The 57193-nt window shown below is 64.0% G+C and carries 53 protein-coding genes (1 of these 53 cut by a window edge); 17 read left to right on the top strand and 36 right to left on the bottom strand.

Features of this window, described 5'->3' with window-relative positions; all coding sequences use genetic code 11:
• Positions 1-254: 254 nt before the first annotated feature.
• The gene (locus tag AWB80_RS33380) at positions 255-629 is read right to left on the bottom strand and encodes a DUF4148 domain-containing protein (RefSeq protein ID WP_061179010.1); all 375 of its coding nucleotides are present in this window, start codon (positions 627-629) and stop codon (positions 255-257) included.
• A 370-nt stretch (positions 630-999) separates the two neighbouring features.
• Positions 1000-3423 (bottom strand): penicillin acylase family protein, encoded by a 2424-nt coding sequence (locus AWB80_RS33385; protein ID WP_061178946.1) that lies wholly within the window; start codon positions 3421-3423, stop codon positions 1000-1002.
• A gap of 206 nt (positions 3424-3629) precedes the next feature.
• Between AWB80_RS33385 and AWB80_RS33390 the strand changes: the two genes are divergently transcribed.
• Positions 3630-4010 carry a nuclear transport factor 2 family protein gene (locus AWB80_RS33390; protein WP_061178947.1) on the top strand — a complete coding sequence of 127 codons (381 nt, stop codon included), beginning with the start codon at positions 3630-3632 and terminating at the stop codon, positions 4008-4010.
• Here AWB80_RS33390 and AWB80_RS43590 read toward each other — a convergent pair.
• On the bottom strand, positions 3980-4204 hold the full coding sequence (locus AWB80_RS43590; RefSeq protein WP_143328188.1) for a hypothetical protein: 225 nt from the start codon (positions 4202-4204) through the stop codon (positions 3980-3982). The genes AWB80_RS33390 and AWB80_RS43590 overlap by 31 nt on opposite strands.
• On the opposite strand from AWB80_RS43590, the gene AWB80_RS33395 reads away from it, so the two are divergent.
• From AWB80_RS33395 to AWB80_RS33420, 6 genes are all read left to right on the top strand, one after another.
• Positions 4203-4460 carry a hypothetical protein gene (locus AWB80_RS33395; protein WP_061178948.1) on the top strand — a complete coding sequence of 86 codons (258 nt, stop codon included), beginning with the start codon at positions 4203-4205 and terminating at the stop codon, positions 4458-4460. The two genes, AWB80_RS43590 and AWB80_RS33395, sit on opposite strands and share 2 nt — an antisense overlap.
• Before the next feature lie 36 nt (positions 4461-4496).
• Complete coding sequence (locus AWB80_RS33400) at positions 4497-6626, top strand: phosphocholine-specific phospholipase C (RefSeq protein WP_061178949.1); 2130 nt, start codon at positions 4497-4499, stop codon at positions 6624-6626.
• Between the two features lie 280 nt (positions 6627-6906).
• Positions 6907-7863: an HlyD family secretion protein gene (locus AWB80_RS33405; RefSeq protein ID WP_061178950.1), complete on the top strand. Its 957-nt coding sequence runs from the start codon at positions 6907-6909 to the stop codon at positions 7861-7863.
• Entirely contained in the window at positions 7860-8804 is a 945-nt protein-coding gene (locus AWB80_RS33410; RefSeq protein ID WP_061178951.1) for an ABC transporter ATP-binding protein, read from the top strand. The genes AWB80_RS33405 and AWB80_RS33410 overlap by 4 nt, the downstream gene beginning before the upstream one ends.
• Positions 8801-9961: an ABC transporter permease gene (locus tag AWB80_RS33415; RefSeq protein WP_061178952.1), complete on the top strand. Its 1161-nt coding sequence runs from the start codon at positions 8801-8803 to the stop codon at positions 9959-9961. The genes AWB80_RS33410 and AWB80_RS33415 overlap by 4 nt, the downstream gene beginning before the upstream one ends.
• Positions 9962-9971: 10 nt before the next feature.
• Positions 9972-11390, top strand: coding sequence for an efflux transporter outer membrane subunit (locus tag AWB80_RS33420; RefSeq protein WP_061179011.1), 1419 nt, complete (start codon positions 9972-9974; stop codon positions 11388-11390).
• Here AWB80_RS33420 and AWB80_RS33425 read toward each other — a convergent pair.
• The 18 genes from AWB80_RS33425 to AWB80_RS33510 all read right to left on the bottom strand — a co-directional run bounded on the left by AWB80_RS33425 (position 11383) and on the right by AWB80_RS33510 (position 31347).
• On the bottom strand, positions 11383-12900 hold the full coding sequence (locus tag AWB80_RS33425) for a class I adenylate-forming enzyme family protein (RefSeq protein WP_087131794.1): 1518 nt from the start codon (positions 12898-12900) through the stop codon (positions 11383-11385). The genes AWB80_RS33420 and AWB80_RS33425 overlap by 8 nt on opposite strands.
• Positions 12901-12951: 51 nt before the next feature.
• Positions 12952-13854 (bottom strand): SMP-30/gluconolactonase/LRE family protein, encoded by a 903-nt coding sequence (locus AWB80_RS33430; RefSeq protein WP_061178954.1) that lies wholly within the window; start codon positions 13852-13854, stop codon positions 12952-12954.
• A 15-nt stretch (positions 13855-13869) separates the two neighbouring features.
• On the bottom strand, positions 13870-14814 hold the full coding sequence (locus AWB80_RS33435) for a 3-hydroxyacyl-CoA dehydrogenase (protein ID WP_061178955.1): 945 nt from the start codon (positions 14812-14814) through the stop codon (positions 13870-13872).
• 26 nt (positions 14815-14840) lie between these two features.
• Entirely contained in the window at positions 14841-16940 is a 2100-nt protein-coding gene (locus AWB80_RS33440) for an ABC transporter permease subunit (protein WP_061178956.1), read from the bottom strand.
• A 10-nt stretch (positions 16941-16950) separates the two neighbouring features.
• Positions 16951-18462 carry a sugar ABC transporter ATP-binding protein gene (locus AWB80_RS33445; RefSeq protein WP_061179012.1) on the bottom strand — a complete coding sequence of 504 codons (1512 nt, stop codon included), beginning with the start codon at positions 18460-18462 and terminating at the stop codon, positions 16951-16953.
• 15 nt (positions 18463-18477) lie between these two features.
• Positions 18478-19605: a sugar ABC transporter substrate-binding protein gene (locus AWB80_RS33450; protein WP_061178957.1), complete on the bottom strand. Its 1128-nt coding sequence runs from the start codon at positions 19603-19605 to the stop codon at positions 18478-18480.
• A gap of 40 nt (positions 19606-19645) precedes the next feature.
• Positions 19646-20419, bottom strand: coding sequence for an N-acyl homoserine lactonase family protein (locus AWB80_RS33455; RefSeq protein WP_061178958.1), 774 nt, complete (start codon positions 20417-20419; stop codon positions 19646-19648).
• Between the two features lie 14 nt (positions 20420-20433).
• Positions 20434-21366, bottom strand: a complete 933-nt coding sequence (kce, locus tag AWB80_RS33460; RefSeq protein WP_061178959.1) for a 3,5-dioxohexanoate:acetyl-CoA acetone transferase — start codon at positions 21364-21366, stop codon at positions 20434-20436.
• A gap of 15 nt (positions 21367-21381) precedes the next feature.
• On the bottom strand, positions 21382-22188 hold the full coding sequence (locus tag AWB80_RS33465; RefSeq protein WP_061178960.1) for an SDR family oxidoreductase: 807 nt from the start codon (positions 22186-22188) through the stop codon (positions 21382-21384).
• A gap of 47 nt (positions 22189-22235) precedes the next feature.
• Positions 22236-22889, bottom strand: a complete 654-nt coding sequence (locus tag AWB80_RS33470) for a GntR family transcriptional regulator (protein ID WP_061178961.1) — start codon at positions 22887-22889, stop codon at positions 22236-22238.
• Between the two features lie 187 nt (positions 22890-23076).
• Complete coding sequence (locus tag AWB80_RS33475) at positions 23077-24081, bottom strand: glycosyltransferase family 2 protein (protein WP_061178962.1); 1005 nt, start codon at positions 24079-24081, stop codon at positions 23077-23079.
• Positions 24082-24273: 192 nt separating this feature from the next.
• On the bottom strand, positions 24274-26193 hold the full coding sequence (locus tag AWB80_RS33480; protein WP_061178963.1) for a hybrid sensor histidine kinase/response regulator: 1920 nt from the start codon (positions 26191-26193) through the stop codon (positions 24274-24276).
• Entirely contained in the window at positions 26190-27914 is a 1725-nt protein-coding gene (locus AWB80_RS33485) for an ATP-binding response regulator (protein ID WP_061178964.1), read from the bottom strand. Before AWB80_RS33485 ends, AWB80_RS33480 begins: the two co-directional genes overlap by 4 nt.
• Positions 27911-28975, bottom strand: a complete 1065-nt coding sequence (locus AWB80_RS33490) for an anti-sigma regulatory factor (protein WP_061178965.1) — start codon at positions 28973-28975, stop codon at positions 27911-27913. The genes AWB80_RS33485 and AWB80_RS33490 overlap by 4 nt, the downstream gene beginning before the upstream one ends.
• On the bottom strand, positions 28960-29400 hold the full coding sequence (locus tag AWB80_RS33495) for an anti-sigma regulatory factor (RefSeq protein ID WP_061178966.1): 441 nt from the start codon (positions 29398-29400) through the stop codon (positions 28960-28962). The genes AWB80_RS33490 and AWB80_RS33495 overlap by 16 nt, the downstream gene beginning before the upstream one ends.
• Before the next feature lie 20 nt (positions 29401-29420).
• Positions 29421-29780: an STAS domain-containing protein gene (locus AWB80_RS33500; RefSeq protein ID WP_061178967.1), complete on the bottom strand. Its 360-nt coding sequence runs from the start codon at positions 29778-29780 to the stop codon at positions 29421-29423.
• Between the two features lie 43 nt (positions 29781-29823).
• The gene (locus tag AWB80_RS33505; RefSeq protein WP_061179013.1) at positions 29824-30741 is read right to left on the bottom strand and encodes an STAS domain-containing protein; all 918 of its coding nucleotides are present in this window, start codon (positions 30739-30741) and stop codon (positions 29824-29826) included.
• Between the two features lie 258 nt (positions 30742-30999).
• Entirely contained in the window at positions 31000-31347 is a 348-nt protein-coding gene (locus AWB80_RS33510; protein ID WP_061178968.1) for a response regulator, read from the bottom strand.
• Positions 31348-31548: 201 nt separating this feature from the next.
• On the opposite strand from AWB80_RS33510, the gene AWB80_RS33515 reads away from it, so the two are divergent.
• Both AWB80_RS33515 and AWB80_RS33520 read left to right on the top strand, forming a co-directional pair.
• Positions 31549-32919, top strand: a complete 1371-nt coding sequence (locus tag AWB80_RS33515) for a nucleobase:cation symporter-2 family protein (RefSeq protein WP_061178969.1) — start codon at positions 31549-31551, stop codon at positions 32917-32919.
• Between the two features lie 73 nt (positions 32920-32992).
• The gene (locus AWB80_RS33520) at positions 32993-33817 is read left to right on the top strand and encodes an alpha/beta hydrolase (protein WP_061178970.1); all 825 of its coding nucleotides are present in this window, start codon (positions 32993-32995) and stop codon (positions 33815-33817) included.
• Positions 33818-33820: 3 nt separating this feature from the next.
• On the opposite strand, the gene AWB80_RS33525 is transcribed toward AWB80_RS33520, so the two are convergent.
• Positions 33821-34633 (bottom strand): exodeoxyribonuclease III, encoded by an 813-nt coding sequence (locus AWB80_RS33525; protein ID WP_061179014.1) that lies wholly within the window; start codon positions 34631-34633, stop codon positions 33821-33823.
• Positions 34634-34749: 116 nt separating this feature from the next.
• On the opposite strand from AWB80_RS33525, the gene AWB80_RS33530 reads away from it, so the two are divergent.
• Entirely contained in the window at positions 34750-35943 is a 1194-nt protein-coding gene (locus tag AWB80_RS33530; RefSeq protein WP_061178971.1) for an MFS transporter, read from the top strand.
• A gap of 4 nt (positions 35944-35947) precedes the next feature.
• Here the strand turns inward: AWB80_RS33530 and AWB80_RS33535 are convergent, their stop codons facing one another.
• Positions 35948-36952: an aldo/keto reductase gene (locus AWB80_RS33535; protein WP_061178972.1), complete on the bottom strand. Its 1005-nt coding sequence runs from the start codon at positions 36950-36952 to the stop codon at positions 35948-35950.
• 107 nt (positions 36953-37059) lie between these two features.
• Here AWB80_RS33535 and AWB80_RS33540 point away from each other — a divergent pair, with 107 nt between their 5' ends.
• Complete coding sequence (locus AWB80_RS33540) at positions 37060-37953, top strand: LysR family transcriptional regulator (RefSeq protein WP_061178973.1); 894 nt, start codon at positions 37060-37062, stop codon at positions 37951-37953.
• A gap of 7 nt (positions 37954-37960) precedes the next feature.
• Here AWB80_RS33540 and AWB80_RS33545 read toward each other — a convergent pair whose 3' ends face one another.
• The 6 genes from AWB80_RS33545 to AWB80_RS33570 form a co-directional block, all read right to left on the bottom strand.
• On the bottom strand, positions 37961-38839 hold the full coding sequence (locus AWB80_RS33545; protein WP_061178974.1) for an ABC transporter permease: 879 nt from the start codon (positions 38837-38839) through the stop codon (positions 37961-37963).
• On the bottom strand, positions 38836-39657 hold the full coding sequence (locus AWB80_RS33550) for an ABC transporter ATP-binding protein (RefSeq protein WP_061178975.1): 822 nt from the start codon (positions 39655-39657) through the stop codon (positions 38836-38838). Before AWB80_RS33550 ends, AWB80_RS33545 begins: the two co-directional genes overlap by 4 nt.
• 106 nt (positions 39658-39763) lie before the next feature.
• The gene (locus AWB80_RS33555; protein ID WP_061178976.1) at positions 39764-40786 is read right to left on the bottom strand and encodes an ABC transporter substrate-binding protein; all 1023 of its coding nucleotides are present in this window, start codon (positions 40784-40786) and stop codon (positions 39764-39766) included.
• A 33-nt stretch (positions 40787-40819) separates the two neighbouring features.
• Positions 40820-41731, bottom strand: a complete 912-nt coding sequence (locus tag AWB80_RS33560; RefSeq protein WP_087131800.1) for a TauD/TfdA dioxygenase family protein — start codon at positions 41729-41731, stop codon at positions 40820-40822.
• A 164-nt stretch (positions 41732-41895) separates the two neighbouring features.
• Positions 41896-43071: a DNA polymerase IV gene (dinB, locus tag AWB80_RS33565; protein WP_425266908.1), complete on the bottom strand. Its 1176-nt coding sequence runs from the start codon at positions 43069-43071 to the stop codon at positions 41896-41898.
• A gap of 81 nt (positions 43072-43152) precedes the next feature.
• A complete protein-coding gene (locus AWB80_RS33570) occupies positions 43153-43518 on the bottom strand; it encodes a hypothetical protein (RefSeq protein ID WP_061178978.1) in 366 nt (121 codons plus the stop codon).
• Positions 43519-43759: 241 nt separating this feature from the next.
• Here AWB80_RS33570 and AWB80_RS33575 point away from each other — a divergent pair, with 241 nt between their 5' ends.
• A complete protein-coding gene (locus tag AWB80_RS33575; protein WP_061178979.1) occupies positions 43760-43945 on the top strand; it encodes a DUF3563 family protein in 186 nt (61 codons plus the stop codon).
• A gap of 12 nt (positions 43946-43957) precedes the next feature.
• Here the strand turns inward: AWB80_RS33575 and AWB80_RS33580 are convergent, their stop codons facing one another.
• On the bottom strand, positions 43958-44641 hold the full coding sequence (locus tag AWB80_RS33580; RefSeq protein WP_061179016.1) for a response regulator transcription factor: 684 nt from the start codon (positions 44639-44641) through the stop codon (positions 43958-43960).
• Positions 44642-44796: 155 nt separating this feature from the next.
• Positions 44797-46146, bottom strand: a complete 1350-nt coding sequence (locus AWB80_RS33585) for a sensor histidine kinase (RefSeq protein ID WP_061178980.1) — start codon at positions 46144-46146, stop codon at positions 44797-44799.
• Positions 46147-46597: 451 nt separating this feature from the next.
• On the opposite strand from AWB80_RS33585, the gene AWB80_RS33590 reads away from it, so the two are divergent.
• Positions 46598-48130 (top strand): MDR family MFS transporter, encoded by a 1533-nt coding sequence (locus AWB80_RS33590; protein ID WP_061179017.1) that lies wholly within the window; start codon positions 46598-46600, stop codon positions 48128-48130.
• A 13-nt stretch (positions 48131-48143) separates the two neighbouring features.
• Positions 48144-48899 carry an AAA family ATPase gene (locus tag AWB80_RS33595; protein ID WP_061178981.1) on the top strand — a complete coding sequence of 252 codons (756 nt, stop codon included), beginning with the start codon at positions 48144-48146 and terminating at the stop codon, positions 48897-48899.
• Positions 48900-48947: 48 nt separating this feature from the next.
• Here AWB80_RS33595 and AWB80_RS33600 read toward each other — a convergent pair whose 3' ends face one another.
• Positions 48948-49175 (bottom strand): hypothetical protein, encoded by a 228-nt coding sequence (locus AWB80_RS33600; protein WP_061178982.1) that lies wholly within the window; start codon positions 49173-49175, stop codon positions 48948-48950.
• Between the two features lie 368 nt (positions 49176-49543).
• Between AWB80_RS33600 and AWB80_RS33605 the strand changes: the two genes are divergently transcribed.
• Entirely contained in the window at positions 49544-51427 is a 1884-nt protein-coding gene (locus tag AWB80_RS33605) for a PAS domain-containing hybrid sensor histidine kinase/response regulator (protein ID WP_087131795.1), read from the top strand.
• A 22-nt stretch (positions 51428-51449) separates the two neighbouring features.
• Here the strand turns inward: AWB80_RS33605 and AWB80_RS33610 are convergent, their stop codons facing one another.
• Both AWB80_RS33610 and AWB80_RS33615 read right to left on the bottom strand, forming a co-directional pair.
• The gene (locus AWB80_RS33610) at positions 51450-52580 is read right to left on the bottom strand and encodes an FUSC family protein (protein ID WP_061178984.1); all 1131 of its coding nucleotides are present in this window, start codon (positions 52578-52580) and stop codon (positions 51450-51452) included.
• A 36-nt stretch (positions 52581-52616) separates the two neighbouring features.
• Entirely contained in the window at positions 52617-53537 is a 921-nt protein-coding gene (locus tag AWB80_RS33615; RefSeq protein WP_061178985.1) for a LysR family transcriptional regulator, read from the bottom strand.
• A gap of 115 nt (positions 53538-53652) precedes the next feature.
• On the opposite strand from AWB80_RS33615, the gene AWB80_RS33620 reads away from it, so the two are divergent.
• The gene (locus tag AWB80_RS33620; protein ID WP_061178986.1) at positions 53653-54087 is read left to right on the top strand and encodes a VOC family protein; all 435 of its coding nucleotides are present in this window, start codon (positions 53653-53655) and stop codon (positions 54085-54087) included.
• Between the two features lie 101 nt (positions 54088-54188).
• Positions 54189-55754: a serine hydrolase gene (locus tag AWB80_RS33625; RefSeq protein WP_061178987.1), complete on the top strand. Its 1566-nt coding sequence runs from the start codon at positions 54189-54191 to the stop codon at positions 55752-55754.
• A gap of 13 nt (positions 55755-55767) precedes the next feature.
• Here AWB80_RS33625 and AWB80_RS33630 read toward each other — a convergent pair whose 3' ends face one another.
• Both AWB80_RS33630 and AWB80_RS33635 read right to left on the bottom strand, forming a co-directional pair.
• Positions 55768-56052 (bottom strand): hypothetical protein, encoded by a 285-nt coding sequence (locus AWB80_RS33630; protein ID WP_061178988.1) that lies wholly within the window; start codon positions 56050-56052, stop codon positions 55768-55770.
• 174 nt (positions 56053-56226) lie between these two features.
• Positions 56227-57193, bottom strand: the 3' portion of a protein-coding gene (locus AWB80_RS33635; RefSeq protein ID WP_061178989.1) for a methyl-accepting chemotaxis protein. The gene runs 572 nt beyond the window's last position; 967 of the gene's 1539 nt are visible here — the last part of the coding sequence; its start codon lies off the right edge, out of view; its stop codon occupies positions 56227-56229.

The following is a 57193-nucleotide window of genomic DNA, read 5'->3' on the forward strand; positions in this document are numbered from 1 at the left end:
CCCGAAAGACTGAAACCGCACTCGCTATCAAGCGCCCACACTTATCGGCTGTTAGTTTTTAAAGAGCACATCGCAAGAATCACATCAACTTCCGTCTTGCGTCGCTGCATCAGCAGCAGAGAAACGAGATTATGACGGGCCGATGACGTCATCGCAAGCCCTCTGCGCAAAATATTTTTCGAAACTCGCATAAGACCTGCGAACGCGAGAAGCCTTGACCAATCTCCTCGCGTCGGATAAAAGCCGGCGACAAGTCAGCTTCCGAAAAACGGCTTGCAGAATCCCGCCGGGCCGACGCAATCCGAATCCGACATCGAACCATGCTTCATCGACATGGGTGCATGCATCGGGCCGGAACCCGATGCCGCGCCGCCCGCGTGCGTGCCGCCGTAAGCTTCGTTCGCTTCATTTGCGTTCTGTTGCGCGGCGACCTTTGCTTCCGCCGCCTGAATATCCGCGGGATAGTTGGCTTGCTCGCCCATGGCGGGCGAATAGCCGGCTTGCTCCAACTGCACGAGCTCGGCTTTCACTTGAGCACGAGTCAGCGGACCGTTCTGATCTTGTGCGAAAACAAACGTGGGAGCCGCGACCACGGCGAGGGATACGACGATTTTGGCAATGGCGTTCATGATGTTCACACTCCGACAGATATAGGTTGACCGGATCGCACGCGATCCACGAACCTCATCGAACGCACAGGGCCCTTGCGCGGCTTCGACTCACTCGACCTAGGTTTCAAGCGTAGAGGCTTCGATTGGTTAACCCAGGCATGGGCCAATCTATTCCCACGGCACAGCACGAAGACTGCCGAAAGAACATCAGGAGGGGAGAAAGAAGAGAAAAGCGCGGAGGACGCACCGGATGAGGAGTCCGGCAAGGCGCCAGCCAGCGCCCGTCCACCGCGCTTCGATTGTGACGCAAGGCGGCGCGAAGATCATCGCCGCTTGCGTTGAAGATACCTTGTCGATCTCGCAACAATGTCGGCTGCGAACCGCACGTTCAATGTGTGTCCGGCACGAGATGCACGCGCTTTTCGGTCGCCGCCTCGACGGCCGGGCGCGAATAGAGCAGCGGGAAGTACTGCCCATCGAGCCACATCTGCGCAAGATCGCGATAGTGCGGGCTATCCGGGTCGCCGGACTCGCCGGGCAGATTCACCGCGCGCGAGTCATCCCAGTTGCCGACATCCACGACCACGCGAAACGACGGCCCATTGGTCTCGCGGAAATCGCTCGCACGGTACGTCGACTGATTCGGCGTATAGGCGCTGCCTCCCTTTCCAGTCGGCCCGACATTGAGTTTCGCGCGCATGTCCGCATCGACGACATCCGCGAGCGGATGCGCGTTCAGGTTCGTCTGCAACTTGCCCCATTGCCACTGGCTTGCGTCCGCGCCCTGCAGACGCCGCATCTCTTCATAGGCATCGTGCAGGCTCGAAAGCAGTACGGCATCGCGTCTGGCTTGTGCGTCATTATCGAAACGCGTCTCCGGATGTTCCAGCGTATCGAGCATCACGGCCGTGTCGGGCGCGCCGAACGACGACGCCGCGTTCTTCGGCAGCACCGCATCCTTGAACGCACGGCCGAGATGCCGCGAGAGCCACACTTCTTCGAGCGCCGCTTGCGGCGAATCCGCGCCCATCTGTGCGTCCCATCCCTTCAGCATCGCGAGTGCGGCGCGCGTGTCTTCGTCATCGCTCGAAAGCGGCGCGAGCAACGCAACGAGCCTGCGCGCGGGAATCGACACGATATCGTTTTGCAACCGCTCCGAATCTTCGATCGACACTTTAGGAAGCGACTTCAATACTTCGTCGATACGCTGATGGCGCGAACCGTTGGTCCATTCGAAACCGAGCTTGCGTTCCGCGTACGGATAGCCCGCCGGCAGATTCATTTCATTCGACGTGGTGAAGTAACCCTGCGCCGGGTTATAGACCGAAGGCATCGCATCGCGCGGCCAGAAGCCCGCCCATTCATAGCGGCCATCGCCAGGCACGGGCATGAGGCCATCCCAGTTCGGGCGAATCGGTGCGAGTCCGCTCGGCACCCAGCCGATATTGCCTTGCGTGTCCGCATACACCTGATTGACGGTCGGCGCGCCCCAGGTCGCGAGCGAGGCTTTGAATTGCGCGTAGTTCTTCGCGCGCATGTAGCGCATCGAATCGAAGTATGGCGACATGCCGGGCGACAGCCACGCCGTTCGCACCGCGAATGCGCGATGCCTGCTCTCTTCCGTGTAGATCACCGGACCATGACGCGTGAAAAGCAGATCGGCGGTGACAGGCGATCCATTGCGCACGGCGATCTGCTCGCGCACGACATGCATCGGCTCCCACTTGCCTTTATAGCGATACTCTCGCGGATTCGCCGGATTCAACTCATATACGTAAAGATCTTCCTGATCGATGTTGAAGATCGTGAGGCCATACGCGATCGAACCGTTGTGCCCGATCGAAATGCCCGGCGCGGACGGCTCACCCGCGCCGATGATATTCAGCGTCGGCGTGCTGATCTGCTGGATGTAGCGCAAGCTCGGCGCCGCATACGCACGATGCGGATCGTTCGCCATGATCGCGCGCCCCGTCGTCGACTTCGATGGCGCGATCACCCAATTGTTACTGCCTTCGGTGACTTCCTCGGGATTATCTGCGGCGGCGATCATCGTCGTGGAAGCATCGGCGCTTTTCATCGACTCTTTCGTCACGCGCACGCCTTGCGTCGCGAGCGTGAAGACCTTGAGGACGTCGTCCGGAAGACAGGGATCGAGGCCAGCGGGCATCTGCGCTTTCCACTGCGGCTGCAGGCCGAAACGCACCGAATCGGCATCGAGCGAACTCTTGCACGCCACGCGCGCCCGCGCCACTTCGCTCGTCAGATTTCTCGTGAGACCGTGGCTGCGAATGCGCACGATGTCATCCGCATTCCACTTCGCCGGCCAATAGCCGATCTTGCGGAATTCATAGGGCATGCGGTCCGGATGCGCGGCAAGCCAGCCGATATACGCATTCACGCCTGCAGCAAAACGCGTGGCCGCGGGCTTCGCATCGGGACCGTAGCGTTGCCATTCGGTCGTCATGTCGCCGCGATAGAGAAAGAGCCGCGTCGCCTTGTCCTGTTCGACGTATGCAGACCCGAACACTTCCGAGAGTTCACCGAGTCCGCGCCTGCGCCAGAGATCGATCTGGAACAGACGATCACGCGCCGCATTGAAGCCCTGCACGAAGAAGGCATCGCTGTCGGTCGCCGCGAAGATGTGCGGCACGCCCCATCGATCGATCAGAATATCCGATGGCTGTGAAAGCCCCGTCACGGCGATCGTTTCGACGACCGGTGCTTCCGCACGCACGACTGGCGCTGCAAGCGTTCCGATTATCGACGTGCCGAACATGAGCGCGAGCAAGCGTTGCCTCTTCGTTACCTTCATCAGAGCGTCTCCTTTTTTATCGATGTGAATTCGAGTCACGCGGATAGCAATGTAATTCGAATGCAAAGCGCGCGCAAAGGCCAATCGCGCTTTCGGGTTACATCTGGATACATTGAATGGCTTTTTTCGCGTCGATCCTGCGCGTGCTCGCTCGTCGAAACCACAGAAGCATACGAAGCGCACACCCACAGCAAAGGAGATACCCGATGACCGAGTCCAATCAGAACGTTGATCCGATCGAGGTCGCGAAGCGCGTCTACGAGGCCTATGTCGCGAAGGACCGCGACGCGATCGAAGCCCTCATCGCTGACGACTTTCACTTCACGAGCCCGCGCGACAACCGTCTCGATCGCGCGACCTACTTCTCTCGCTGCTGGCCGAATGCGCACGTGACGGACGACTTCAGGTTCGTTCCTCTGCTGCGCGATGGAGAACATGTGTTCGTGACTTACGATTTGCGCATGAAGGATGGCAGTGCATTCCGCAACAGCGAGATTCTCACCGTTCGGAACGGCAGGCTCACCGAAGCGCAAGTCTTCTTTGGATGGATGCTTCCTCACGAAGCGCCCGAAGGAGGTTCGCTTTGATTTACTTCGCTATCCAAATCATTACGATCAGACGACATTCTTTCATTTACACAACGAATCATCGTCCATAGAAGCGGAAAGAAAGCTTCTATTACCCGCATCTCACGCAAACGTTTCACAAAACTTTCGCGCAGCATCAGCACACTGACGTCCGCATTCTTCATCGCATGCGTACGCCAGAGGAACTCGCTCATGCTGTGCCGTCCTTTCCTGATCTTCGCGTTGTTGCTATCGCTCTCTGCTTGCGGTCCTGACGACAACGCAACGCCCCTCCCATCGTCGAATGCGAATGCCGCGTCCGACAGCGCCGCCACGGACGCGGCAGCGGCATTGCCCGTATTCGCCAGCGACCCGGTTGCAAGCGCACAAGCGAGCCTGGATGCGGACAGCCGTCAGGTGCCGCCGGTCCTGAGCTACGCGCCGGACTCCGATGACACCGCGCATCACTGACTTCCGTCTTTCCCCCAAGCAGAAGGAAAATAACCGATGACATCGAATAGCCGTCGCCGTTTCCTGCAAACCGTCGCCCACTCGGCGGGCGCCGCCGCGGCGCTCACCGCCTTTCCCGATTCGATCCGTCGCGCACTGGCCGTTCCGGCCGCGTCGCGCACCGGAAGCATTCAGGATGTCGAACATATCGTCGTATTCATGCAGGAAAACCGCTCCTTCGATCACTACTTCGGCCACTTGCGCGGCGTGCGCGGCTATAACGATCGCTTTCCGATTCCGCTTCCGAACGGCAAGCCCGCATGGTTCCAGCCGTCGAAAGCCGACCCGACGAAGCCCGTTTTGCCGTTTCATCTCGATACGTCGACGACGAGCGCGCAATGCGTCGGCGATCTGGACCACTCCTGGTACAAGACCCACGCCGCAATCGATGCAGGCCGTTACGATCAGTGGTGCGCGAACAAGACCGACATGACGATGGGCTACCATCTGCGCAGCGACATTCCGTTCCACTACGCGCTCGCCGACGCATTCACGGTCTGCGACGCTTACTTCTGCTCGCTGCCAGGACCGACACACCCGAACCGCGCGTATCTCATGACGGGCATGGTCGACCCGACGGGCACGAAGGGTGGCCCGCTTCTCGACAACAACGATTTCGTGGATGGCGACGGGCCGCCGAACTATCAATTGCTGTCGTGGACCACGTATCCGGAACGGCTGCAGGAAGCCGGCATTTCGTGGCAGATCTATCAACAAGGGCTGACAGGCGACGATCCGCTCAACGGCAACTACGGCACCAATATCCTGCAGAACTTCACGAACTTCATCAATGCGAAACCCGGCACGCCGCTTTACGAGCGCGCGCAGACCGTGCGCACGATCGACGATCTGAAGGCCGACGTACTCGCGAACCGGCTACCGCAAGTGTCGTGGCTGTGCCCGCCAGCCGCGTTCTCCGAGCATCCGAAATACACGCCTGCCTATGGCGCCGAATACACGTCGCAGGTACTCGACGCATTGACTTCGAATCCCGAGGTGTGGAGCAAGACCGTGCTCTTCATCATGTACGACGAGAACGACGGATTCTTCGATCATGTCGTGCCGCCGCAACCGCCGACCTCGCGCGCGCAAGGCCAGTCGACCGTCTCGACCGACGGCGAAATACACAACATCGTGAATCCGGCGCGCGGCGGCAGCTACACCGTCGACAATCTGCCGTACGGTCTCGGGCCGCGCGTGCCGATGACGATCGTATCGCCGTGGACGAAAGGCGGCTTCGTGTGCTCGCAGGTCTTCGACCACACGTCCGTGATCCGCTTCATCGAAGCACGCTTCAACGTGATGGAACCGAATATCACGCCGTGGCGTCGTTCGGTGTGCGGCGACCTCACCGCAGCATTCGATTTCCGCACCACCGATTCGCGCATGCCGACGCTGCCGGACACGAGCAATTACCGCACGATCGCGGACAACCAATGCTCGACGCAACCGCCGCCCACCGTCCCCACGACACCCGCGCCGATCGACGCCCAGGAATCCGGGCCCCGCTTCGCCCGCGCATTGCCTTACGAGTTGCACGTCAACGGCCACGCGAAGGACAAGCAGAATCAGTTTGTCATCGACTTCGCGAACACCGGCCGTCAGGGCGCGCACTTTTACGTGTATTCGGGCAATCGCACCGATGGTCCGTGGCGCTATACCGTCGAAGCCGGAAAGTCCGTGCGCGAAGCGTTCGACCTCGTCAACACCAACGGCGTCTATGCCTTCACGGTGTATGGACCGAATGGTTTCGTTCGCAACTATTCCGGCAACGTCACGCGCGCGACGGACAAACACGCCGAGCGCAACGCGCAAGCGGAAGTCAAGGCGCATTACGACATCGCGAACGGCAACCTCGTGCTTCGCTTCGTCAACGACGGCAATGCGCATGCAAAGCTATCCGTGGTCGATAACGCATACGGCGCGCACGCGCGTCAGGTGAACGTGCCGCCGGGCGCGATGCTCGAGGAAACGTGGAATCTCGCGGCCAGCCATCACTGGTATGACGTGACGGTAATCGATCGCGACGACGCGAGTTTCTCGCGCCGCATCGCGGGTCACATTGAAACCGGGCGGCCGAGCATTACCGATCCGGCCGCCGTCGCACCGGTTACATCGGCAAGCTGAGCCATCCTTTCCGCCGCCCCGACGCAAACCGGGGCGGTGCGAGCTAGCTCGATCACACGCAATTCTTACCTCTTCCGCAGTCCGAGCGGCGCTTTTTACCTCGCTCGATTCCTCTGACTTTTCCGCCCTACACGGCGCATGCCCGCCGTCCTCTCCTATTCTTCTTTGACGAGCCACCGTGTGCGACAAACGCGCGCTCCGCTTGACATCGGCGTTCCTATTCACGTATTGTTTGGTACACCAACCAAGAAACGAAAGACGCTTATTTTCGGAGCACGTCATGAGCCGCGTCACCGGCATAACTTTCTGCATGCTATTTGCCGCGAGTCTCGCGGCGTGCTCGCACCAGGATCGCGATAACTACCAAGGTTATGTCGAGGGCGAGTTCGTCTATCTGGGTTCTTCGCAATCGGGCAAGCTCACGGCCTTGTCCGTCGCGCGCGGGCAAACGGTGAAAGCGGGCGCGGGCACCTTCGCGCTCGAATCCGTCGATGAAACCGCCGCGCTCGATCAGGCCCAGCGCCAGCTAACAGCCGCCCAGTCGCAACTCGAAGACATCCTCACGGGAAAGCGCGCTCCGGAGGTCGCTTCGGTGCGCGCACAACTCGCGCAGGCGCGCGCGAACGCGCGCAAGGCCGCGTTGCAACTGAGCCGCGACGAAGCGCAGTTCAGCGCGGGCGGCATCGCCAGAGGGCAACTCGACGACTCCCGCGCAAACGCCGATGCCGCCGCCGCGCAAGTGCGCGATCTCGCCGAGCAGGTCGATATCGCACGCTTGCCGGGCCGGCCGCAACAGATCGCCGCGCAGCGCGCGCAAGTGGCCGCCGCGCAGGCGTTCGTCGCGCAGGCGCAATGGAAAGTCGATCAGAAGCGCGTGGCCGCGCCCGCGGACGGACTCGTGTACGACACGCTCTATCGCGTCGGAGAATGGGTTCAGGCAGGCAATCCGGTCGTGCAGATGCTGCCGCCGCAGAACGTGAAGGTTCGCTTCTTCGTGCCTGAGAACGTGGTCGGCAGCCTCGCGACGGGCCGCGCGGTATCGATTCGTTGCGACGGCTGCGCGGAAGACGTACCCGCGAAAATCACCTACGTGTCCAATCAGGCGGAATACACACCACCGGTCATCTATAGCAACGAAAGCCGCTCGAAGCTCGTGTTCATGGTCGAGGCCCATCCTCAGGTGAGTGACGCGGCGAAGCTTCATCCCGGCCAACCCGTCGCGGTGAGGTTGCAATGAGCGCACAGGAAACGCCCTACGTCATCGACGTTCACAATCTCAACAAGCATTTCGGCGACAAGCACGTCGTCAACGATGTGTCCTTGCAGGTCGCGCGTGGCGAGATCTTCGGCTTTCTCGGCCCGAACGGCAGCGGCAAGACAACCTCCATCCGTCTGATGTGCGGACTGCTCACGCCGGATTCGGGCAGCGGCACCTGCCTCGGTTATGACATCGTGCGCGAGAGCGAAGAGATCAAGCGCAACGTCGGCTATATGACGCAACGCTTCTCGTACTGGGAAGATCTGACGATCCGCGAGAACCTCGACTTCGTCGCGCGCATCTATCAGATGGCGAATCGCCGCGAGGCCGTGGATGGCGCGCTCGAAGCGCTCGGTCTGCAAAGCCGCGCGAATCAACTGACAGGCTCGCTTTCGGGCGGATGGAAGCAACGCCTCGCTCTCGCCGCCTGCATGCTGCACGAACCGAAACTGCTGTTGCTCGACGAACCCACCGCTGGCGTCGATCCCACCGCGCGCCGCGACTTCTGGGAAGAGCTGCATCGTCTCGCCGCGAAAGGCATCTCCGTGCTCGTCAGCACACACTATATGGATGAAGCCGAGCGCTGTCACAAGCTCGCGTATATCGCCTACGGCAAGCTGCTCGCAAAAGGCACCGCGAGCGAAGTGATCGCATCGCAGAATCTCTCCACGTGGACGATTCAAGGCGAGCATCTGAGCGCGCTGTCGGAGCGCTTGCGCAAGACGCCGGGCGTCGATCAGACGGTCGTGTTCGGCTCGGCCCTGCACGTGAGCGGCAGCGATCACGCCGCGCTCGAACAGGCCGTGCGCGACGCGACCAGAGATGGCTCAACGCGCGCCGAACGCATCGACACCGGCCTCGAAGATGTCTTCATCTATCTGATGAGCCGCGCCACCGATAACTTCAAGGTGACATCATGAGCGCGCGCGGCTTTCTGGCGGTCTTCACGCGCTTTTCCGTCACGCGCTGGTGGAGCATCGTCACCAAGGAGTTTCTGCAACTGCGGCGCGATCGCATCACGTTCGGCATGATAGTCGGCTTGCCGATCGTGCAGCTCGCGCTGTTCGGCTATGCGATCAACACCGACCCGAAGCATCTGCCGACGGCTGTCATCGTCGGCGATCAGAGTCCGTTCTCGCGCAGCTTCATCGCGGCGATGACGCACTCCGAGTACTTCGACATCGTCGAAACGCTGCCCGACGATGCAGCGGGTCGTCGCGCGCTCGCGCAGGGCCGCGTGCTCTTCGTGCTCGACATTCCCGCCGATTTCTCGCGCAAGCTGTTGCGCGGCGAGCGGCCTGCGCTGCTCGTCGAAGCGGACGCCACCGATCCGAACGCGGTCAGCAAGGCGAGCAATTCATTGACCGGACTCGTGCAGTCGGTCGCCAGCAAGGACATGACGGGTCCGCTCGCGCATTTGAACGCGACGCCCGCCCCTTTCGACGTGCAGGTCCATAACCTCTACAACCCCGAGGGCATCACGCAATACAACGTCGTGCCCGGCCTGATGGGCGTGATCCTCACGATGACGCTCGTCATGATGACCGGCCTCGCCATGACGCGCGAACGCGAACGCGGCACGATGGAGAATCTGCTCGCCACGCCCGTACGTCCGGTCGAAGTGATGACGGGCAAGATCGTGCCTTACGTCTTCATCGGTCTCATTCAGGCGACGATCATTCTCGTGGCCACGCGCTTCGTGTTTCATGTGCCGTTCGTCGGCAATCCGCTCGCGATCTATCTCGCCGCCCTGCTGTTCATCGCTGCGAATCTGACGGTGGGCATCACGCTGTCGTCGCTCGCGCAGAACCAGCTTCAGGCCATGCAGCTCACCATGTTCTATTTTTTGCCGAACATCCTTCTGTCGGGCTTCATGTTTCCGTTTGCGGGCATGCCCGGCTGGGCGCAGTTCATCGGCAATCTGCTGCCGCTCACTTACTTCAATCGCCTGATTCGCGGCATTCTGCTCAAGGGTAACGGCTGGGCGGACCTGTGGCCGTCGGTCTGGCCGATGGCGCTTTTCACGGTCATCGTAATGTGCATTGCATTGCGCTTCTACCGGCGCACGCTCGACTAGGAAGATGTCGATGAAACCGATCCTTTCCCTTTGCGCGATCGTCCTGTGCGGTTGCACCGTGGGTCCCGACTTTCACGCGCCCGAGCCGCCCGATACGCAGACCTACGTCAAATCGTCCGCGGCATCGCCAGCCTTTCCATCGGCCGAGCACGCGCTACCGCGCTGGTGGACGCAGTTCGGCTCCGACGCGCTGAACCGTCTCGTCGATCGCGCGCTGAACGACAGTCCCACGCTCGAACAAGCGCGCGCGAAACTCGTGCAGGCGCGCGAAGACTATCGGGCGCAAGCGGGCGCGACCTGGTTTCCCGCCGTCGACGCCTCGCTCTCCGGCACGCGTCAGAAGGTCGATCCCGCCGCGTTCGGCGTGCCCATTCCGAGCCCTGGACCGTTCACGCTCTTCGATGCATCGGTCAGCGTGTCGTACACGCTCGATATCTTCGGCGGCGAGCGGCGCGCGCTCGAAGCATTGCGCGCGCAAGTGGATTACCAGTCGTTCGAACTCGATGCGGCGCGGCTAACGATTGCGGGCAATGTCGTCGCTACCGCGATACGGCGTGCTTCGTTGCAGCAGCAGATCACGCTCACCGAACGTCTCGTCGATGCACAGAGCCGGCAACTGGGCATCATGGAAGGCCGTCTGCAGGCGGGCGGCGTCGCGCCATTCGATGTACGCAGCCAGCGCACGCTGGTCGAGCAAACGCGCGCGAGCTTGCCATCGCTCGTCACGCAACGCGATCAGGCCGATCACAGGCTCGCGGTGTTGCTCGGCGTCGAGCCGTCCAAAGCGGATTTCGATGCGATCACGCTCGACTCGCTGCATCTGCCCGACAGCGTGCCGCTCACCTTGCCTTCGACGCTCGCACGCGAACGCCCCGACATCCGCGCATCCGAGGCGTTGCTGCATCAGGCGAGCGCGAATGTCGGCGTGGCGACGGCCGATCTCTATCCGAAGTTCTCGCTATCGGCCGGTGTGGGCAGTCAGCGCACCAACATCCACGACATGCTCAACAGCCTGAACGTATGGAATGCCGGTCTGAATCTCACGCAGCCGCTGTTTCATGGCGGCGAACTGCGCGCGAAGAAGCGCTCGTCGGAAGCGGCCTACGACGCGGCGATGCAAGCCTGGAGACAAACCGTGCTGGACGCGCTGCAACAAGTCGCCGATAGCCTGACCGCGCTTCAGAACGACGCGAGCGCATTGCAGGCGCGCGAAATCGCCGCGAGCGAAGCACAAGCGAATCTGGATACGACCGACGCGCGCTACGCGGCAGGCGGCGTAAGCCGTTTCGATTTGCTCGACACACAACGCCAGGCGTTGCAAACGCAGCTCGATTACGCGCTCGCGCAAGCAACGCGCCTCTCCGACACGGCCGCGCTTTTTCAATCGCTGGGCGGCGCAGGCGAAGACATGAAGGCTGCAACTAATTAGTGAGCGTCCCGAGCCGATGCTTGAGCACCTTGCCGCTCGCGGAGACGAGCAACGCGTCGAGAATTCGGATCGAGGAAGGCCGCTTGTATGGCGCGAGCCGCGCGCTCACCCACTCCGCGAGTTCGCATTCGTTCGTCGAGCAACCCGGCCTCAGTTCGACGAACGCGAGCACCTCCTCGTTGCCCTCCACCTTTCGTCCGATCACGGCGGAATGCAGCACGGCAGGATGACTGTTGAACGCCTGTTCCACTTCAGCGGGATACACGTTGAAACCCGAGCGGATGATGAGTTCCTTGCTGCGCCCGACGATATACAGACTACCGTTCTCTAATCGCGCGAGATCGCCTGTTTTGAGCCATCCGTCCGCCGTCACCGTGGTCGCCGTTTGCGCCGGATCGCGGTAATAGCCGAGCATGACGTTCGGGCCACGCACCCATAGTTCGCCAGTATCGTCGTTATCGAGTGGCACGATGCGCGCCTCGATACCGGGAATCAACGGACCGACAGACGAATCGCGCGCAGGTGCATCGAGCGATGTGTTCGACACGGTCGGGCTGCTCTCGGTCATGCCGTAGCCGTTGTGCAAGGGCACGCCATAGAACGCTTCGGCCGCCGCCTTGAGCGTCATGTCGAGCGGCGAGCCGCCGCAATAGACGAAGCGCAGCGACGGCGCGTTCAGGCCGCCGCGCGGCGTGAAATGATCGATCAGCTTCGCGTGCATCGCGGGCACGCCTTGAAAGATCGTCATGCGTTCTTCGCTGAGCACGCGTCCCGCGCGTTCAGTCTCGAAGCGCGCCGCTAGCCGCAGCATCGCGCCCGCGTAGAGCGAACCGAGACACATCGAAGCGAGGCCGAACACATGCGAGATCGGCAGCACCGCATAGACGCGATCGTTGAAACCCACGCGGCGCAGTGTGCTCGATACGGCCGCGACGAACAGCAGATTGCGATGCGAAAGCATCACGCCTTTCGGCGCGCCGGTCGTGCCCGTCGTGTAGATGAGCGCGGCGCATTGCCGGTCCGATGGCAAGCCGTGCGGCTCCTGCGCGGAAGTCGCATCGACGGCGCTCAGTGCGAACGCGCCTATCGAACCTGCGTCGAGCGATTCGACCGAAGCGCCATCGCGTTGTGCGTGATGCGCGGCATCGTCGGAGGCTTCGACGGTATAGAACGCGATACGCGGTTTCGCATGCGCGCGGATCGCGTCGAGTTCGACCGCGGACAGACGCGCGTTCGTCACGAGCGCCCATGCATCGAGACGGCTGGCCGCAAAAAGCGAAGCAACGAGCGCGGTGCTGTTCTCGCCGATCAGCATCACGCGATCGCCGGCGCGCACGCCCGCAGCCGCAAGACGCGCGGCGAGCGCATCGATGGCATCGTCGAGTTGCGCATAGGTCAGCGTGCGCGCGTCCTCATGCAACGCAATGTGATCGGGATGCGCCTTCGCGCCGCGCGAGACGATTGCGTCGATGCGCGCGGGCAAGGACGCAATGAGCTGGTTCGTATCCATATCGGGCGATACCGTTCGTAACCCTGAGGCCCGAATGATAACGCCCGCGCATCATCCCGCGAAACGCGGCTCGGGAATGCCGCGCACGCCGAGCCCCGTCACCGCGAAGAGACCGCCCTTGTCGCGCTCCTTCTGCGGAATGCCCCACATCGGACGGCCCATCGTCGATATATAGAGGATGTCGAGATTCGGTCCGCCGAACATCACGCTCGTCAGATTGCGCACCGGAAACGGCACGACGCGATCGAGCTTGCCATCGGGCGCGAAGCGCAGGATGCGCCCGCCGAACACGAGCGCGGACCACACGTAACCTTCCTCGTCGACCGTCGCGCCGTCGAACGTGCCCGCCATGTCGTGCGCGGATACGAACAGGCGCTTGTTCGTCGCCGCGCCCGTTTCGATGTCGTAGTCGTACGCGTACATCTCCTTGCTGTAGGTGTCGGTGAAGTAGAAGGTCTTGTTGTCGGGGCTCCAGCATGGGCCGTTCGAGCAACTGATGCCGCTGTCGAGCCGCGTGACCTTGCCGTTCGTATCGAGCCGATAGAGACCGCCGCTGCGCGTCGAGCGCTGGCCGCGATCGGCGTCGTAGCGGTCGAAGTCGTAAGACATGGTGCCCGCGATGAAGCGGCCGCGCCGATCCACCTTGCCGTCGTTGAAACGCGTCTCGGGATCGTCGCTCTCCGGATCGGCGATGAACTGCACCGTCTGTGCGTCGAAGTCGTAGAAATGCAGGCCGTTGGCGAGCGCGACCACCGCGCCGCCTTGCTCGCGCAACGCCATCGAGCCGATATGACGCGGCACGAAATAGCGCTTCACGTCGCTGCCGTCCGCGCGGCAGCTATAGATTTCGGCGGCCGTGCTGTCGATCCAGTACAGCCGTTCCTCTTTCACGTCCCACAACGGTCCTTCGCCGAGATGATTGTTCGCATCGACCAGCAAGCGTACTTCGGCCATCGTTGTCTCCTTGAGTTAGTCTTCGCGGTCCCCGACATCGCGGCGATGCGCGAGCAATGCCATCAGGCGGCGATCGCGCCAGCGGCTGCGTTCCTCGATCCGGTCGCGCGGCAGCACGGCGCGGCGTTCGGCATCGAGCTTGCCGAGCGTGTCGGCGGGCCAGTCGAACGGCGTGCGTCCCGATGCGATCGCGCGATACGTACCGCTGTAACGGGCCGCATAATCGGCCACGCCACCGGGCGCATTCAGGTCGATGGTTTCGAACGGTCCCATGAACGACCAGCGCATCGCGAGGCCGTCGCGGATCACGGTGTCGAGATCGGCGGCGCTCGCATAGCCTTGCTCGTAGAGACTCAACGCTTCGTCGAGCAGCGCGCCTTGCAGGCGATTGAGCAGAAAGCCCGAGATCTCGCGGTTGACGGTCACGGGCTTTTGTCCCGCCTGTTCGTAGATGATGTGCGCGCGTTCCAGCGCTTGCGGCGACGTCCACGGCGCGCCGCACAACTCGACGAGCGGCACGAGCGATGGCGGATTCACCGGATGCGCGACCAGACACCGCGCGCGGCCTTCGATGCCTTCGGTGAACGTCGACGCGGGCAGTCCCGAGGTCGAACTCGCGAGCAGCGCATCGGGCTTCGTCAGACGATCCAGTTCGATAAACAACGCGCGCTTGGCGTCCACCACTTCCGCGATGTTCTCCTGCACGAGATCCGCATCGGCGACGGCATCGGCGAGGCTTTCGCATGTGCTGATGCGCGCCACGATCGTATCGACGGGTTCATCGATCAGATCGAACGATGCGAGATCCTGCACGCTTTCGCGAATCGCGGGGATCGCGCCCGCGAGCATCTCCTTCGAAGCGTCGTGCACGTTGACCGTGAAGCCGCTTCTTGCGAAGACGATCGCCCACGCGCGGCCGATGCGCCCCGAACCGATCACCGCAATGTTTTTCGCCTGCATCTGTGTCTGGTCCTCATTCGAATTGGTCAGCTTTTCTTGTCCCGCAACGTGATGACCGCTGCGAGCACCACGAGCCCATTGATGATGTCGCGCACTGCGGGCGGCACGGTGGTTCCCGCGAGCAAGGTGCCCAACGCGGTGAGCAGCAACGCGCCGCCGAACACGCCGAGATAGTGTCCGCGTCCGCCGGTGATCAGCGCGCCACCGACGACCACCACCGCGATCGACGGCAGCAGATAAGGATCGCCCATACCGAGAAACGCTTGCGAACTGAATCCGGCAAGCAGCAGGCCGACGATCGCCGAGCACAAACCGGAGAGGCAGTACACCGCGATCAACGTCGTGCCGACTCGCACGCCCGACAGCTTCGCCGCGACCGGCGAATTGCCGACCGCATACACGCGACGCCCGAACGGCGTGCGATGCAGCAGCACCAACGCAATGACGAGAAACACCGGCACGCTCCAAGCCGCGAGCGACAACGGCCCGAATCGTTCGTTGGTGAACTGGCTGATGGCCGAGGGCGACCATCCTTGCGGCGAGCCATTGCAATAGATCAGCGTCAGCCCTTGCAGCAGGCCGTTCGCCGCGAGCGTGACGACGATCGGCGGCAAGCCGAGCATCACGACGCCCACGCCGTTGAACACGCCGACCAGCAAGCCGACGAGCAGCACCGTCGGCACGGCCCACGCCGCCGCGCCGTTCACGCCGTGCGTGAGGCCCGTCAACAGCACGCCGGATAGCGTGATGAGCCAGGGCATCGACAGATCAAGTCCGCCCGTCAGAATCACCGCGCCCTGCCCCAGCCCGAGAATCGCGAGAAACAAGGTCAACGTGAGCAGGCTGCTGTAGAAGTTCGCGCTGACCAGCACGCCGGGTCCATACACGAACCCCGTGATGACCACTACCGCGAAGAACAGCAGATACGCCGGCACGACATACTTGACCCATTCTCGATTGCGCTCGATCCAGTCGGCGATGACGCGTCCCTTCAATTCCGTGTTCTCGACCGGGCGAAAATCATCGACTTCGAACGTGACGCGGCGCGCATGGCGATCGTCGCGCGCACGCGTGCCCGTACGCATCGCCTTGAACCATTGCGCCGCATGACGCGCGCATTCGTGCGCCGCCGATTGCTTGCCGATCGACGAACCGAGCACCGCGAGAATCAGGATCACGGCTTCGGCGATCGTCGTGAAGAACGCCGATACGTTCAGCACGAGCAGGATGTTCACGGTGATCATCAGCGTCATCGCGGCGAACACGGTGCCGACACAGCCGCCGCGCCCGCCGCCGAGCAGCGTGCCGCCGAGCACGACCGCAGTGAACATCGACAGCAGCAAGGGACGGCCGACGAGCGGATCGGCCGAACCCGTTTGCGCCGATACATACAGGCCCGCCGCCGCGTAGAACATGCCCGCGAGCGCATAGGTCGCGATGCGATAACGCGTGACCGGCATGCCGTTCGCATACGCGCCGTCCGGGTCGCTGCCGAGCGCATACAGGCCCACGCCGAAGCGCGTGCGCTTGACGAACGACCAGATCAGCAACGCGAGGACCAGCAAGCCCGCCGACATCGGCAGCTTGTCGGGAATGAGATCGGCCGTGAGCAGCGCGCCGAACTGATCGCCGACGCTGCCGCCGGGCTTGTTCTGAATCAGCAGCGTGAGACCTTGCACCATGAACATCGTCGCGAGCGTGACGACGATCGACTGCAGGCGAAACCATGCGATCAGCGCGCCATTCACGAGGCCGATGCCGCCGCCGATCGCGAGAATCAGCGCGGCGCCCGCCCATTGCTCGACGGGCGAGCCCTGCACGAAGCGCACCGCGAGCACATTCGCGAGCGACACGACCGCCGACGCCGACAGATCGAAACCGCCCGACAACACGACGATGGTCTGCCCGATCGCCGCGAGCGCGAGTGTCGTCGCGCTCGAAATCACCGAGCCGATGTCGTAGAGCCCGACGGGCGTCGCGGACAGCGCGACCCATCCGGTGAGCATCGCGAGGAGCGCGCCGATCGCGATGATGAGCCCGCGATGATGATCGATGCGCGCGCCCAATCCCACGCGCGCGCCCGGCCGCACGACCTCGCTATCGGGCGACGCAACAGCTATTTTCATGAGCAACCTCTCAACTGGAAAGCATCTTGCGCATCACGTTTTCTTCGGTGAGCGCATCGCCGCTCAGCTCACCGACATTGCGCCCGCGATACATCACCGAAACGCGGTCGCATACGTTGACGAGCTCGGGCACATCGGTCGAATAGAACAGCACGGAGCCGCCCGCCGCCGCGAACGCGCGCATCAGCACGAAGATCTGGTGCTTGGTGCCGACGTCGATGCCGCGCGTCGGATCGAACATGAGCCACACGCGGCTTTGCGTGAGCAGCCATTTGGCCATCGCGATCTTCTGCTGATTGCCGCCCGAGAACGAGAGGCACGGCTTGTAGAGCGCGCGCGGATTTACTTCCATCTGCGCGAGCGAGCGGCGTATCGCGGCCTGCTCGCGCTTGCGGTCGATGAGCCCGAAGCGCGCATAGCGCCCGATCACCGGCAGCGACACGTTCTCGCCGCCGGGCAAGCGCAGGAACAGGCCTTCGGTCTTGCGGTCCTCTGGCAGGAAGCTCGTCGATACGCCGGCCTTCAGCGAATCCGCAGTCGATGTCAGCGTGACCGGCTTGCCATCGATACGTATCTCGCCGTCGTCGATATAAGTCGCGCCGAACAGCGCCTCGAACAACTCGCGTTGCCCCATGCCCTGCAGCGCCGCGATGCCGTGCACTTCGCCAGGCTTCACCGCGAGATCGAAATCGGTCACGACGCCATCGACGCGAACATTGCGCGTCTCGATCGCCGGTGTCGCGTCGCTCTTCACCGAAGCAATCTTCGGCGGATACTTCGCCTCCATCGAGCGGCCGATAACGAGGCGGATCACTTCGTCATCGGAGATATCGGCGGCGTCGAACGCGCCCACGTCGCGGCCATTGCGATACACCGTGAGGCTGTCGCAGAACTCGCGCACTTCCTGCATGCGATGCGAGATGAACACGAAGGTCACGCCGCTCGCCTTCATTTCGTCGATACGCCTCGAAAGCCACGCGACATCGCGGCCCGACAGCGCGGAAGTCGGTTCGTCGAGCAGCAGCACTTGCGGAGCGCGCACGATCGCCTTCGCAATCTCGATCTTCTGCCGCACCGGCAATGAAAGATCGCGGATGTAGGCGCCCGGGCGCACGTCGGACAGTTCGAGTCTGTCGAGCCATTCCGCCGCCTGCCGCTGCGCGTCGCGCTTTTTGATGCGCCCGAGAAAACCCGTCGGCTCGTACGACATCAACAGGTTCTGCGCAACCGTGAGATCGCGCACGAGCGTCATCTCCTGAAACGCCGTCTGCACGCCTGCGCGGTGCGCGTCCTTCGGGCTTTTCATCGTCACGTCGCGGCCCAATACGCGGATGCTGCCCGCATCGGGCTGCATCAATCCCGATAGCAGCTTGACCGTGGTGGACTTGCCCGCGCCGTTCTCGCCGAGCAGCGCATGCACCGCGCCGCGTTTCACCGAGAACGACGCGCCATCGAGCGCGACGGTCGCGCCGAAGCGCTTCGTCACCTTCGACAGATCGATCGCCAATGATGCGTCGTTCATCGTCATGCCTCGACCTCAGTCCTGATTACCCGTCAAGGCCGCGTTGAAGCCCACTTCCTTCGTATCTTCCGAGTAGATGTCCGCGAACCAGCCCGGCGGCACCTTGTCCGGCGGGAACGCCGTGCAGCCCGCCTTCAGCTCGTCGATGCTGCCGGTCTTGCAGAGCTTCGATTCCGAGGTCAGCACGAGCGGCAGCTTGAGCGTCACGCGCGCGGGGAAGTCGCCGCCGTCGAGCTTCTTCACGGCCATCTTGAGCGCCATCGCGCCGGAGTACGGCGGCGCGCCGTAGGAGATCGAGCGATAGCCGATCGAGCGATACCCGCCCTGCCCCTTCACCTCGCCCGGCGGCAGCATCTGCACGCGATGCCCGTTCGACGATTCGCCCGCGCACGGCTTGATCTTGTCGTCGGCGATGCCCGCTTCGAGCTGCATCGACGCCGCCGTGAAGCAGCCCACCTGCATCCACAGGCCGTCGATCTTGTCCCAGCTGTTGGTGGCGAGAATCTTCGAGAGCTCGGTCTTCGCGGTCGCCTGGCTCCACATGCCCGTGCCTTCCGCGACGATCTTGATGCCCGGGAACTTCGCGAACACGGCCTTCGCCGCCTCGGTGCGCGCGCGGTCCACGGACGTGCCCGGCACGCCCGTGATCATCACGACGTTGCCCTTGCCGTTGATGGTTTTCGCGAGCCATTCGGCGGTAACGGTGCCGGCCTGATGCTGATCGATCGTCACGTTGTGCGCGCACGGCTCGGTCACTTCGCCGTCGTACGCCGCTACGACCACACCCTTCGAACACGCGTTCTTGATCGCGCGATTGAGCGCCGTCGGCGAGATCGGATAGATGACGATGGCCTTCGCGCCCGCCTGCACCATCGAGTTGATCTGCTGGATCTGCTTCTGCGCGTCGGTGCCGGCGACCTGCACTTCGAGGTCGACCTTGTCCTTCAGGGCTGGCGTGTTGGCCATCGCCTTGACCATGTTCGCGGCTTCCGTCTGCCAGTCGTTGCCGACATAGCTCATCGACAAGAAGATCTTGTACTTGCCGGCCGCGTGCGCCTGGCCCGAAACGGCGAGCGCCGCCGCGAACGCGAGGCCGAGCGCGGCCCGTCCCGCATGACGAATCGACTGCGTCAATGCTTTCATGTCTTCCTCCGGTCTTCGTATGGTTATGAAGCGGGCGCTTCTAACAACGGACGTGCGGCAAACGCGCGCTCGCGGGCAAGGCGATGCCCGCACTGCCGGGCACGACATTCGGGTCGTGTCCGGGTATGACGAAATCGGCGATCTGGCGGATACGCGACAGCGAGCCGATCTCCGCGAGCGTTTCATGCACGATGCCCACCGGCACGAGATCGACGATGTTCTCCATGCAGTTCGCGCAATCGCCCGCGATCAGCACGACGCCTTCTTCCGTATCGACCGCGACGGACTGATGCCCCGGCGTATGCCCCGGCGTCGGCACGACGCGCACGCCGGGCGCGATATCGGTCACACCGTTGACGAACTGCCAGCGGAAATACGCAAGCGGCTCGCGGCCGATCAGAAACTCCTGGTAATACGTAGCCTGCGTCGGCAGCGGATGACCCGCGTATTCCCACTCCGCCGCCTGCACGATGAAGCGCGCATTCTTGAAAAGCGTATTGCCGCCCGAATGGTCGTAATGCAGATGCGTGTTGATGACGATATCCACGTCATCCGCGCTCCAGCCGACGTATTCCTTCAGCGCACGTTCGAGCTTTTCTTCCGGCGCCTGATCGCACGGGCACACGAAATTGGAGACCCAGCCCGGATCGTGGATGCCCGTATCGACGACGATCTTCTTCTGTGCGCCGACGATCGCCGTCGACCACACCGGCACTTTCATCTGCTGTCCGAAGTAGCGGCCATACACCTGCGATGAGCGATCGACGGTGAGCCAGCCCGTCGGCATCGCGACTACTTTGAGCCTGGCGTTCACGATGCCCTCCGTCGTCAGAAGTTGGTGTCGCTCGCGCCTTTCAGCTTGAGCATCTCGCGCGCTTCGGCGGGCGTCGCGATATCGAGCGACAGTCCTTCGATCACCTGGCGGATCTTCTTCACCTGCGCCGCGCTCGATTCGGCCAGCTTGCCCGGTTCGATCCACAGCGAGTCTTCGAGACCGACGCGCACGTTCGATCCCTGCGCGACGCCGATCGACCCGAGCGGAATCTGATGGCGGCCCGCGCCGAGTATCGACCACACGTAGTCGCTGCCGAAGAGACGATCCGCCGTGCGCTTCATATGCGCGAGATCCTCGGGATGCGGCCCGATGCCGCCCAGCAAACCGAACACGCTCTGCACGAAGAACGGCGGCTTGACGAGCCCGCGATCGACGAAGTGCGCGAGGTTGTACAGATGCGAGATGTCGTAGCATTCGTGCTCGAAACGTGTGCCGTTGTCGCTGCACGAAGTGAGGATGTATTCGATATCCGCGAAGGTGTTCTTGAACACCAGATCGCGGCTGTTCTCCAGATGCTTGCGCTCCCACTCGTACTTCAAGTCCTTGAAGCGCTCCAGCATCGGATAGAGGCCGAAGTTCATCGAGCCCATGTTGAGCGATGCGACTTCCGGCTTGAAGTGATGCGCGGGCTTCAAACGCTCCGCTACCGTCATGTGCGGACTGCCGCCGGTCGTGATGTTGATGACCGCATCCGTATTGGCCTTGATGCGCGGCAGGAATTCCTGAAACACGGCGGGGTCTTGCGTCGGATGGCCGTCGTTCGGATCGCGTGCGTGCAGATGCAGAATCGCGGCGCCTTCCTGCGCGGCCGCGAGCGCCGCATCGCCGATCTGTTGCGGCGTCAGCGGCAGATACGGCGACATCGAAGGCGTATGGATCGCCCCGGTCGGCGCGCATGTGATGATGACCTTGCGTTTCGTTGCCATGTGATCCTCGTTGTTTTAAAGGACTTCCACGTTGCCGCAGACCGAGATCGCCTGTCCCGAGATGCCGCTGCCCGCGGGCGAGCACAGAAAGAGCGCGGTGGCCGCGACTTCCTCGGGCGTCGTCATGCGGCGCAGCGAAACCTTCTCGAGATACTGCTTCTCCATCTCTTCATAGGAGAGGTTCAGTTGCTTCGCGCGCGCGGCGATCACACGTTCGATGCGCGGCCCTTTCACGATGCCCGGCTGAATCGCATTGACGCGGATATTCGACGGCCCCAGCTCGATCGCGAGGCTCTTGGTCATGCCGACGACCGCCCACTTCGTCGCGGCATAAGGCGTGCGGAATGCGTAGCCGAGCCGTCCCGCCACCGATGACAACGCGATGATCGTCCCGCCGCCATGCGCATCGCGCAGAAGCGGCACGGCGCGGCGCACGAAGTAGAACTGCGCATTCAGATTGACATCGATGGTCTGCTCCCACTCGTTCACGTCGATCTCGTCGATGCCGCCGGTCGGTCCGGCGATGCCCGCGTTGTTCACGAGCACGTCGAGCCCGCCGAGTTCGTTCTGCACATCGGCGAAAACGCGCTCGACCGCGTCCTTGTCGGATACATCCGCGAGCGTCGAGGTAATCGCGTTGCACTCGGCGCTCGCTTCGGCCTGCGCCAACGCATCGATCGCGTCGCGGCTCGCATCGCAGACATGCACGCGCGCGCCCGCATCGACGAACGCGCGCGCGATCACGAGCCCGATGCCCGATGCGCCGCCCGTCACGAGCACGCGCAAGCCCGCGTGCGGTTTCAGCATCTGAAGAACCGTCATGCCTGTCTCCTTTTCTTGTTGTCGTTGCCGCGCGACTCAGGTACGACTCACGCGCTTGCTTCGTTCGACATGTCGCCGCCTTGCAGGCGCTCCTGCAGATCGGCGGCCGCATCGCCGATGTCTTCTTCGATGCCCGCGCGCGCGCCTTCTCCGTCGCCTTTCCAGAGCGCTTCGACGATATGGCGATGCGCCGCCATCGAACGACGCATGTGGGGAATGTCGGGGGCGACGAGATTCAGGAACGGCCCGATGCGCATCCAGAGGTTCTGGATCGTCGAGAGCGTCAGATCGCTCGCGCCGTGCGTATAAATGGCGATGTGAAATTCGAAGTTGCTGCGCAGATACGCGGGCACGTCGCCCGCTTCGACATGCGCGTCCATCGTGTCGAAGATCGCTTGTAATGCTTCGAGATGCGCGCGCGTCATGCGCGATGCCGCGCGCTTCGCGACCGCCCCTTCCAGTGCGATGCGCACGTCGCGCAATTCGTCGAGCAGATCGAGCGTCATCGGCGGGACCATCAGCGCGCGGCCGGGCCCGTCGATCAATGCGCCTTCCGCCTGGAGCCGCGTGAGCGCTGCGCGCACCGGCATGGTCGAAGAGCCGACGGCTTCCGCGACGCTGCGCAGGCTCAGCAACTGTCCGGGCGCGAAGCGGCCCGTCATGATCGCCTGCCTCAACTGCGCATGGACGCGGCCGGCCATCGTTTCGCGTGCAACTAATTCGAGCGCGGGTAAGTCCGTCGTCGAGCGTGTCGCCACTCTCTGCCTCCGTTCTTTCGTTCGGCTGCTGCGATGCGTTTTGTGTGACCTGTGATCACACTTCAGTGGCTAAAGTTTCGGACGCGTGGGCGCGTGAGTCAACCTCGAATTGCTAGGTGAAAACGCTGACTCAAAAGCCGCTTTGATCGAGCGCAGTGCGGACAGGCGGTGAAACGTAGGATCGCGCAGCCTGAATGGCAGAAACATCGAGATGGTCGCGGTAGTGATTGGCGAGATAGCCCACACGGTCGACGACGACGCCGGGAACGATCGATGTGTTTTGCCCAAAATCCATGACATTGGCGACGACGAGTCGGTCGACTGCGCGCATGGTGTTGAGGAAGGTGTCGGTGAAAGGCGGATCGAACCGTTCCCACATGGCCACGATCAGTTCGATGTCACGCGCAGCGAGGCCCGGATACCATGCCGCCAAAACATGACACCGAAATTTTCGAAGGCCCGGGCGCGCAAGGTCCACCCGCGTCTTGGTGAAATTGCCACTATGGTCCCTGTGCTCGGTCAGCACCTGATCGACATTGGCAAGCTGTCCGCCTGCGACCATGATCGACATCGCGTAATCCAGGTCTTCGGCGCTGCCCGCGTCGTCGTCGAAGCGGATGCGATGCTCGCGAACGAACGAGCGCCGCACCATGAGCGTGCCGCCGCTCAGTGTGTTGAAACCCTCGAACAGGCGAGCTTTGAGATCGGCGTCTCCCAAAGTGCAGTACGCGATGCTGCCATCCGGAACACCATCGCCGAACACGCGGGCGTGCGATCCGGCCGCCGCCAGGCGCCGATTTTCCCTGAAGGCGTCGACCTGAACGGCGAAGCGGGTGGGAAGGGCGCGATCGTCGGAGTCGAGGCGCGCGATGAACTCGCCTCGCGCCGCGTCGAAGCCCGCGTTCGAGGCAATGCTGATGCCCTCGTTACGGTCGAAGCGAATCAGGCGAATGCGGCGGTCGTCGCCGGCCGCCTGGCGTGCGGCTGCCAGGGTTTGATCGGCGGAGCCATCGTCCACGACGATGAGTTCCCAGTCGTCGATAGTCTGAGCCCGGATCGAAGCGATCGCTTCGCCGATGAGCGATTCCGCGTTGAAAGCGGGAATGACGGCGGTGACGAGGGGCGAGGAAGACACGATCGCTGGTCCGGAAAGGATTGCAGGACAGACCGCTCAGCGGCTGTGAGGAGAGCCTGACAATTGTGCCCCAATCCACTCGCGATAATGCGCTTTTACCCACCGATGCAACGTTTTTGACGGATGTAACCGTTGATTGACGTCAACTTGTGAAACGATGCAATCGCGGCGAACAATCCTTCGGAATCCAGATCATGTGAACTTCCCCGACACCGCCCGCTGAATCTCCTCGAACGCGACCGGCTTGACGAGATGATGATCGAAGCCCGCTTCCTTCGAACGCTGCCGGTCATGCGCCTGCCCGTATCCCGTCACCGCGATCAGCAACGCATCGGCGGTTGCGGGCCGTGCGCGCAACTCGCCCGCAAGGCGATAGCCGTCCATCCCCGGCAAGCCGATATCGAGCAGCACGATCTGCGGCGCGAACACATCGGAGAGTGCGAGCGCTTCGGTCGCGTCGTGGGCCGTGCGCACGTCGAAGCCGTCCGCTTCGAGCAGGAGCGCCATCGCGGTGGCCGCGTCCACGCTGTCGTCGACGAGCAGCACGCGCCTGCCGCCGGCCACGCTCGCGGGCGTCTGCGGGACTCCCTGCGCGGCCACCTGCGCATTCTTCGCGAGCGGCAGCCACACGATGAACTCGCTGCCCGCCTGCGGCCCCGCCGAAAACGCCTCGATGCGCCCGCCCTGCAACTCGACGAGCGTCCTGGCAAGCGGCAGGCCGATGCCGAGCCCGCCCTCCGAGCGTTCGAGCGACGTCTCCGACTGCACGAACAGATCGAAGATATGCGGCAGCATGTCATGCGCGATGCCGATGCCCTTGTCGCGCACGACGATGCGCACTTCATCGCCGAACTGTTCGGTCTCGATCGCGATCTCGCCGTCTTCCAGGCTGTACTTCGATGCATTCGACAGCAGATTGCCGAACACCTGCGCGAGCCTGACGTTATCGCCGACGATATAAAGCGGCGCATCCGGCAGATTCACCGTCAGCGTATGGCGCTTTCGGTCGAGCGCGGGCTGCACGGTTTCGATCGCCGCCGCGATCGCCGCCGCGAGATCCACGGTTTCCTGACGCAGCGTGATCTTGCCCTGCGTGATGCGCGCGACATCGAGCAGATCGTCGACGAGACGGCTCAGATGCCGCACCTGTCTGTCGATGATCGCGCGCACCGTGGCGAAATGCTGCACGGACGGCTCGCGATGTGGATCGAGCAAGTCCACCGCGTTGCGAATCGGCGCGAGCGGATTGCGCAACTCGTGCGCGAGCATCGCGAGGAACTCGTCCTTGCGGCGGTCCGCTTCGCGCAACAGCAATTCGGCGGCCTTGCGCTCGGAGATATCGTTGACGATGCCCGCGATGCGATACGGCCGCGCCGGATGCCCGAGCGCGCCGCGCACCGGGAACGCGCGCTCCGCCACCCAGCGCGGGCCGCCGCTCGCGCGCACGATGCGATATTCGACCTGATACGGCGTGCCGTTCGCAAGCAGTTGCCGATACGCATCGGCGACGTGACCGCGATCCAGCGGAAGGATATCGCCGGACCAGTGATCCGGTCCGGGCACGGGCGCGGGTGCGCCGCCGCCGGTATCGAAGAGACGCGCGTAAGCGGGGCTCACGTACAGCAGTTCGCTGGATGCGGGATCGAGCATCCAGAATACGTCGTCGATATTTTCGGCGAGCTGGCGAAAGCGCTCTTCGCTCTCGCGCAGCGCGTTTTCCGCGAGTCGCACGCGCAGCAGGGCCCGCACATGCGCGATCAGTTCAGCCGGTTCGACCGGCTCGGTCAGATAACTATCCGCGCCGCCTTCGAGACCGCGAATGCGATCGAGGCTGTGCACGGCCGCCGCCGATGTCTGTAACACGAGCGCACTCGCGGTCTCCGGCGACGCCTTGATCTGGCGGCACACTTCGAGCCCGTTGATGTCGGGCAGCTTCACGTCGAGCAGCACGAGATCGGGCGCTTCGGCGCGCACGCGTTCCAGCGCGGCGGTGCCGGTCGCGGCCTCGATCACGTTGAAGCCCGCGCGCGACAGGATGCGCGTTTTCGCATAGCGCGCGCCGTCGTTGTCGTCGACGTTGAGGATGAGCACCTCGCTCCAGTCGCTTGTCATGATGCCCGCCCCTTGCCCGTAACCGCATCCAGCACGTTCGGCAGTTCGCCGCCGCCGACCGGCTTGCCGATGAACGCGGTCGCGCCCAGCGCCTGCGCTTCATGGCGATCGTCGCCCTCGCCGAGCACGACGATCGGAATGCCGCGCGTCGCGGCCTGCGCGCGCAGCGCGGCGAGCCAGATCCACGCTTCCGATGGCGCGGGCTGCACCGCGAGCAGCAACGCGGCAGGCTGCGTGTGCACGAGCAGGCGGCCGGCTTCGTCGAGCGTCGCGGCGCTCATCGAGCGATACGGCGATTCGCGCAGCGCCGCTTCGCAATCGAGCCGCTCGATCGGATTGCTCGCGACGATCAGCACGGCGGGCCGCGTATCGCTTGCCGCGTGACGCGCCGCGTCGAAGTCCGCGCCGTAGTGCGCCGGAATCGTCGCGCTGAAGACCGAGCCGCGCCCGACTTCGCTCGTGAGCGACACATCGCCGCCGAGCAGCTTGCAGAGCTTGCGGCACAGCGGCAAACCGAGACCCGTGCCCTTCGTGTATTGCTGAAGGCGATTTTCGACTTGCCCGAACTCCTCGAACACGACCGGCTGATGCTCGGGCGCGATGCCGATGCCCGTATCGGCGACGGAAAACGTGATGAGCCGGCGCGTCTCGTCATAGCTCGCGCTGACGCGCACTTCGCCGCGCTCGGTGAACTTGAGCGCGTTCGACACGAAGTTGCGCAGCACCTGCGCGACCTTGGCTTCGTCCGTGCGGATGGGCGGCAGGCCTTCGCACGAATCGAACACGAGCTCCACCGCGCCGCCCGGCGACAACGGCCGCAGCATGCCGCGCAGCGCCGAGAACAAGGTATCGACTTCGAATTCGGCGGGACGCACTTCGATCTTGCCCGCTTCGATCTTCGCGAGATCGAGCAGATCGTCGACCGTTTCCGACAGATCTTCCGCCGCCTTGCGGATGAAGCGCACCTGCTTTTCCTGCTCCTCGGTCAGCTCGCCGTCGATGCGCTCCAGCAGCAGCTTCGACAGCGCGCGGATCGACGAGAGCGGCGTGCGGAACTCGTGACTCATGTTCGATAGAAAGCGCGACTTCGATTCGTCCGCGCGGCGCAGATGATCGGCGCGCGCATCGAGTTCCGCATACAGCGCGACGACACCGCGATTGGTGTCTTCGAGTTCGCGCGTGAGGCGCGTCAGTTCTTCCTGGCGTTCGCGCAGATCGGCGAGCGCGGCGATCAGCTCGCGGTTCTGGCGTTGCAGCTCGGCGGTCGTGTCCTGACTCGATGGACGCGAGAGGACGAGCTTCACCGCCTGCACGTCACAGGGCGCGCCGTCGGGCAATGCCTTTGCCAGCGAGATCGACGTGACGCCGTCCGCTTCATCGGCGATCGCGCAGTGGTCCATCAGGCGCTGCGCCGCGAGCAGGCCGAGCGCGGCTTGCGAGTCGTCGTGGCGCATCGCGCGCAGCCGTTCGCCCGCGCCTGCGCCCGCCAGAAAACGCACGACGAAACGCGCCGGGCGCGCGGCGTCATCGACGAGAAATTCGGCGCGCGCCGCCTGCCCCGCGATCAGCACGGTGCGCGCGGCTTCGAGCACGGACGTGGAAATGCGCGTCTGATCCTGGGGCGAAAAGCCGAGCGCCGCGCTCGCGTCGCGCGCCTTCACGCGGGCCGCGACGATATCGCGCTCGCCTTCGATGCTCATCGCGTAGAGCGGCTGCATCATGGTGCGCCTCCCGACACGCGCGCGACGAACACGGTGACGTCGTCGCGGCCGCGCGTGCAGTCGCGGTACAGCACCGCCGCGACGAGCGCCGGATGCCGCATCGCGAGTCCCGGATAGCGCGCGAGATCCCAGCGCGAGGTGAGCCCGTCCGAATGCAGCACGACCAGCGCGTTCGGCGGATACGGCACATCGAACAGTTGCGCGCGCCGCGCCGCATGCCCGACGATGCCGGCATGCGACACCAGATGCCTGTGCGACGCTTCGCTCCATACGCTCGCCGAGATATTGCCGATGCCCGCGAACGTCACCGGCATGTCATTCACCGCCGGCGACGCCGGCATGCGCGCGATGCCGACCGCCGCGCCGCGCGTCGGGCGCAGCGCCTCGTTGGCGGCATCCATGATGTGGTCGAGCGGCAGATCGCCATTCGCGGCGAGCGCCTTCGCCGCTTCGATCGCGGCGACATGCGCGAGCGGACCGTGGCCGAGGCCATCGGCGACGAGCACGGTGAATTCGTCCCGGTTCGCGTGACACGCCCAGGCATCGCCGCTGACGGTTTCGGTTTGCAGCGGCAGGTTCACGACGCCATACGTCAGCGGCGCCGCCGGCAGGTTCGCCGCGCGCGGCGCATTCCAGAACACGACACGCAGCACGGTGCCGCGCCCCGGCGCGCTCCAGATGTCGAGCTCGCCGGAAAGACGCTCGATCGCGCCCATGCCGTTGCCGGGACTGCCCGCGGTCGTGTAGCCATCCTCGAAGCAGCGGTGCAGATCGGCGATGCCCGGGCCGCTGTCGATGCACAGCACTTCGATGCCGTAGCGCTGCGCGTCTGCGTTCGCATCGACGAGCGGGCGCACGAGCAGCTCGCCGCGCTGTGCGTGCTTGAGCAGGTTCGTGCCGCACTCGGTGACGACGATCGCGAGCTCGCCCGCCGTCGTCTCGTTGAAACCGAGCCCGCGCGCGAGTTCGCCGATCGAGCGCCGCGCGTAGGCGATCTGGCTCGCCTCGGCGATCTCGTAGCGCTGCTGCGCGGCCATCGATTCCTTCAGAACGGTTTCCATTTGGTGATCGAGACGTGCGTGCCTTCTCCCGGCGCCGAGCGGATATCGAACTCGTCGCACAGGCGTTTCGCGCCGCCGAGGCCGAGGCCCAGGCCGCTGCCCGAGGTGAAGCCATCGGAGAGCGCGCGTTGAATGTCCGGAATGCCGGGACCGTTGTCGACGAATTCGAGTCTGAGGCCGCGGCGGCCGTTGCGCTCGACGAGATAGCAATGGACGTCGCCGCCGCCACCATAGATGAGCGTGTTGCGTGCCAGCTCGCTCGCGGCGGTCACGAACTTGGTCTGATCGATGAGCGACAGCCCCTGCGCGACCGCCTTCTCGCGCACGAACTGGCGCAACCGCACGATCTGCTCGTCGGAGCGGATCGGCAGCGTGTCGGGCGGCGACGAGGACGTCGGCGCGGCTGTGGAGTTGAGGATCATCATGGCATCGTGTGCAGGCGGCCTCAGGCCATGCCGTTTTTCGCGAGGAGCGCCATGCCCTTCTCCACGTTGAGCGCCGTGCGCACACCCGAGAGCGTGAGCCCGAGCTCGACCAGCGTGATCGCCACCGATGGCTGCATGCCGACCACGACCGTTTCCGCATCGAGCACGCGCGCCATCGCCGCCGTGTTGCCGATCATGCGTCCGATGAACGAATCCACCACGTCGAGCGAGGAAATGTCGATCAGCACGCCGCGCGCGTTGTCCTTCACGATGCGGCTCGTCAGATCGTCCTGCAGCGTGAGCGCGAGCCGGTCATGCATGTCCACCTGAATGGTGACGAGCAGGAGCTTGCCCATCGTGAGAATCGGAATGCGTTCCATCGCTTGAGGCCCCGTTCAGTGCTTCGAGTGGCGCGACGCGCCGTCATTCCGCTTGCAGCGAATCGAATCCATCGCCCGGACGGCCGCCGCGCGGCGCGTCGTGCGCGAGCCCCGCCGACACCGACTTGCCCGTGCGCTGCAGCGCGACGACGAACGCCGACGCGAGCGTCGCCTTGGTCGTGACGTTCGAAAGGTTCACGCCGAGATGCACGATGGTCTGCGCGATCTGCGGGCGAATGCCGCTGATGATGCAGTCCGCGCCCATCAGCCGCGCCGCCGCGACCGTCTTCAGCAAGTGTTGTGCGACGAGCGTATCGACGGTCGGCACACCGGTGATGTCGATGATCGCAATGGCCGCGCCCGTCTCGACGATCTTCTGCAGCAGGTTCTCCATCACGACCTGCGTGCGCGCGGAATCGAGCGTGCCGATGAGCGGCAGCGCGAGCACGCCGTCCCATAACTGCACGACGGGCGTCGAGAGTTCGAGGAGTTCCTGCTGCTGACGCACGATGACCTGTTCCCGGCTCGCCTGGAAGACTTCGGTCGTGAACAGGCCGAGTTCGTCGAAGAGCGTGCTGATGGTCCAGGTGAGATCCGCGAGGGTCGCGGGATCGTCGGCGAGCGAGTCGCGCAGGCGCACGAAGAGCGGCTGCTTGAGCGAGAACACGAACATCGCCGTCTCGACCGGCGAGAAGCCCTGACGCGCGCGCTGCGAGGACATGTCCGCGAGAAACGCGCGCACGTCCTGCCACGCGGGCAATTTGAAATCGACGCGCTCGGACGTGCCGAGCACCGTCACCAAAAGCGAGACGAATTGCGTGAACTGATTGCGCAGCTCCGCCTCGCCGACGAGCCCGCGCCGTGACGCGATGGCGTGCTGCTGCGTGAACCATTCCGCGAGCAACTGTTCCTGGTTGTTGTTGAACAATTGCGCAAGCCGCATTCCGCCGACCATTTCCATGCCGCGATCCCTTGTGCGAATGATGTGATTGGTTTGTTGCGCCGCCGCGATGTTCATCGACATCAAGCGCGACGCAAGGCGCTCGGAATGTAGCATGCCGCCCCGAAATTCGACAGTCCGGAAAGCCTTATGGCGCAAGGGATTGGCGGATAGTTATGCCGCACGACGCCATGTTCGGGGTGATTCGGAAATTGCTGCCGGTCGTTCGCGGCAGGCTGAACAAAGACCGGTCAAATCTCCTGACGAACGCGTGAACCTTCAGCGCGACAGCAGAAAGAGTTCGAGCGCCTGCAGGCTGATAGGCTTGAGAAGAAAGCCGTCGAAGCGGGTCTCGCCGCTCGTCGCGACGAAATCGGTGTGGCCGGTCATCGCGATGATGCGTGCGCCGCTGTTCGGGCCTGCCGCGCGGATCGCGGTGCAGATTTCGCGGCCGTCGGAGTCCGGTAGCGAAATGTCGAGGAAGATGCTGTCGAAATGCTCGCGCGATGCGAGCGCGAGGCAACCGGCGCCGTCGTGCGCGACGGCCGACGTATGGCCCAGCCCGCTTGCGATGTCGACGAGAGTCTCGACACAGGCGCGATTGTCATCGACGAATAGCAGGTGCATCGTGGCTCGCTCCGGTTCGACGCGTCAGACAGTGTAGTGCATCGCCGATCACGCTCATGCTTTCATTCCGTCAGCGGCGAGGCTTTGTCCGCTGGAAGCTGTATCGACATGCCATGCCATGTATAGCGGCGCGAATATTTTTTTGTGTAGCGGGCGGTGCAATACTCGGGCGACTGTCTCTATCGACCCGCCGGAGCGCACATGGCCCAAACGATCCATCCCGTCGACGAAGTGCTGCCCATCGGTCAGATGCTTGCGGTCGGCATACAGCACGTGCTCGTGATGTACGCGGGCGCGATCGCGGTGCCGCTCATCATCGGCGCGGCGTTGAAGCTGCCGAAGGAGCAGATCGCGTTTCTAATCAGTTCGGACCTTTTTGCGTGCGGGATCGTCACGCTGGTGCAGTGCATCGGCGTATGGAAGTTCGGCATACGGCTGCCGGTCATCATGGGCGTGAGCTTCGCGCCGGTCGGGCCGATGGTCGCGATGGCTTCGTCCGGCGCGGGGCTTACGTCGATATTCGGCGCGACCATTGCGGCGGGCGTGTTCGCTATTTTGATCGCGCCGTTCTTCGGGCGGCTGATGCGTTTCTTTCCACCAATCGTCACGGGCACGATCATTCTCACGATCGGCATGACGCTCTTTCCGGTGGCGATCAACTGGGCGGGCGGCGGGCGCGGCGCGGCGAATTTCGGCGAGCCGAAGAACCTGATGATCGCGGCCATCGTGTTGCTTGCGATTCTGCTCATCAACAAGTACCTGAAGGGTTTCATCGCGAATATTTCGGTGTTGCTGGGCATGGCGATCGGCTTTGCGATCGCGTTGCCGCTCGGCTTCGTCGATTTCTCGGGCATCGGTCAGGCCGCGTGGTTCGCGCCGGTGCGGCCGTTCGCGTTCGGCATGCCGACTTTCGATATCGCGGCGATCGCGTCGCTGTGCCTCGTGATGGTCGTCATCATGGTGGAATCGCTCGGCATGTTTCTCGCACTCGGCGACCTCGCGATGAGGCCGGTGTCCCGTATCGATGCGACGCGCGGGTTGCGTACCGATGGTCTCGGCACGGTGATCGGCGGCATCTTCAATACGTTCCCGCATTCGTCGTTTTCGCAGAACATCGGGCTGGTGGGGATTACGGGCGTGAAGAGCCGCTGGGTCGTTGCGGTGTCGGGGGTGATCTTGATTCTGCTCGGGTTGTTGCCGAAGCTTTCCAATCTGATTGCTTCGATACCGGTCGTCGTGCTCGGGGGCGCGGGGATCGCGATGTTCGGGATGGTCGCGGCGACTGGCGTCAAGATCCTGAGCAAGGTCGATTTCGACAGCAAGAACAACTTGCTTATTATCGCGATCAGCTTGGGGGTGGGCGTGATTCCACTTGTTGCGCCCGCGTTTTTTGCGCACATGCCGGCGTGGGCGGGGCCGCTGACGCACAGCGGAATCACACTGGCTGCGGTGTTTGCTATCTTGCTCAATGCGCTGTTCAATCGCGGGCGCGATTCGGGGGACATCGAGATGGAGATCGCTGCCGAGATGCCGTTGAGCCTTCGGCAAGGGGATGTGGATGTCAGGGAATGATTTGTTGCTTTCGCCAAACCCGGACAAACCCACTACCATATAGAGGACCCCAAACGCCGCCTCCGAAGAAAAAATGCGCGAAGTCCTGTGGATTCTTCTGACCGCGATAGCCATCACTTACGCCATATCCCTGGCGGGGCTCTACTGGCTACAAGGAAGGCTCGTTTATCCACTCGAACAGATCGAGGCTTTGAAAAACCCCGAACTGGAGACACTCACCGAACCGATAACGGTGAAAACCGAAGACGCCATAACCCTGACCATGCGCTACAGAGCGCCCCCAACCAGAACCACCCCCACGATCATCCTCTTCCACGGCAACGGCGAAGACCTCACCCAGCGCGCCCATATCGCGCTCGAAATGATCGAAGCAGGCTACGGTGTGCTCCTCGCCGAATACCGCGGCTACGGCGGCAATTCCGGCAAGCCCCACGAAGCCGGCCTCTACGCCGATGCCCGCGCCGCCTACGCCCACGCCGCCGCGCATTCCACGAACATCGTGCTGCACGGCTATTCGCTCGGCTCGGGCGTCGCCGTGCAACTGGCCAGCGAAGCAAGGATCAGCGCGTTGATCCTCGAAGCGCCCTTCACGAGCATCGTCGATGTGGCAGCGAAACGCTTCTGGCTCTTCCCCGTGCGCCTCTTCGCACGCGACCGCTACGACAGTCTTTCGAAGATCGCGGTCATCGATGCGCCGCTGCTGATCTACGGCGGCACGAAAGACGGCGTGATTCCCCCCGCGCACTTCCAGCGCCTCTTCGACGCAGCGCGCGGCGACAAGCGACTCGCGCTCATCGAAAACGCCGACCATCTCGATCCATGGACGATGGGCGGCCGCGAACACGTCATGCAGTTCCTCGAATCGCTGCAGTCGACGCGCGATGCCGTACAGGCGTAAAGACTAGGCAGCCTTCTTCCTGCTGCGCCCGAGCTTGAGCGTCACCCACGTCGGCGCATGATCGCTCGCATGCGGCTCGCCGCGCACCCATGTATCGACGCCCGCATGCTCCAGCTTCTCAGCGAGATCCTTGCTGAGCAGAATATGATCGATGCGCAGTCCCGAGTTGGTCTGCCAGTGATTGCGGAAGTAATCCCAGAAAGTGTAGATGCGCTCATCGGGAAACATCTTGCGCAACGCGTCCGTCCAGCCCTGCGCGAGCAGGTCCGCATAGGCCGCGCGGCTCTCCGGTTGCAGCAGCGCGTCCTTGAGCCACGAGCGCGTGTTATAGATATCCTCGTCGGTGGGCACGACGTTGTAATCGCCCGCGAGCACGACCGGATGACCGCTCTCGAACAATTTCTCCGCATGCGCGTTGAAACGCTCGAACCACGCGAGCTTGTAATCGAACTTCGGACCGGGCTGCGGATTGCCGTTCGGAAGATAAAGACAGCCGATCACCAGGCCGCCCACCGCCGCTTCGATATATCGGCTATGCGTGTCGTCCTCGAAACCGGGCAGCCCGCGCCGGCTCAGCACGGGCTCGGCATCCTTCGCGAGAATCGCCACGCCGTTCCACGATTGCTGTCCATGCCATAGCGCGCCATAGCCCGCGTTCGCGATCGCGTCGGCGGGAAACTGCGCGTCCGTCGCCTTCAGTTCCTGCAGGCAGACGATATCCGGCGATTCGCGTTCGAGCCATGTCAGCAAGGCGCCGAGCCGCGGACGGATGCCGTTGATGTTGAAGGTCGCGATTTTCACTCGGCGTCTCTCCATCGGTGGATCGGAATCGATCGTACACGCGTCGCAGTTTGCGTGCCGCATGATGCGCCGAGCGCGCCGCCGCAAAATCTGCGAAAGTCTCACGCTTATCCCGACACCCGCCCGCATCCATGTCCGAAGGCTCCCCTCACTGGCAGCGCAATCTCTACGTCTGCGTATTCGGCTCGTTCACGACCATCATGGCGATGACGCTGCTGCTGCCCTTCCTGCCGCTCTATGTGCAGCAACTGGGCGCGTCGTCGGTGGAGGCGGCGGTGCAATGGTCGGGCGTCGCGTTCGGCGCGACCTTTCTCGCGGCGGGCCTCGTCGCGCCGCTCTGGGGACGGCTCGCCGACCGCTACGGCCGCAAGCCGATCCTGATCCGCGCGAGCCTCGGCATGGCCATCACGATGTCGCTGCTCGGCGTCGTGCAGACGGTCTGGCAGCTCGTGGCGATGCGCTTTCTCGCGGGACTCGTCGGCGGCTATGCGAGCGGCGCCATCGTCATGATCGCAACGCAGACGCCGAAGCACCGCACCGCGTGGGCGCTCGGCACGCACGCGGCGGGCATGATGGCGGGCAATCTCGTCGGGCCGCTCATCGGCGGGCTGTTGCCGGGTCTGATCGGCATACGCGCGACGTTCTTTCTCGCGGGCGGCCTCATCTTCTGCTCGTTCATCATGACGACGCTTCTCGTGAAGGAAGAACGCCGCGCGCCCGATCACGCGAAAACGAAGCCGCGCGGCGGCTGGCGCGACGTGCCGCTCCTCACGCCCGTGATCGGCATGCTCGCGAGCGCGATGCTGCTCATGTTCGCCAATATGTCGATCGAGCCGATCATCACCGTGTATGTATCGCAGCTCGTGAAGGACCCGAAGCAGGTGACGCTCGTCGCGGGCTTCGTGATGTCCGCCGCAGCGCTCGGCAGCGTGCTCGCGGCGCCGCGCATCGGGCGGCTCGCGGATCGCGTCGGCGCGCCGAAGGTGATCGTCGGCTGTCTCGCCGCATGCGGCGTGCTGCTGATTCCGCAGATCTTCGTCACCAACGGCACGCAACTCGTCGTGCTGCGCTTTCTGATGGGCCTCGCACTCGGCGGCCTGCTGCCCGCGATCACGAGCGTCGTGCGCCACAACGTGCCCGATCACGCGGTCGGCTACATCCTCGGCTACGCGACCTCGGCGCAATACATCGGACAGGTGACGGGGCCGCTCGCGGGCGGCTTCATCGCCGCGCATTCGGGCATGCCCTCTGTCTTCGTGATGACGAGCGTGCTGATGTTCGTGGGCGCCGCGTTCAACGCGTGGGTCTTTCTGCGCAAGAACTGAACGCCTAGCGCTTCTCGCTATCGAGATGCGCCATCTGCACGGCCTCGTAGCGATCACCCGCCGCCGCGTCTCTCGGCACCGCCGCTTCGATCGCCGCGCGCTCGTCTTCCGTGAGCGTGATGTCGAGCGCGCCGAGCGATTCCGTCAGCCGATCGCGACGGCGCGCGCCGATCACCGGCACGATGTCGTCGCCCTGCGCGAGCACCCACGCGATCGCGATCTGCGCGACGCTCACGCCCTTTGCATCGGCGATCGCGCGCAACGCATCGACGAGCGCGAGATTGCGTTCGACGTTGCCTTGCTGAAAGCGCGGGCTGTTCGCGCGCCAGTCGCCCGTTTGCGCGGCGTCCTTGCTCCAGTGTCCGCTGATGAGTCCGCGCGACAGCACGCCATACGCGGTAATCCCGATGCCCAGTTCCCGGCACGCCGGCAGGATCGCTTGCTCGATGCCGCGCGAGATCAGCGAATACTCGATCTGCAGGTCGCAGACCGGATGCACGGCGGCGGCCTTGCGGATCGTCTGCGCGCCCACTTCCGACAGCCCCACATGACGCACGTAGCCCGCCTGAATCATGTCGGCGATCGCGCCGACGGTGTCTTCGACCGGCACGTTCGCATCGAGGCGCGCGGGCCGGTAGATGTCGATATGATCCACGCCCAGGCGCTGCAAGGTGTACGCGAGCGAATTCTTCACGGCAACGGGACGGCCATCGAACGCGATGAAGTTGCCCGCCGGGTCGCGCATGCCGCCGAACTTCACGCTGAGAATCGCGGCGTCGCGGCGTGAAGGCGGCGCGCTGCGCAACGCCTCGCCGATCAGCATCTCGTTGTGTCCCATGCCGTAGAAGTCGCCGGTGTCGAGCAGCATGACGCCCGCTTCGAGCGCGGCGTGAATCGTGGCGATGCTTTCCGCGCGATCCGACGGCCCGTACATGCCCGACATGCCCATGCATCCGAGCCCGATGACCGACACCTGCGGTCCGGTCTTGCCGAGTCCGTGTTGTTCCATGATGGTTCTCCGCTGAAGAAGAAAGAAGGGATGACGGAGATTATGGGAGCAAACCACGCGTGCGATAATCCGCCTTAATCTGCATGGGCTGTGCGCCGAGGCGAACAATGAACGAACCGGACCTGTCGGATCTGCATGCGTTTCTGGCGGTCGCGCGCTCGCGCGGCTTCAGGCAGGCGGCATTGTTGCGGGGCGTGTCGGCGTCGTCGCTGAGCGAGGCGATTCGGCGGCTCGAAACGCGTCTGGGCGTGCGGCTTCTGAATCGCACGACGCGCAGCGTCACGCCGACCGAAGCGGGCGAACGGCTGATCGAGCGCCTCGCGCCTGCCTTCACGGAAATCGCGGGCGCGCTCGATGCCGTGAACGGTTTCCGCGACAGCCCCACCGGCACGCTGCGCCTGAACGTGCCGACCATCGTGTCGCGCGAAGTGCTGCCGCCGATCATCGCGCGTTTTCTCGCGGCGCATCCGGGCATCACGCTGGAACTCAGCGCGAGCGATAACTTCATCGACGTGCTCGCCGCCGGTTTCGATGCGGGCATTCGCTATGACGAACGCATCGAGCGCGACATGATCGCCGTGCCGATCGGACCGTCGACGCAGCACTTCGTCGCGGTCGCGGCGCCCGCTTATCTTGCGGCGCACGGCGAGCCGAAGCATCCGCGCGATCTGGTGAATCACGCGTGCATCGGCCATCGCTTCGAAAGCGGCGTGCTGGCGGTGTGGGAATTCATGCGCGGCAAGGACGTGATACGCATCGTGCCGCAAGGGCCGCTCGTGACCTCGTCGATCGAGGTCAGCCGCGCGTGTGCCGTCGCCGGACTGGGGCTCGTCTATACATTCGACGAATTCGTGCGCGAAGCCATCGACAGCGGCGCGCTCGTGCCCGTGCTCAAGCCGTGGTGGCAGAGCTTCACAGGGCCGAGGCTATATTATCCGAGCCGCGCGCACATGCCGGGGCCGCTGCGCGCGTTCATCGATTTCATTCGGGCTGGAAGCTGAGCGTCGCTTATTGCTGCACGCCCCAGCGCCGCACCGTCACGCGCTCGAAGGTATCGAACACGAGATGCTCCACCGCAAGCCCGATCACGATGACCGCGGCCAGTCCCGCGAACACGCGATCCGTATACAGCTCGTTGCGGTTCTGGAAGATGTACCAGCCGAGACCGCCCTTGCCCGAGCTCGCGCCGAACACGAGTTCCGCCGCGATCAGCGTGCGCCACGCGAATGCCCAGCCCACCCGCAGCCCCGCGAGGATCGACGGCAATGCGGCGGGCACGAGAATCAGCATCACGTGCCGCATACCGTTGAGGCCGTAGTTGCGGCCCGTCATGCGCAGCGTCGAGGGCACCGCCTGAAAACCGGCGTACGTATTGAGCGCGAGCGGCCACAACACCGAATGCACGAGCACGAACAGCAGGCTTCCCGTGCCGAGGCCGAACCACAGCAACGCGAGCGGCAACAGCGCGATGGACGGCAGCGGATTGAACATCGCGGTGAGCATCGAAAGGATGTCGCGTCCGATACGCGTCGATACCGCAAGCGATGTCAGCAGGAACGCGAGCGCCGCGCCGAGCGCATAGCCGCGCAACAACACCGACATCGAAATGCCGATCTTCTCGATCAGCTCGCCCGACGCGATGCCCTGCACGAACGCGACGAACGTCGCGCTGAAAGTCGGCAGCAGCAGATCGTTGTCGACGGCGCGCGCGGCGATCTCCCACAGCGCGATCAGCACGATCGCGATGATGGACTTGCGCAGCCACGTGCGGTCCGCGAGACGCTTTGACAGCGGCAGCGGCGCATGCGGTTCGACATCGAACGACGCGGCGGGCGTGACTTCGTATTCGGGCCGCACGGGCGGCACGGTCAGATGCGGCGTGCTCATTGCGCCTCCTCTTCGAACAGCAGACGATGAATGCGCGCCACGCTCTGTTGAAACTCGCCGCGACCCATGCTTTCCTGCGTGTATTGATGACTGTTCAGTTCGGCGCGCACGCGTCCCGGATGCGGCGTCAGCAGCAGAATGCGATTGCCGACGATCAGCGCTTCCTCGATCGAATGGGTGACGAACAACAAGGTGAAGCGCTCGTCGCTCCACAGGCGCAGCAATTCTTCCTGCATGCGGCGGCGCGTGAGCGCATCGAGTGCGGCGAACGGCTCGTCCATCAGCAGCACGCGCGGCTGCATCGCGAGCGCGCGCGCGATGGCGACGCGCTGCTTCATGCCGCCCGATAAGGTATGCGGATAGGCATCGGCGAATTTCGCGAGGCCGACCTTGTCGAGATAATGCAGTGCGCGCTCGCGTGCTTCGGCGCGGCCGAGCTTGCGCGCGACGCGCAGCGGAAAGGCCACGTTCTGCACGACGGTCTTCCACGGCGGCAGTTGATCGAACTCCTGGAACACGACGATGCGATCCGCGCCCGGACCCCGCACGCGCTCGCCGCCGATTTCGATGCTGCCCGCGACGGGCTCGATGAAACCGGCGACAGCCTTGAGCAAGGTCGACTTGCCGCAGCCCGATGGCCCGAGCAGCACGAAGCGGTCGGCGCCGTACACGTCGAAGCTCACATCGTGCGTCGCGCGCACGAGACGTTCTGGCGTGCGGTATTCGAGCGTGACGTTCTTCGCGCTGAGCAGCTTGTTGCTCGTCGCGATGTTCGGATCGGCGTCGCGCGAATACAGCGCTTGGGGATTGGCGGCCATGTTCAATGTGCTCGAATGCAAACGAACACGATACCGGCGCATGGCGTCGTTACTAACCAATCAATGCGCATATCTAATTCGCGCTCGCCGATAAGCGCGCTTTCGTTCAGCTTCCGTCCTTCGTCGCCGGATCGCTGAAGAAGTAGTCCTGCCACGACTTCGGCTCGTTTTTAATCGCGCCGACGCGATGCATGAATTTCGCGAGCGCCAGCGTGTTCTGCGGCGCGACCGTGAATTTCACCGACGGGTCCTTGATCACCTTGATGAGCAGATCGCGGTCGAGCTTCGCGTTGTTCACACGCAGATAGATATCGGCGGCCTGCTCGGGATGCTGCGTGATGTAGCGCGCGGCATCGGCGAGACCGGCGACGAATGCGCGATACGTCTTCGGATTGTCGTTGCGGAATTTCTCGGTCGCGTAGAGCACCGTCGCGGAACTGGGGCCGCCGAGCACGTCGTATGAATTGAGCACGATATGCGCCTTCGGATTGCCCGCGAGTTCCTGTTGCTGGAACGGCGGATTGCCGAAGTGCGCGTTGATCTCCGTGCCGCCCGCGATGAGCGCCGCCGTCGCATCGGGATGCGGCACCGCTTGCGTGAGCTTGTCGAGGCGGTCGTATTGCTTGTCGCCCCACTGCTTCGCGGCCGCGTATTGCAGGATGCGCGACTGCACCGACACGCCGACCGCCGGCACCGCGATGCGGTCCTTGTCGGTGAAATCCGCGATGGTCTTCACGCGCGGATCGTTCGATACGAGGTAATACGGGAAATTGCCGAGCGACGCGACGCCCTTCACGTTCTGCCGTCCGTGCGTGCGGTCCCAGATCGTCAGCAAGGGGCCGACGCCCGCCGCCGCGATATCGACCGAACCGGACAAGAGCGCATCGTTGACGCTGGAACCACCCGACAGTTTCGCCCAGTCGACCTTGATATCGAGCCCTTCCTTCTTGCCTTCCTGCTCGATGAACTTCTGATCGCGCGCGACATTGAGCAGCAGATACACCACGCCGAACTGCTCGGCGATGCGCAAGGTGCCTTCCGCATGCGCACTCGCCGATGTAATGCCGAGCGAAACCGCGAGCGCGGCCACGAGCGCGCGTGCGGCGCCCTTCCCTGATCGAGAATGCATCGAAAAACCCCGTGAATTAAGCGATATTTGTGTTCAGAAAGGCGCGTCGCCTTCGATGGTCGTGCGATACAGCTTGCGCCTCTGATCATCCGGCGTGCCCGCCGCGAGATGCATGACCGAGCGGTTGTCCCAGAACACCATGTCGCGTTCGCGCCATTGATGCCGGTAGATGAACTCGGGCCGCGTGCTGTACGCGAACAGTTCCGCGAGCAATGCGCGGCTTTCGTCTTCGGGCAGACCGATCACGCGCGTGGTGAAATGCTCGCTGACGAAGAGCGCGCGGCGCTTCGTTTCCGGATGCGTGCGCACGATCGGATGCGTCACCGGCTTGACCTGCGCAACCTGCTCCGCCGACAGATTCGGACGCCACGGACTGCGCTTCTGCAACTCGCCATACTTGGCGAGATAGGTATGCTCGGCAACGCGGCCTTCGACGGCCTGCTTCATATGCGCGGGCAGCGTGTCCCACGCGAGATGCTGATTCGCGAACAGCGTGTCGCCGCCGAGCGCCGGCAACTCCTGCGCATGCAGCAGCGAACCGAGGCTCGGCTTGTCTTTGTACGAGAGGTCCGAATGCCAGAAGTGGCCCGCGTCGCCGAGGCCGATCGGCCTGCCGTTCTCGACGATGTTCGACACGATCAGCACTTCCGGATGCCCCGCGAGCCCGAACTGATGCAGCACGTGAATCTGCAGCGGGCCAAAGCGCTTGCTGAACGCGACCTGTTCGTCCGGCGTGATGCGCTGATCGCGAAACACGAGGACGTGATGATCCAGATGCGCGCGATGAATGCGCGCGAAGTCCGCTTGCGACAGCGGCCTCGACAGATCGAGCCCGATCACTTCGGCGCCGAGCGGCGCGTCGAACTTGCGAATCTCGATGGGTTGATCGGCGGCTTCCGCGGATGTCGCGAGTGAAGCGAGGGCGGGATTGGGGGCGGTCTGAATCGTCACGGTCGAGCGGATAGCAATCTATGACTTCGGGGAAGCGAAGAATCTAACGCGCGACGATCCGGGCGGCAACGAACGATGCGAGCTTTGGTTATGCGTCGACGTGATAAAGCGGTGAGCCGGGCGGATTGATCGGATCATTGATGCCTGGGCAAGCGCGACTAATCGGCGATATCGAACGGCAATTCGACCTGCACCGGCTCGACAAAACCGCTCTCATCGCGCCCGGCGAGCGCGCTGACCCGGACGCCGAGCAGCCGGATGCGCCGGTCGAGCACGATGCGCTTCAGGCATTCGGTCGCGGCGCGGCGGATCTCGACGGGATCGGCCGTCGCCACGGGAATGGTCAGATCGCGCGTCACGGTGCGGAAGTCGTCGAAGCGCAGCTTGATGCCCACGGTGCGCCCGACATAGCCCTTGCGCTGCAAGTCCTCGGCGACGCGCGTGCACAGGCCGGTGAACTCCCTGGTGAGGGTCGCGCGGTCCTGCTTCGGATGAAAGTCGCGTTCGAAGGTGGTCTCGCGGCTCATCGACTTGGGCGTCGAACTCACCACGACCGGCCGCTCGTCCTGACCCTGCGCGATGCGCGCGAGCCACGCGGCATACGTGTGACCGAAGTGCGTCTGCAGCAGGCCGGGATCGGCTGCTGCGATATCGCCGACCGTGACGATGCCGAGCGCCGCGAGCTTCTCGCTCGCCTTCGGACCGATGCCGTTCACCTTGCGCGCGGCGAGCGGCCAGATGCGCGTGGGCAGGTCGTCCATCGTGAGGAGCGTGAGACCGTCCGGCTTGTCGAGCTCGGAGCCGATCTTCGCGAGCAGCTTGTTCGGCGCGATGCAGATGGAGCATGTCAGCCCGGTCGCGTCGCGCACGGCGTCCTTCATGCGTCGGCCGATCTCCGCCGGCTCGCCGGGCAGCTCGCTCACGTCGATATAAATCTCGTCGATGCCGCGATTCTCGATCTGCGCCGTGAAGGTCGCGATGGCCGCCTTGAAGAGGCGCGAGTAATGGCGGTACGACTCGAAGTCGGTCGGCAGGAGAATGGCGTCGGGCGCGAGTTGCGCGGCCTTCATCATGCCCATTGCGGAGAAGACGCCGAACTTGCGCGCTTCGTACGTGGACGTGGTGACGACGCCGCGGCCCGCGTAGTCACGCAGACGCCTGAAGCGGCGCGTGCCGTCGGGGAGCGTTTCGGGCGTCGCGCTGCGGCCGCCGCCGACCACGACCGGCATGCCGCGCAACTCGGGATAGCGCAGCAGTTCGACGGATGCGAAGAACGCGTCCATGTCGAGATGCGCGATGCGGCGCGGTGCGGATGTCAAAGACGGCGCGTCCATTGCGGCGCTCAAAACAAAATGACTTACTGTACATCCATACAGTAATTCGCGCCAGCGCCTTTCGTTATCTGGATTGCGGAATCATTCCGGCGTGCGCTTTTCGGCGAGCGCGCGGCGGCAATCGTCGAACACCTGACGCACGACATCCGATTGATAGTTGAGATCTTCGCTGTCGAGAATTTCCTCGACGGCATCGCGCGCCCAGTCGGCTTCGAGCATCGCGCAATGCTGGGTGGCGATTTCACGGGCGATGGCCGCGAGCTTGGCGACCGTGAGCCAGTCCGCAAGCCGTTGATGCCGGTCGAGCCATTTGTGCGCGGCCTGCACGTGAAACGAGGCCGCCGGCCAGTCGCCATTCAGATAGTACGCGCCGAGACTGCCGCACGTGAGCCAGCAGAGCAACTCGGCGCGGTCGCGGGCACTGAGGATACGAGACACATCGTTCATGGCGGCCGTTCCGTATGAAACCCCTATGAAAACACGATAGCACGGGATGGTGCGGCGCGGCAGTGGCTGCCCGCAATGCGATCGGTTTCACGGTGCGCTGGCGAACGCTTCGTCATGCGAAGGGCGGTATCGCGCTTGAAGCGGGCCGTCGTTCGCGGCTCTCATTCGCTTCTAATTCGCGCGGCATAACCTGATTTCCGTCGGCCCCACACAGGCCTTCTTTCAATGACGGGAGCACATCATGTTTGAACGTTTTTCGAAATCCCTCGGCAGCCTTTTCCTCAACCGCGACGCCAGCGACGAGTATCTCGCGTCGTCGAGCGATCTCGCCGATCTCGAACGCCGCATGCGTCAGGTAGAAACGCAGGATCACGACTACAACATGTACTTCTGCGGCGCGCTCGGACGCCACCACGATGCGCCGTGATTCGGCCGCGCGCTACTTCGTTTCCTCGCGCCCCGCCTGCCCGAGCATCACGGTCCAGCCGAGCCCGCGCACGTTGCGAATGACGCTCGCGCCGAATTTCTTGCGCACCGAATGGATCAGCACGTCGACCGCGTTGCTCTCCACTTCCTTGCCCCATCCGTAAAGGCGATCCTCGAGCTGATCGCGCGAAAAGATGGTGCCGGGGCGTTCGAGAAGCGCGTGCATCAGCGCGAATTCTCGCGCCGACAGCACGCCGGAATTCTCGCCGCACGTGAGCGTGCGCTGATCGAGATTGAGGCAGAGCGAATCGTCGCCGAGACGCGAGACCGCGTAGCCCGCCTTGCGGCGCAGCACCGCACGGATGCGCGCGAGCAGTTCGGGCATGTCGAAGGGCTTGAGCAGATAGTCGTCGGCGCCGAGATCGAGGCCCTGCACGCGCGTGTCGAGATCGTCGCGCGCGGTGAGGATCAGCACGGGCGTGGCGTTGCCGGCGGTGCGCGCCTGACGCAGCAGCTCGATGCCGGTCATGCCCGGCAAACCGAGATCGAGCAGCACCACTGTGTACTCGGCGGCGCCGATGGCCTCGCGGCCCGCGTTGCCGTCGCGCACCCAGTCCACGGCGTAGTCGGCGTCCTTGAGCGCACGCATGAGGCTCGTGCCGATCTGCACGTCGTCTTCGATCAGGAGAATTCGCATGTTCCACCCCGCACCCGGCGAGAAGGGCGCGCGCCACGCGCCCGGAATGCGGCACAAACGAATAAAACGCACGACCGGTCTTTTCTATTGCTTTTCCTGACCGCCGATATTCGCCTTGCGCCACGCAGCGAATGCATTGTAATCGGCGCAAAACCTTATGTGTTCAATACAGGCGCGGCCGCATTCTCGCTGACTTCCTCGACCGGAAAGCCGATCGATGCGACGATGCCCGAACGCCCGTCAGTGCGATTTTCGAGCGTCACGTCGCCGCCGTAACGCGCGGCGATCGCCTTCACGATGGAGAGACCTAGCCCGCTGCCCTCGATGTCCGGGTTCGCGCGAAAGAAGCGGTCGAACACGCGCGGCAGCAACTCCGGCGCGATGCCCGGCCCCGTATCGACGACATCGACCCATACCAGATCGCCGTCGCGCCGCATGCGCAGATCGATGGTGCCGCCATCGGGCGTATAGCGGACCGCGTTCGACACGAGATTGCGCACCGCCATGCCGATATCCGTCTCGACCGCGCGCACATGCACGTTCAGCATTTCTTCCGCGCCGATGTCCATGCCGCGCGCAATCGCGATCGGCAGCACATCGGCGACGGCGCCCGTCACCACTTCCGAAAGATCCACGCGCGAAAACGGCGTGCCGCCCACGGGCGCATCGGCGCGCGCGAGCCGCAAAAGCTGCGCGATGAGCTTGCCGCTGCGCGCGATGCCCTTGCGCAATTCCTGAAACCGCTCCTGATTGCCGGCGACGATATGCGGCGCGAGGTTATCCGCCTGAAGCTGAAGCGCGGTGAGCGGCGTGCGCAGTTCGTGCGCGGCATCGGCGATGAACTTGCGCTCCTTTTCGATCGAGGTCGCGAGGCGCTCGATCATCGTGTTGATCGAGTGGATGAAGGGCGCGATCTCGGTGGGCACGCCGACCGTCGGCAGCGGCTGCAGATGACTCATGTCGATGGCGCGCACTTCCGCGCCGAGTTCATGCAACTGCCGCAGCGAACGCCGCACGACGAGCGCGACCGCGATCCACACCAGCGGCAGCAGCACGGCGATCGGCCAGAGCGTTTGCGTCGCGGCTTCCTGCGAGATCTCGCGGCGCACCGAAGAACGTTGCGCGACCTGAATCGTCATGGTCGGCTCCTGGCGCGTGAAGATGCGCCAGTGCTCGTCGTTGACCTCGGCGCCGGTGAAGCCCGGCTTCGCGTCGCGCGGAAAATGCAGGGACGGGTCGGTGGTGCGGAACGGCTGGTCGACATCGGGCTTCCACACGACGACGACGACATCGCGATCGTCCTGCGAGCCGCGCGCGGGATTCTCCGGAATGCCTTCGGCGTAGCCGTCGCGCATGCGCGCGGCCACCTGTTCGAGCCGCATGTCGAGCAGCGCGCTCATGCCGGTCTTGCTCAACTGATATGAACTCACGCCCTGCACGATGCCGATCACCGTCACGAGCAGCCCGAGCGCGACGACGAGTTGATTCTTCAGTGATTTGATCATTCGAGTCCGCCGCTTCGGAAAGGAACGGGGCGTTTCGCCAGCCCGTTCGATTCTAGGCGACATTCCCGGGGATTTCGGTCTGAAAGATGACATGTGCCTGGCTCGCCGGGAAAAAAACGCCGGTCCGCTCGCGGCCGGCGCCAAAGGCTGAGGAGATACACGAGAACCGTGGAACGAACCGTCTGCCGCCGGGGAAGCGCGCCGTCCGTCCACGAAAACAAGCGTAGGCGCGAAGAATTAGCGTTGAATGAGCGCGCGGCAGGCTTCATCGAGCAGCGTTTCGCCGCGCGGGATAACATTGCATTCGGCGCATTTTCATCGGCGACATTGCTTTGGCTGCAAGGAATTCGCAAGCCAGGCGCCGCCGCCGCATCTCCATCTACCGTGCATGGCTTCGCTCGCGCGCATCGTCGTCGGTTGCGCGTCGCGGGAGGCATGTCATCCGAAACGCATGTCAGAAAACAGAAAAACGGCACGTCCCCTCGTCATCGCAGCGGTGATGGCCTCGATGGCCATGGTCGCGATCGAAGCCACTATCGTCTCCACCGCGATGCCGCAAATCGCCACGCAGCTCGGCGGCCTCAATCTCTATAGCTGGGTGTTCTCGTCGTTCCTGCTCACGCAGACGGCGCTCACCGTCGTGTTCGGCAAGCTCGCCGATCTGTACGGCCGCAAGCCCGCTCTGCTCGCGGGCATCGCGATCTTCCTGATCGGCTCGGTGCTCGCGGGCTTCGCCTGGTCGATGCCCGCGATGATCGTGTTCCGGCTGGTGCAGGGCGTCGGCGCGGGCGCGATCCTGCCGGTCGCGCTCACGGTCGTCGGCGATCTCTATCCGGCGCGCGAGCGCGGCAAGGTGCAAGGCTATCTCGCGAGCGTGTGGGCCGTGTCCGCCGTGCTCGGTCCGATGGTCGGCGGCCTCTTGATCCGGCAGTTCTCGTGGGCGTGGATCTTCTGGATCAACGTGCCGATCGGCATTCTGGCCGCCCTGCTCTTCACGCTCTTCCTGCACGAGGAAAAGCGCCACGACCGCCCGGCCATCGATCTCGCCGGCGCGTTCTTTTTCACGGCGGCCGTCGCCGCGCTGATGATGGCGCTCACCGACGCCGGTCATGCGAGCAGCACGCGCGTCGGCGTGGAGATCGCGGTGCTGGTGCTCGCGATCGTCGGCTTCGTGGTGCAGGAACGCCGCGCCGCCGATCCGATGATCTCGTTTCGCCTGTGGTCGCATCGGCCGATTGCGGCGAGCAACGTCGCGACCCTTTTGGCCGGCATGGCGATGATGGGTCTCACCACCTTCCTGCCGATGTACGTGCAGGGCGTGATGCACCGCACGCCGGTGGAAGCGGGCCTCGCGCTCACGATGATGATGATCGGCTGGCCGAGCGGCGCGACCTTCACGTCGCGCGCGTTCAGCCGCATCGGCCTGCGGCGTCTGCTGATGGTCGGGCCGGTGTTCATTCCGCTCGGCGCCCTGCCGTTCGTGCTGCTCGGCCCGCAATCGAGCCCGGTCTGGGCGGGCGTCGGCTCCGCCGTGCTCGGCTTCGGCATGGGCATCACGAGCGTGTCGTGCCTCATCCTGATTCAGGAGATCGTGCAGCCGCTCGAACGCGGCAGCGCCACCGCATCGAACCTGTTTTCGCGCAATCTCGGCAACACGCTGGGCGCGGCCGTGTTCGGCGCGGTGCAGAATTACGGCCTCATGCATACGGACGGCCTGCCGCCCGTGCACGCGGATCAGCTCAAGCAACTGCTGTCGAGCGTGCCCGGTGACTTCGCGACCAACAACGAAATTCGCCTCGTGCTGCATCACTCGTTGCATATCACCTTTACCGCGATGTTCGTGATCGCGCTCGGCACCGTGATCTCGATGCTGTTCATGCCGAAGATCGAGATCGGGCGCGCGAAGGAGACGGTCGAGAAAGTGGGGGCGGAGAATGCCGCGGAATCGGCTGCAAAATCGGCCGCGAATCAGGCGTTTCACTGAACGCACGGCGACGATGCTCTCGACCCAGTACATCAGCCGCATCACGCTCATGCGCGACAAGGCGCCGTCTTTCGACGTCTGGCCGTTCTCGCTGCCCGCCGTGCGCGCGCTCGATACGCTCGAACCGCATCCGAAGGTCACGTTTCTCGTCGGCGAAAACGGCTCGGGCAAGTCGACGCTGCTCGAAGCGATCGCGGTCTCGATGGGCTTCAATCCCGAAGGCGGCACGAAGAATTTCCGTTTCGGCACGCGCGCATCGCATTCGGCGCTGCATGAGTATCTGCGGATCGCGAAAGGCTTCAAACGGCCGCGCGACGGCTTCTTTCTGCGCGCGGAAAGCTTCTTCAACGTGGCCACTGAAATCGAGCAACTCGACGACGAACCCGGCTTCGGCCCGCCGATCATCTCGTCTTATGGCGGCAAGTCGCTGCACGAGCAATCGCACGGCGAGTCATTCCTCACGCTGTTGATGGAACGCTTCGGCGGACAAGGCCTCTATCTGCTCGACGAACCCGAGGCGGCGCTGTCCCCGCAACGCCAGCTTGCCGCGCTCGCGCGCATCCACGATCTCGTCAATGACGATTCGCAGTTCATCATCGCCACGCATTCGCCGATACTGATGGCCTATCCCGATGCGTGGATCTATCAATTCACCGAAGACGGTCTCGCGCGGGTCGCCTATGAAGACACCGAGCACTTCAAGGTGACGCGTGCGTTTCTCGCCAACCCCGAACGCATGTTGCGCACGCTGCTCGACGGCGAGCGCTGAACGCGTCCCGCCGGCATGACCGGCGGGACGCGACGTGATGCAGCGCGCTCAATCCTGCGCCTGAATCAGCGGGCTTGCCTGCTTGGATTTGTCGACGCCCGCATCGTTGCTCTGTTGCGCATCCTGAGCAATGGTCTGCATGTTCATGCCTTGTTGCGATGTGGGCGCGCCGTCCATTGGTGCGTAATGCGGCGCGGGCCCGTAACCGCTTGCGAGCGCGTAGGATGCGCCCGCGAGCGCCGCGACGAAGATGATGCCTTTGAGATTGCCGATCATGATAGTGCTCCTGAGGGTTTCACGTAGTCACTTCAATCGGCCTCATTGCACTGCCTGCCAAGCAACCGACCTTCTGAAATGTGCACGCAGTCTACGTGCGTGAACCGGCGTTGAAATCCCCTCAAAAGCAAGGATAGGAATGGATGGATACGCGCGCCGTGTAGGGAGCGCTTTGCGCATTCCGGCTTGTCCTCGACAGCGCCGCGCGCGGCCCGTTACATCTTGTTCAAGAGGTGCGATGCCTCGCCAACGGGTAAACTGGCGAAATCAGACATCCTCCCGCTGCGTTGACTATCAGAACCATGACCAGATCGAGAGCAGCCGTCCCCCAGCTCGACCAAGCACACGGCACGCCGTCCAAGCCCACGATGAGCGACGCGCAATATCACGCGCTCGTCGATGCGATCGAAGACTGCGCGATCTTCATGCTCGACCTGAACGGCCGCATCACGAGCTGGAACACGGGCGCGCGCAGGATCAAGGGCTATGAGGCGCACGAGATCATCGGCCAGCATCTGTCGCGCTTCTATCCGGCGGAGGCGGTCGCGCGCCGCTGGCCCGAGTACGAACTGAAGCAGGCGTATGCGACCGGCCGCTTCGAGGACGAAGGCTGGCGCGTGCGCAAGGACGGCACACTGTTCTGGGCGAATGTCGTCATCACGGCGGCGCGCGATACGAAGGGCGAGATCATCGGCTACGCGAAATGCACGCGCGATCTCACCGCGAAGCGTGCCGAAGAAGAGAAGCTGCGTCTGTCGGAAGAGCGCTTTCGTCTGCTCGTGGAAAGCGTGAGCGACTACGCGATCTTCATGCTCGATCCGGGCGGTCATATCGCAAGCTGGAATACGGGCGCGATGCGCATCAAGGGGTATCAGCCGTCGGAGATCATGGGCAAGCATTTCTCGACGTTCTATTGCCCCGAGGATCTCGCCGCCAATCTTCCCGAGATCGAACTGCAGACCGCGATCCGCACGGGCCGCGTGGAGAACGAAGGCTGGCGCGTACGCAAGGACGGATCGCTCTTCTGGGCGAACGTCGTGATCACGGCGGTGTACGACGAGCATCGCGTGTTGCGCGGTTTCGCGAAGGTCACGCGCGACATGAGCGAGCGCAAGCGCCTGGAGCAGCTCGAAGTATCGTCGCGGCGCATCAGCGAGTTTCTCGCGACGCTCGCGCACGAGTTGCGCAATCCGCTCGCGCCGGTGCGCAACGCGATCGGCGTCATGCAGATGGAAACGGGCATGCCGCAGCGGGTCAACGCGTGCCGCGACATCATCGACAGACAGACCTCGCATCTCGGCCGGCTCGTCGACGATCTGCTCGACATGGGCCGCATCACGACGGGCAAGATCGATCTGCGCATGGCGCGCGTCGACGTGAGCGATATCGTCGCGAGGAGCATCGAGCTCGTGCATCCGTTCATCGATGAACGCACGCAGCGCGTCGTGACGAAGCTGCCGCGCGATCCCGTCTTTGTGATGGGCGACGCCACGCGGCTCGTGCAGGTCGTGCAGAACCTGTTGAACAATGCATCGAAGTTCTCGCCGCGCGCGAGCACGATCACGGTGGAAGTCGAGTGTGAGACGAGCGCGCTGCTGCTGAAAGTGGCCGATACCGGGCGTGGCATTTCGCAGAAGGGCCTCACGTCCATCTTCGATTTGTTCGTGCAGGAGGATCACTATCTCAATCCCGGCGAGGCGGGGCTCGGTATCGGGCTCACGCTGTGCAGGTCGATCGTCGAGATGCACGGGGGGTCGATTTCCGCCGCGAGCGACGGGCCGAATCAGGGCAGCACGTTCACGGTGCGATTGCCTTATGCATCGGTGGATGACGCGCCGCGTCCGCATCGTGTGCTCGCGCAGAGCGCCGCGCGGGAGGTCGACGGTGGGTTGCACATCGTCGTGATCGACGATAACCAGGATTCAGCGGACAGTCTTGCCATGCTGTTGCAGATGAAGGGGCATGACGTGCGCATCGCGTATCACGGCAAGGAAGGGCTCGATGTGGTTCGGCATTTTCCGCCGGATCTGATTCTGCTCGATCTGGCATTGCCGGATATGGATGGTTATGCGGTGCTGCGCGCGCTGCGCTCGAAGCGGCTCATCGGGACGGCGATGGTGGTCGCGATGACGGGGTTTGGGCAGGACAGCGACAAGGAGCGCTCCGCGCAGGCGGGGTTCGATGCGCATCTCGTCAAGCCGGTGGATTTTGAGGTGCTGGATCGGTTGTTGGTTCGAGTGGCGGGGCCGTGATTTTTACTGACGCAAGAAACCCTCACTCCCTAACCACCCGCAAGGGAAAAACGACCCGCGAAGCGACCAACCCCAACGCGCCACCGAGCAACGTCTCCCAGGCCCGCGCTGTCAGCAACCCCACCGAATGCACCCCACTCGCGGCCAGCGTCACGACCAGCACGAACGCAAACGCGCCGCAAGCGATGTCATACCGCTCCGGCAACGCCATCGCATAAGCGATCATCGCCAGCGCGGACAATGTCCACACGACAACCGGCCAATGCTCCGCGAGCGGCAGACACACGAGCCCGAGCGGCACCCCGACAAGCGTCCCATAGATACGTCGCCGCACGCGCTCCGCCGTACCCACCGCCGACGTCGCCACGACATACACACACGCCGTGATCGCCCAGGCCGATTCCACGAGCCCGAACGCGCGATTCAACAGCACCACGATGAGTGAGCCGCACGTCGCCTGCAAACCCATCGCGAACGCGGGCGATATCGCGTGACGTCCATAAGCGGGTTCGGACGCCAGCGCGGGCAGCACGGCCGGATGCTCCGCCGGCCCGCTCAGCACGCGCGGCACGATTGCGGCGAGCATGCCGATCAGCAGCGCGAACAGAATCGCCCGTGAATCGCCGGGCGCGAGATTCATCCCATAGGCGAGCAACTGTCCGATATAAAGCTGCGAGCCGATGCCCGCGCCAGTCACCCCGAAGCGCTTCAGATAGCCTGCGAAGAACGCACCCGTGACGAGCACGAGCTCGGCGCCGCCGCGCCCGAAATCACGGAGCATCGGCGCGAACAAAGCGAAGCTGAGGGCGCCGAACGCAGCGGCGATGCACAGCACGGCGAGATCGCGGCTCGATTCGAAGCGCGTCGTGCGCGCCTCGGACACGCTCGCCCACAACGCGAAGCCGCCCGCCAGCGCGCCGACGGACACGCCGGCCGGCACGCTCTGCGTCACGTCCTGCAACGCGCCGAGCGCCGCCGCGAGACCGTATGCGGTGACGAGCCGCAAACCCTTGATGCGCCGATGCGTACCCGGATCGACGCGATCCAGCCACGCAAGCGCCGCCTGCCCGCGACGCGCAGCCGATTGCGCCAGCGTCAGCGCCGATTCCGCGAGACGCGTTTTCGCGTCGCCGATATGCTGCTCGTCGTCCATGGAGGTCCACCGAGGGAGAACGCGCTCCAACGCATTCTAGGCGATGCCGCGCCGCACGTTCCGCCTTCGTGCGCGTGCGCCACGCGCCGCCGCGTCGACGATGCAGCCGGCAAGGCGCGTGGCCGCGTCGGGTTCATCGGCACGCGCACGCCGCGCCCGCTCGACGAGACCGATCTCGCGATGAAACGTCTCGTCGCCGAGATCGAGCGCCAGCACGCCGCGCGGCCACGCGCCGATGCCATCCGAGACCGGCACGAGCGCCACGCCCAGGCCCCGCGCCACCAGTTGCGCGATGCCCGGCAACTCGTCGACTTCGATCGAATCGCGCACCGCGATGCGGCGCTTCGTCAGAAACGCGTCCACCTGCCGGCCGCCGAACGAGCGCCGGTCGTAACGGATGAAGGGCTCCGACTCGATCAGCTCGCGCCATTGCGCGCCCTTCTTCGCAGCGGGCGCGAGCAGCACGAACGGCTCGGCGGCGAGCGTGCGCCATCGCAGCTCGGCCGGCAGCGAAAACGGCGGACGGATGAGGACGGCCATGTCCATCTCGCCCGCATCGACGCTCGCCAGCAGATTCAGCGACACGCCCGGCACCAGCCGGATGCGCCACGCGGGAAGCACGCGCCGGAACGCGCCGATCGCATCGGGCAGCAGCGCCGCATGCGCCGACGCGATCGCGCCGACCGACAGCGAGCCGCCGCGCCCATCCTCGCCTTCCGGCTCGGCGAGGCGCGCATAGAGCGCGATCAGTTCGTCGGCGAGTTCGAGGGTGCGCCTGCCTGCCTTGTTGAGCGTCGCGGAGCGGCCGGTGCGGTCGAACAGCGCAACGCCGAGATGCGCTTCGAGCCGCTGCATCTGCGCGCTCACGGCCGATTGCGTGAGACCGATGTGCGCGCCCGCGCCCGCGAAGGTACCGTGGCGCGCCACCGCGATGAAAGTCTGAAGTTCGCGCAGCATATCGATTCATCGAAAATATTGGGGCTGACTCCCGCAATATATCGTTTTTCAACACAAATATTTATTAATACACTGAGGCCTTCGTTCCCCACACGTCGAATAAGGAATCATCGCCATGAGCACGACTCAGCACGCCATGCCGCCGTTTCACCTCGCGTTTCCCGTCCACAGCCTCGCCGCCGCGCGCGAGTTCTACGGCGAGTTGCTCGGCTGCCCGGAAGGCCGCAGCTCCGACGCCTGGGTGGATTTCGATTTCTACGGGCATCAGATCGTCGCCCATCTCGCGCCCGATGAAGTCGGGCATCGCACGACGAGCGCGGTCGATGGCGACGCCGTGCCGGTGCGCCACTTCGGCGTCGTGCTGTCGATCCCGCAATGGGAGGAACTGGCCGACAAACTGCGCGCCGCGGGCACGCGCTTCGTCATCGAGCCGCACGTGCGCTTCAAGGGCGAAGTCGGCGAACAGGCGACGATGTTCTTCCTCGATCCGTCAGGCAATGCCGTCGAAATCAAGGCGTTCGCCGACATGTCGTCGCTGTTCGCGAAGTAACGCGCGCTGCATTTCCATTCCGATGACACGCGCCTGACGGATTCTTTACCGGATAGAATCCGCTCTGCGCGCGACGTGCGCGACATCGGGGAGACGCGAGTATGGGACCTTCTGAAGGACGCCGCCGCTTTCTGGGCGCGGCGCTATGCAGCACGATCGCCGCATGCGGCGGTGGTTCGGATTCCGACAACGCCAACGCATCGGAATCGTCGGGCGGCACGCAAACCGGCCCCGTGCCGGACGCGCAAGTCAACGCCGCTCTTTCCCAGCTCGACACCCTCGCCAACAATCTTTTGAGCAGCACCGGCGTACCGGGCATGGCCATCGCGGTCGTGCGCGGCACGCAGACCGTCTACGCGAAGGGCTTCGGCACGCGGCTCGTCGGTTCGGGCCAGAAAGTCGATGCCGATACCGTGTTTCAGCTCGCGTCGGTGTCGAAGTCGGTGGGCGCGTCGGTCGTGGCGCATCAGGTGGGCGCGGGCGGCATCGCGTGGAACACGCCGGTGCGCGCGCATCTGCCGTGGTTCACGCTCTCCGATCCGGAGGTGAGCGCGGCCGTCACCATCGGCGATCTGTATTCGCATCAGTCCGGCTTGCCCGACCACGCGGGCGACAAGCTCGAAGACATGGGCTACTCGCAAACGGAAGTGCTTCAGCGGCTGCGCTTCCTGCCGCTGCATCCGTTTCGCCATTCGTACTTCTATACGAATTTCGGGCTCACGGCGGCGGCGGAGTCCGTGGCGACCGCCGCGGGCATCGACTGGGCGACGCTCTCCGATACCGCGCTCTACAAGCCGCTCGGCATGACGAGCACGAGTTCGCGCTATGCCGATTTCATCGCGCGATCCAACCGGGCGACCGGCCACGTGAAGCGCGGCGATCAGTGGGTGCAGGGGCTTGGCACGATGCCCGATGCGCAATCGCCCGCGGGCGGCGTGAGTTCGTCGGTGAACGACATGGCGAAGTGGCTCACGATGATGCTCGGCGCGGGCGTTTTCAACGGCAACCGTATCGTCGATGCGACCGCCCTCGCCGCGGCCATCACCGCGCAGGCGCAAAGCTCGCCGCCCGGCGGCGGCAATCCCGCAGGCTTTTACGGCTATGGCTTCAACGTGGGACAGACGAGCGCGGGGCGTGCGTCGTACAGCCATTCGGGCGCATTCAGCGCGGGCGCTGGAACCAACTTCATGGTGGTGCCATCGACGAATCTCGCGATCGTCGCATTGACGAACGCGTTCCCGATCGGCGTGCCGGAAGCGGTCAACCAGCAGTTCTTCGATATCGTGCAGTTCGGCTCGATCCAGCGCGACTGGTTCAAGCTCTACAACGATGCGCTGGCGCCGCTGTCGAAGCCGTCCGGCTCGCTCGTCGGCGCGACGCCGCCGGCCTCGCCGCTGCCCGCGCGTGCGCTGTCGACTTACATCGGCACGTACAGCAACGACTACTTCGGGCCGATTCAGATCGTCGATCAGGGCGGCGCGCTCGCGATTCTCATCGGCCCGCGTCCGATGACGCTGCCGCTCTCGCATTGGGATGGCGATGTCTTCACCTTCACGCTCGTCAACGAGAACGCGAATCCCGGCACGATATCGAAGGTATCGTTTCTCAGCGATCGCGTGACGCTCGAGTATTACGACGAGGACGGGCTCGGCACCTTCGTGCGTTGATGCGCGTCGCGCGCTACTGGCCCGAGCCGCTCGCGCTGACGGGCGCGCCGGGGCCGCTCGGCGTCGCCGTCCCGCTCGGCGCGGTGGACGGGCCTGCGTTCATCGGACTCTTGTGCGCCTGCTTCGAATGCGTGGACTTGTGCGCGGGCGACTTCGACTGTGCGGGCTGCGTCGTCGTTTGCGCATTGTCGCCAGCCTGGAGGCCCGTGTTCGAGCTCGGCGGATTGTCCTGCGCGAAAGCGGACGCACAGACGAGCGCAAATGCGCCGGCGGTGGCGGAAAGGGCGATACGTTTCATGTCGGATACTCCGGTTGGCGGTTTGCAAAATGCGATTCGTGCGGCCTGATCTGCCTGCTGGCCGCTGCACGCGCAGCGGCCGGTTCGCACGATACGAGTCAGCACGCGCTATGCCACGGTCTGACGATTCACAAACACCGGAGCGCGCATTGAAAGGCGCGTCCGCCCGGTTCTTCAGGTTCTGAACACGGCGACCGCGCGCTTCAGTTCTTCCGCCTGCACCGCGAGCGCGGCGGCGGCCGCCGTCGCCTGCTCCACGAGCGCCGCGTTCTGCTGCGTGACGGCGTCCATCTGCGTGATCGCGACGCCCACCTGCTCGATGCCCTGCGTCTGTTGCAACGAAGCGGTCGAGATCTCGCTCATGATGTCGTTCACGCGCGTGACCGACGTGAGAATCTGCTTCATCGTGTCGCCGGACTGCTGCGCGAGATCCTGCCCCGCCGTGACGTTGGTCACGGATTCGTCGATGAGCGTCTTCACGTCCTTCGCCGCCGCCGCGCAACGCTGCGCAAGCGCGCGCACTTCCGAGGCGACCACCGCGAAGCCGCGCCCGTGCTCGCCCGCGCGCGCCGCTTCCACGGCTGCGTTCAGCGCAAGAATGTTGGTCTGGAACGCGATGCCTTCGATGACGCCGATGATATCGACGATCTTCTCCGAACTGCCCGCGATCCTGTCCATCGTCGCGACGACGCCGAGCACGACGCCGTTGCCGCTTTCCACCGTCGACGATGCGCTCGCGGCAAGCTGGCTCGCTTGTCCGGCGTTGTCGGAATTGAGGCGAACGGTCGAGGTGAGCTCTTCCATGCTCGAAGCCGTTTCCGCGAGCGAAGCCGCCTGCTCTTCGGTACGCGACGAAAGATCGTGATGGCCGTCCGCGATCTCGCGCGACGCCGCCGTGATGCCGTCCGCGACCAGCTTGATCTGCGCGATGGTCTGCGTGAGACGCGACTGCATCGTGTGCATCGAATGCATGAGGCTGGATTCGTCGCCGCGCGTCACATGCACGGCCTGCGCGAGATCGCCCGCCGCGATGCGCTGGCAGACGATCGCCACATCGCGCGGATCGCCGCCGATGCTCTTCAGCACGCCGCGGATGATAAACGTCATCGCGAGCGTCAGCGCCGCGCCGATCACGCCGATC

It is taken from the genome of Caballeronia pedi (assembly GCF_001544915.2).
GTDB lineage: Bacteria > Pseudomonadota > Gammaproteobacteria > Burkholderiales > Burkholderiaceae > Caballeronia > Caballeronia pedi.

Excerpts from the sequence above, each read along its gene's own strand:
- AWB80_RS33380 (WP_061179010.1), bottom strand. The coding sequence starts at position 629 with ATGAACGCCATTGCCAAAATCGTCGTATCCCTCGCCGTGGTCGCGGCT.
- AWB80_RS33385 (WP_061178946.1), bottom strand. The coding sequence starts at position 3,423 with ATGAAGGTAACGAAGAGGCAACGCTTGCTCGCGCTCATGTTCGGCACG.
- AWB80_RS33390 (WP_061178947.1), top strand. The coding sequence starts at position 3,630 with ATGACCGAGTCCAATCAGAACGTTGATCCGATCGAGGTCGCGAAGCGC.
- AWB80_RS33395 (WP_061178948.1), top strand. The coding sequence starts at position 4,203 with ATGCTGTGCCGTCCTTTCCTGATCTTCGCGTTGTTGCTATCGCTCTCT.
- AWB80_RS43590 (WP_143328188.1), bottom strand. The coding sequence starts at position 4,204 with ATGAGCGAGTTCCTCTGGCGTACGCATGCGATGAAGAATGCGGACGTC.
- AWB80_RS33400 (WP_061178949.1), top strand. The coding sequence starts at position 4,497 with ATGACATCGAATAGCCGTCGCCGTTTCCTGCAAACCGTCGCCCACTCG.
- AWB80_RS33405 (WP_061178950.1), top strand. The coding sequence starts at position 6,907 with ATGAGCCGCGTCACCGGCATAACTTTCTGCATGCTATTTGCCGCGAGT.
- AWB80_RS33410 (WP_061178951.1), top strand. The coding sequence starts at position 7,860 with ATGAGCGCACAGGAAACGCCCTACGTCATCGACGTTCACAATCTCAAC.
- AWB80_RS33415 (WP_061178952.1), top strand. The coding sequence starts at position 8,801 with ATGAGCGCGCGCGGCTTTCTGGCGGTCTTCACGCGCTTTTCCGTCACG.
- AWB80_RS33420 (WP_061179011.1), top strand. The coding sequence starts at position 9,972 with ATGAAACCGATCCTTTCCCTTTGCGCGATCGTCCTGTGCGGTTGCACC.
- AWB80_RS33425 (WP_087131794.1), bottom strand. The coding sequence starts at position 12,900 with ATGGATACGAACCAGCTCATTGCGTCCTTGCCCGCGCGCATCGACGCA.
- AWB80_RS33430 (WP_061178954.1), bottom strand. The coding sequence starts at position 13,854 with ATGGCCGAAGTACGCTTGCTGGTCGATGCGAACAATCATCTCGGCGAA.
- AWB80_RS33435 (WP_061178955.1), bottom strand. The coding sequence starts at position 14,814 with ATGCAGGCGAAAAACATTGCGGTGATCGGTTCGGGGCGCATCGGCCGC.
- AWB80_RS33440 (WP_061178956.1), bottom strand. The coding sequence starts at position 16,940 with ATGAAAATAGCTGTTGCGTCGCCCGATAGCGAGGTCGTGCGGCCGGGC.
- AWB80_RS33445 (WP_061179012.1), bottom strand. The coding sequence starts at position 18,462 with ATGAACGACGCATCATTGGCGATCGATCTGTCGAAGGTGACGAAGCGC.
- AWB80_RS33450 (WP_061178957.1), bottom strand. The coding sequence starts at position 19,605 with ATGAAAGCATTGACGCAGTCGATTCGTCATGCGGGACGGGCCGCGCTC.
- kce (WP_061178959.1), bottom strand. The coding sequence starts at position 21,366 with ATGGCAACGAAACGCAAGGTCATCATCACATGCGCGCCGACCGGGGCG.
- AWB80_RS33465 (WP_061178960.1), bottom strand. The coding sequence starts at position 22,188 with ATGACGGTTCTTCAGATGCTGAAACCGCACGCGGGCTTGCGCGTGCTC.
- AWB80_RS33470 (WP_061178961.1), bottom strand. The coding sequence starts at position 22,889 with ATGGCCGGCCGCGTCCATGCGCAGTTGAGGCAGGCGATCATGACGGGC.
- AWB80_RS33480 (WP_061178963.1), bottom strand. The coding sequence starts at position 26,193 with ATGACAAGCGACTGGAGCGAGGTGCTCATCCTCAACGTCGACGACAAC.
- AWB80_RS33485 (WP_061178964.1), bottom strand. The coding sequence starts at position 27,914 with ATGATGCAGCCGCTCTACGCGATGAGCATCGAAGGCGAGCGCGATATC.
- AWB80_RS33490 (WP_061178965.1), bottom strand. The coding sequence starts at position 28,975 with ATGGAAACCGTTCTGAAGGAATCGATGGCCGCGCAGCAGCGCTACGAG.
- AWB80_RS33495 (WP_061178966.1), bottom strand. The coding sequence starts at position 29,400 with ATGATGATCCTCAACTCCACAGCCGCGCCGACGTCCTCGTCGCCGCCC.
- AWB80_RS33500 (WP_061178967.1), bottom strand. The coding sequence starts at position 29,780 with ATGGAACGCATTCCGATTCTCACGATGGGCAAGCTCCTGCTCGTCACC.
- AWB80_RS33505 (WP_061179013.1), bottom strand. The coding sequence starts at position 30,741 with ATGGAAATGGTCGGCGGAATGCGGCTTGCGCAATTGTTCAACAACAAC.
- AWB80_RS33510 (WP_061178968.1), bottom strand. The coding sequence starts at position 31,347 with ATGCACCTGCTATTCGTCGATGACAATCGCGCCTGTGTCGAGACTCTC.
- AWB80_RS33515 (WP_061178969.1), top strand. The coding sequence starts at position 31,549 with ATGGCCCAAACGATCCATCCCGTCGACGAAGTGCTGCCCATCGGTCAG.
- AWB80_RS33520 (WP_061178970.1), top strand. The coding sequence starts at position 32,993 with ATGCGCGAAGTCCTGTGGATTCTTCTGACCGCGATAGCCATCACTTAC.
- AWB80_RS33525 (WP_061179014.1), bottom strand. The coding sequence starts at position 34,633 with ATGGAGAGACGCCGAGTGAAAATCGCGACCTTCAACATCAACGGCATC.
- AWB80_RS33530 (WP_061178971.1), top strand. The coding sequence starts at position 34,750 with ATGTCCGAAGGCTCCCCTCACTGGCAGCGCAATCTCTACGTCTGCGTA.
- AWB80_RS33535 (WP_061178972.1), bottom strand. The coding sequence starts at position 36,952 with ATGGAACAACACGGACTCGGCAAGACCGGACCGCAGGTGTCGGTCATC.
- AWB80_RS33540 (WP_061178973.1), top strand. The coding sequence starts at position 37,060 with ATGAACGAACCGGACCTGTCGGATCTGCATGCGTTTCTGGCGGTCGCG.
- AWB80_RS33545 (WP_061178974.1), bottom strand. The coding sequence starts at position 38,839 with ATGAGCACGCCGCATCTGACCGTGCCGCCCGTGCGGCCCGAATACGAA.
- AWB80_RS33550 (WP_061178975.1), bottom strand. The coding sequence starts at position 39,657 with ATGGCCGCCAATCCCCAAGCGCTGTATTCGCGCGACGCCGATCCGAAC.
- AWB80_RS33555 (WP_061178976.1), bottom strand. The coding sequence starts at position 40,786 with ATGCATTCTCGATCAGGGAAGGGCGCCGCACGCGCGCTCGTGGCCGCG.
- dinB (WP_425266908.1), bottom strand. The coding sequence starts at position 43,071 with ATGGACGCGCCGTCTTTGACATCCGCACCGCGCCGCATCGCGCATCTC.
- AWB80_RS33570 (WP_061178978.1), bottom strand. The coding sequence starts at position 43,518 with ATGAACGATGTGTCTCGTATCCTCAGTGCCCGCGACCGCGCCGAGTTG.
- AWB80_RS33575 (WP_061178979.1), top strand. The coding sequence starts at position 43,760 with ATGTTTGAACGTTTTTCGAAATCCCTCGGCAGCCTTTTCCTCAACCGC.
- AWB80_RS33580 (WP_061179016.1), bottom strand. The coding sequence starts at position 44,641 with ATGCGAATTCTCCTGATCGAAGACGACGTGCAGATCGGCACGAGCCTC.
- AWB80_RS33585 (WP_061178980.1), bottom strand. The coding sequence starts at position 46,146 with ATGATCAAATCACTGAAGAATCAACTCGTCGTCGCGCTCGGGCTGCTC.
- AWB80_RS33590 (WP_061179017.1), top strand. The coding sequence starts at position 46,598 with ATGTCAGAAAACAGAAAAACGGCACGTCCCCTCGTCATCGCAGCGGTG.
- AWB80_RS33595 (WP_061178981.1), top strand. The coding sequence starts at position 48,144 with ATGCTCTCGACCCAGTACATCAGCCGCATCACGCTCATGCGCGACAAG.
- AWB80_RS33600 (WP_061178982.1), bottom strand. The coding sequence starts at position 49,175 with ATGATCGGCAATCTCAAAGGCATCATCTTCGTCGCGGCGCTCGCGGGC.
- AWB80_RS33605 (WP_087131795.1), top strand. The coding sequence starts at position 49,544 with ATGAGCGACGCGCAATATCACGCGCTCGTCGATGCGATCGAAGACTGC.
- AWB80_RS33610 (WP_061178984.1), bottom strand. The coding sequence starts at position 52,580 with ATGGACGACGAGCAGCATATCGGCGACGCGAAAACGCGTCTCGCGGAA.
- AWB80_RS33615 (WP_061178985.1), bottom strand. The coding sequence starts at position 53,537 with ATGCTGCGCGAACTTCAGACTTTCATCGCGGTGGCGCGCCACGGTACC.
- AWB80_RS33620 (WP_061178986.1), top strand. The coding sequence starts at position 53,653 with ATGAGCACGACTCAGCACGCCATGCCGCCGTTTCACCTCGCGTTTCCC.
- AWB80_RS33625 (WP_061178987.1), top strand. The coding sequence starts at position 54,189 with ATGGGACCTTCTGAAGGACGCCGCCGCTTTCTGGGCGCGGCGCTATGC.
- AWB80_RS33630 (WP_061178988.1), bottom strand. The coding sequence starts at position 56,052 with ATGAAACGTATCGCCCTTTCCGCCACCGCCGGCGCATTTGCGCTCGTC.